59 protein-coding genes (2 of these 59 running past the window's edge) are annotated in these 57,375 nt (G+C 65.8%); 49 read left to right on the forward strand and 10 right to left on the reverse strand.

Annotated elements, in window-relative coordinates:
* Positions 1-304 carry the final stretch of a glutamate 5-kinase gene (proB, locus tag ABW18_RS00320; protein ID WP_049697056.1) on the forward strand. 812 nt of this gene lie to the left of the window's left edge, so the window shows 304 of its 1,116 coding nt (coding positions 813-1,116); its start codon lies beyond the left edge, outside the window; its stop codon occupies positions 302-304.
* Positions 305-334: 30 nt separating this feature from the next.
* Here the strand turns inward: proB and ABW18_RS00325 are convergent, their stop codons facing one another.
* The 4 genes from ABW18_RS00325 to ectA form a co-directional block, all read right to left on the reverse strand.
* Positions 335-1,219 (reverse strand): Sir2 family NAD-dependent protein deacetylase, encoded by an 885-nt coding sequence (locus ABW18_RS00325; RefSeq protein ID WP_049697057.1) that lies wholly within the window; start codon positions 1,217-1,219, stop codon positions 335-337.
* Positions 1,220-1,361: 142 nt separating this feature from the next.
* Positions 1,362-1,787 carry an ectoine synthase gene (locus tag ABW18_RS00330; protein WP_049697058.1) on the reverse strand — a complete coding sequence of 142 codons (426 nt, stop codon included), beginning with the start codon at positions 1,785-1,787 and terminating at the stop codon, positions 1,362-1,364.
* Positions 1,784-3,055, reverse strand: a complete 1,272-nt coding sequence (gene ectB / locus ABW18_RS00335) for a diaminobutyrate--2-oxoglutarate transaminase (protein ID WP_049697059.1) — start codon at positions 3,053-3,055, stop codon at positions 1,784-1,786. The genes ABW18_RS00330 and ectB overlap by 4 nt, the downstream gene beginning before the upstream one ends.
* Before the next feature lie 266 nt (positions 3,056-3,321).
* On the reverse strand, positions 3,322-3,849 hold the full coding sequence (gene ectA / locus ABW18_RS00340; RefSeq protein WP_049697060.1) for a diaminobutyrate acetyltransferase: 528 nt from the start codon (positions 3,847-3,849) through the stop codon (positions 3,322-3,324).
* 188 nt (positions 3,850-4,037) lie between these two features.
* On the opposite strand from ectA, the gene rsmD reads away from it, so the two are divergent.
* From rsmD to ABW18_RS00495, 31 genes are all read left to right on the forward strand, one after another.
* Complete coding sequence (rsmD, locus tag ABW18_RS00345; protein ID WP_049697061.1) at positions 4,038-4,601, forward strand: 16S rRNA (guanine(966)-N(2))-methyltransferase RsmD; 564 nt, start codon at positions 4,038-4,040, stop codon at positions 4,599-4,601.
* Positions 4,598-5,086 (forward strand): pantetheine-phosphate adenylyltransferase, encoded by a 489-nt coding sequence (coaD, locus tag ABW18_RS00350; protein ID WP_049697062.1) that lies wholly within the window; start codon positions 4,598-4,600, stop codon positions 5,084-5,086. The genes rsmD and coaD overlap by 4 nt, the downstream gene beginning before the upstream one ends.
* Before the next feature lie 174 nt (positions 5,087-5,260).
* On the forward strand, positions 5,261-6,097 hold the full coding sequence (locus tag ABW18_RS00355; RefSeq protein ID WP_387316192.1) for a DivIVA domain-containing protein: 837 nt from the start codon (positions 5,261-5,263) through the stop codon (positions 6,095-6,097).
* Positions 6,098-6,149: 52 nt separating this feature from the next.
* Positions 6,150-6,764 carry a YceD family protein gene (locus ABW18_RS00360; protein ID WP_049697064.1) on the forward strand — a complete coding sequence of 205 codons (615 nt, stop codon included), beginning with the start codon at positions 6,150-6,152 and terminating at the stop codon, positions 6,762-6,764.
* Between the two features lie 62 nt (positions 6,765-6,826).
* Positions 6,827-7,546, forward strand: coding sequence for a ribonuclease III (gene rnc / locus ABW18_RS00365; protein ID WP_049697451.1), 720 nt, complete (start codon positions 6,827-6,829; stop codon positions 7,544-7,546).
* Positions 7,539-8,441: a bifunctional DNA-formamidopyrimidine glycosylase/DNA-(apurinic or apyrimidinic site) lyase gene (gene mutM / locus ABW18_RS00370; protein ID WP_049697065.1), complete on the forward strand. Its 903-nt coding sequence runs from the start codon at positions 7,539-7,541 to the stop codon at positions 8,439-8,441. The genes rnc and mutM overlap by 8 nt, the downstream gene beginning before the upstream one ends.
* A gap of 118 nt (positions 8,442-8,559) precedes the next feature.
* The gene (locus ABW18_RS00375) at positions 8,560-9,030 is read left to right on the forward strand and encodes an OsmC family protein (protein ID WP_049697066.1); all 471 of its coding nucleotides are present in this window, start codon (positions 8,560-8,562) and stop codon (positions 9,028-9,030) included.
* A gap of 34 nt (positions 9,031-9,064) precedes the next feature.
* Positions 9,065-9,325 (forward strand): acylphosphatase, encoded by a 261-nt coding sequence (locus ABW18_RS00380; RefSeq protein ID WP_049697452.1) that lies wholly within the window; start codon positions 9,065-9,067, stop codon positions 9,323-9,325.
* A 65-nt stretch (positions 9,326-9,390) separates the two neighbouring features.
* Entirely contained in the window at positions 9,391-13,104 is a 3,714-nt protein-coding gene (gene smc, locus ABW18_RS00385) for a chromosome segregation protein SMC (protein WP_049697067.1), read from the forward strand.
* Positions 13,105-13,203: 99 nt separating this feature from the next.
* Complete coding sequence (ftsY, locus tag ABW18_RS00390; protein ID WP_049697068.1) at positions 13,204-14,835, forward strand: signal recognition particle-docking protein FtsY; 1,632 nt, start codon at positions 13,204-13,206, stop codon at positions 14,833-14,835.
* Positions 14,836-15,010: 175 nt separating this feature from the next.
* Positions 15,011-16,354 (forward strand): ammonium transporter, encoded by a 1,344-nt coding sequence (locus ABW18_RS00395; protein WP_049697069.1) that lies wholly within the window; start codon positions 15,011-15,013, stop codon positions 16,352-16,354.
* A gap of 49 nt (positions 16,355-16,403) precedes the next feature.
* On the forward strand, positions 16,404-16,742 hold the full coding sequence (locus ABW18_RS00400; protein WP_005176661.1) for a P-II family nitrogen regulator: 339 nt from the start codon (positions 16,404-16,406) through the stop codon (positions 16,740-16,742).
* 5 nt (positions 16,743-16,747) lie between these two features.
* Positions 16,748-19,381, forward strand: a complete 2,634-nt coding sequence (locus ABW18_RS00405) for a [protein-PII] uridylyltransferase (protein WP_049697070.1) — start codon at positions 16,748-16,750, stop codon at positions 19,379-19,381.
* 87 nt (positions 19,382-19,468) lie between these two features.
* Positions 19,469-21,025 carry a signal recognition particle protein gene (ffh, locus tag ABW18_RS00410; protein WP_049697071.1) on the forward strand — a complete coding sequence of 519 codons (1,557 nt, stop codon included), beginning with the start codon at positions 19,469-19,471 and terminating at the stop codon, positions 21,023-21,025.
* A gap of 5 nt (positions 21,026-21,030) precedes the next feature.
* Positions 21,031-22,119, forward strand: coding sequence for an amidohydrolase family protein (locus ABW18_RS00415; RefSeq protein WP_049697072.1), 1,089 nt, complete (start codon positions 21,031-21,033; stop codon positions 22,117-22,119).
* A 414-nt stretch (positions 22,120-22,533) separates the two neighbouring features.
* The gene (gene rpsP, locus ABW18_RS00420) at positions 22,534-22,998 is read left to right on the forward strand and encodes a 30S ribosomal protein S16 (RefSeq protein WP_049697073.1); all 465 of its coding nucleotides are present in this window, start codon (positions 22,534-22,536) and stop codon (positions 22,996-22,998) included.
* Positions 22,995-23,237 carry an RNA-binding protein gene (locus ABW18_RS00425; RefSeq protein WP_005176668.1) on the forward strand — a complete coding sequence of 81 codons (243 nt, stop codon included), beginning with the start codon at positions 22,995-22,997 and terminating at the stop codon, positions 23,235-23,237. Before rpsP ends, ABW18_RS00425 begins: the two co-directional genes overlap by 4 nt.
* A gap of 14 nt (positions 23,238-23,251) precedes the next feature.
* Positions 23,252-23,773, forward strand: a complete 522-nt coding sequence (gene rimM, locus ABW18_RS00430) for a ribosome maturation factor RimM (RefSeq protein WP_049697074.1) — start codon at positions 23,252-23,254, stop codon at positions 23,771-23,773.
* A gap of 38 nt (positions 23,774-23,811) precedes the next feature.
* Positions 23,812-24,492, forward strand: coding sequence for a tRNA (guanosine(37)-N1)-methyltransferase TrmD (gene trmD, locus ABW18_RS00435; protein ID WP_049697453.1), 681 nt, complete (start codon positions 23,812-23,814; stop codon positions 24,490-24,492).
* Positions 24,493-24,628: 136 nt separating this feature from the next.
* Positions 24,629-24,991, forward strand: coding sequence for a YbaB/EbfC family nucleoid-associated protein (locus ABW18_RS00440; protein WP_235434251.1), 363 nt, complete (start codon positions 24,629-24,631; stop codon positions 24,989-24,991).
* A complete protein-coding gene (locus ABW18_RS00445; RefSeq protein WP_049697076.1) occupies positions 24,988-25,362 on the forward strand; it encodes a hypothetical protein in 375 nt (124 codons plus the stop codon). The genes ABW18_RS00440 and ABW18_RS00445 overlap by 4 nt, the downstream gene beginning before the upstream one ends.
* Entirely contained in the window at positions 25,359-26,426 is a 1,068-nt protein-coding gene (locus ABW18_RS00450; RefSeq protein ID WP_049697077.1) for a hypothetical protein, read from the forward strand. The genes ABW18_RS00445 and ABW18_RS00450 overlap by 4 nt, the downstream gene beginning before the upstream one ends.
* Positions 26,427-26,654: 228 nt before the next feature.
* Positions 26,655-26,996 (forward strand): 50S ribosomal protein L19, encoded by a 342-nt coding sequence (gene rplS / locus ABW18_RS00455; RefSeq protein ID WP_005204995.1) that lies wholly within the window; start codon positions 26,655-26,657, stop codon positions 26,994-26,996.
* Between the two features lie 18 nt (positions 26,997-27,014).
* Positions 27,015-27,881, forward strand: a complete 867-nt coding sequence (gene lepB, locus ABW18_RS00460; protein ID WP_049697078.1) for a signal peptidase I — start codon at positions 27,015-27,017, stop codon at positions 27,879-27,881.
* Between the two features lie 14 nt (positions 27,882-27,895).
* A complete protein-coding gene (locus ABW18_RS00465; protein WP_049697454.1) occupies positions 27,896-28,597 on the forward strand; it encodes a ribonuclease HII in 702 nt (233 codons plus the stop codon).
* Positions 28,594-28,905 carry a DUF2469 domain-containing protein gene (locus ABW18_RS00470; protein ID WP_005176689.1) on the forward strand — a complete coding sequence of 104 codons (312 nt, stop codon included), beginning with the start codon at positions 28,594-28,596 and terminating at the stop codon, positions 28,903-28,905. The genes ABW18_RS00465 and ABW18_RS00470 overlap by 4 nt, the downstream gene beginning before the upstream one ends.
* Before the next feature lie 104 nt (positions 28,906-29,009).
* Positions 29,010-29,423 carry a YraN family protein gene (locus ABW18_RS00475; RefSeq protein ID WP_064869849.1) on the forward strand — a complete coding sequence of 138 codons (414 nt, stop codon included), beginning with the start codon at positions 29,010-29,012 and terminating at the stop codon, positions 29,421-29,423.
* Between the two features lie 9 nt (positions 29,424-29,432).
* Positions 29,433-30,944, forward strand: coding sequence for a YifB family Mg chelatase-like AAA ATPase (locus ABW18_RS00480; RefSeq protein ID WP_049697079.1), 1,512 nt, complete (start codon positions 29,433-29,435; stop codon positions 30,942-30,944).
* The gene (dprA, locus tag ABW18_RS00485) at positions 30,941-32,089 is read left to right on the forward strand and encodes a DNA-processing protein DprA (protein ID WP_049697080.1); all 1,149 of its coding nucleotides are present in this window, start codon (positions 30,941-30,943) and stop codon (positions 32,087-32,089) included. Before ABW18_RS00480 ends, dprA begins: the two co-directional genes overlap by 4 nt.
* A gap of 47 nt (positions 32,090-32,136) precedes the next feature.
* Entirely contained in the window at positions 32,137-33,000 is an 864-nt protein-coding gene (locus tag ABW18_RS00490; RefSeq protein WP_049697081.1) for a siderophore-interacting protein, read from the forward strand.
* A 165-nt stretch (positions 33,001-33,165) separates the two neighbouring features.
* Entirely contained in the window at positions 33,166-34,149 is a 984-nt protein-coding gene (locus ABW18_RS00495; RefSeq protein ID WP_049697082.1) for a tyrosine recombinase XerC, read from the forward strand.
* A 32-nt stretch (positions 34,150-34,181) separates the two neighbouring features.
* Here the strand turns inward: ABW18_RS00495 and ABW18_RS00500 are convergent, their stop codons facing one another.
* A complete protein-coding gene (locus ABW18_RS00500; protein WP_049697456.1) occupies positions 34,182-34,757 on the reverse strand; it encodes a M23 family metallopeptidase in 576 nt (191 codons plus the stop codon).
* Positions 34,758-35,081: 324 nt separating this feature from the next.
* Between ABW18_RS00500 and rpsB the strand changes: the two genes are divergently transcribed.
* Both rpsB and tsf read left to right on the forward strand, forming a co-directional pair.
* Positions 35,082-35,918, forward strand: coding sequence for a 30S ribosomal protein S2 (gene rpsB / locus ABW18_RS00505; RefSeq protein ID WP_005204976.1), 837 nt, complete (start codon positions 35,082-35,084; stop codon positions 35,916-35,918).
* 97 nt (positions 35,919-36,015) lie between these two features.
* Positions 36,016-36,840 carry a translation elongation factor Ts gene (gene tsf / locus ABW18_RS00510; RefSeq protein ID WP_049697083.1) on the forward strand — a complete coding sequence of 275 codons (825 nt, stop codon included), beginning with the start codon at positions 36,016-36,018 and terminating at the stop codon, positions 36,838-36,840.
* 113 nt (positions 36,841-36,953) lie between these two features.
* Here tsf and ABW18_RS00515 read toward each other — a convergent pair whose 3' ends face one another.
* Together ABW18_RS00515 and ABW18_RS00520 are read right to left on the reverse strand one after the other, a co-directional pair.
* Entirely contained in the window at positions 36,954-38,648 is a 1,695-nt protein-coding gene (locus ABW18_RS00515) for a DHA2 family efflux MFS transporter permease subunit (protein ID WP_049697084.1), read from the reverse strand.
* Positions 38,649-38,662: 14 nt separating this feature from the next.
* Positions 38,663-40,084 (reverse strand): condensation domain-containing protein, encoded by a 1,422-nt coding sequence (locus ABW18_RS00520; protein WP_049697085.1) that lies wholly within the window; start codon positions 40,082-40,084, stop codon positions 38,663-38,665.
* Between the two features lie 456 nt (positions 40,085-40,540).
* Between ABW18_RS00520 and ABW18_RS00525 the strand changes: the two genes are divergently transcribed.
* From ABW18_RS00525 to ABW18_RS00545, 5 genes are all read left to right on the forward strand, one after another.
* Positions 40,541-41,599, forward strand: a complete 1,059-nt coding sequence (locus ABW18_RS00525; protein ID WP_049697086.1) for an alpha/beta hydrolase — start codon at positions 40,541-40,543, stop codon at positions 41,597-41,599.
* A gap of 50 nt (positions 41,600-41,649) precedes the next feature.
* Positions 41,650-42,597 carry a glucosyl-3-phosphoglycerate synthase gene (locus ABW18_RS00530; RefSeq protein WP_049697457.1) on the forward strand — a complete coding sequence of 316 codons (948 nt, stop codon included), beginning with the start codon at positions 41,650-41,652 and terminating at the stop codon, positions 42,595-42,597.
* 159 nt (positions 42,598-42,756) lie between these two features.
* Positions 42,757-43,497: a UMP kinase gene (gene pyrH / locus ABW18_RS00535; protein ID WP_049697458.1), complete on the forward strand. Its 741-nt coding sequence runs from the start codon at positions 42,757-42,759 to the stop codon at positions 43,495-43,497.
* 81 nt (positions 43,498-43,578) lie between these two features.
* Positions 43,579-44,136 carry a ribosome recycling factor gene (gene frr / locus ABW18_RS00540; protein WP_005204967.1) on the forward strand — a complete coding sequence of 186 codons (558 nt, stop codon included), beginning with the start codon at positions 43,579-43,581 and terminating at the stop codon, positions 44,134-44,136.
* A gap of 20 nt (positions 44,137-44,156) precedes the next feature.
* Positions 44,157-45,059, forward strand: a complete 903-nt coding sequence (locus tag ABW18_RS00545; RefSeq protein WP_049697459.1) for a phosphatidate cytidylyltransferase — start codon at positions 44,157-44,159, stop codon at positions 45,057-45,059.
* Between the two features lie 43 nt (positions 45,060-45,102).
* Here the strand turns inward: ABW18_RS00545 and ABW18_RS00550 are convergent, their stop codons facing one another.
* On the reverse strand, positions 45,103-45,705 hold the full coding sequence (locus ABW18_RS00550; protein ID WP_049697087.1) for a TetR/AcrR family transcriptional regulator: 603 nt from the start codon (positions 45,703-45,705) through the stop codon (positions 45,103-45,105).
* Positions 45,706-45,827: 122 nt separating this feature from the next.
* Here ABW18_RS00550 and ABW18_RS00555 point away from each other — a divergent pair, with 122 nt between their 5' ends.
* The 4 genes from ABW18_RS00555 to ABW18_RS00570 all read left to right on the forward strand — a co-directional run bounded on the left by ABW18_RS00555 (position 45,828) and on the right by ABW18_RS00570 (position 50,258).
* Positions 45,828-46,736 carry a metal-dependent hydrolase gene (locus tag ABW18_RS00555; RefSeq protein ID WP_049697088.1) on the forward strand — a complete coding sequence of 303 codons (909 nt, stop codon included), beginning with the start codon at positions 45,828-45,830 and terminating at the stop codon, positions 46,734-46,736.
* Positions 46,733-47,818: a PDR/VanB family oxidoreductase gene (locus ABW18_RS00560; protein ID WP_049697089.1), complete on the forward strand. Its 1,086-nt coding sequence runs from the start codon at positions 46,733-46,735 to the stop codon at positions 47,816-47,818. The genes ABW18_RS00555 and ABW18_RS00560 overlap by 4 nt, the downstream gene beginning before the upstream one ends.
* Positions 47,819-47,907: 89 nt before the next feature.
* Positions 47,908-49,401 carry a flavin-containing monooxygenase gene (locus ABW18_RS00565; RefSeq protein ID WP_049697090.1) on the forward strand — a complete coding sequence of 498 codons (1,494 nt, stop codon included), beginning with the start codon at positions 47,908-47,910 and terminating at the stop codon, positions 49,399-49,401.
* Entirely contained in the window at positions 49,398-50,258 is an 861-nt protein-coding gene (locus tag ABW18_RS00570) for an SDR family oxidoreductase (RefSeq protein WP_049697091.1), read from the forward strand. Before ABW18_RS00565 ends, ABW18_RS00570 begins: the two co-directional genes overlap by 4 nt.
* 6 nt (positions 50,259-50,264) lie before the next feature.
* Here ABW18_RS00570 and ABW18_RS00575 read toward each other — a convergent pair whose 3' ends face one another.
* Complete coding sequence (locus tag ABW18_RS00575) at positions 50,265-50,663, reverse strand: LapA family protein (protein ID WP_049697092.1); 399 nt, start codon at positions 50,661-50,663, stop codon at positions 50,265-50,267.
* 30 nt (positions 50,664-50,693) lie between these two features.
* Between ABW18_RS00575 and rlmN the strand changes: the two genes are divergently transcribed.
* Positions 50,694-51,806, forward strand: coding sequence for a dual-specificity RNA methyltransferase RlmN (rlmN, locus tag ABW18_RS00580; RefSeq protein ID WP_049697460.1), 1,113 nt, complete (start codon positions 50,694-50,696; stop codon positions 51,804-51,806).
* Between the two features lie 4 nt (positions 51,807-51,810).
* On the opposite strand, the gene ABW18_RS00585 is transcribed toward rlmN, so the two are convergent.
* Complete coding sequence (locus tag ABW18_RS00585; protein ID WP_049697093.1) at positions 51,811-52,083, reverse strand: DUF2631 domain-containing protein; 273 nt, start codon at positions 52,081-52,083, stop codon at positions 51,811-51,813.
* 142 nt (positions 52,084-52,225) lie between these two features.
* On the opposite strand from ABW18_RS00585, the gene puuE reads away from it, so the two are divergent.
* The 5 genes from puuE to ABW18_RS00610 all read left to right on the forward strand — a co-directional run.
* Entirely contained in the window at positions 52,226-53,191 is a 966-nt protein-coding gene (gene puuE / locus ABW18_RS00590; RefSeq protein WP_049697094.1) for an allantoinase PuuE, read from the forward strand.
* 26 nt (positions 53,192-53,217) lie between these two features.
* Positions 53,218-54,381 carry a 1-deoxy-D-xylulose-5-phosphate reductoisomerase gene (gene dxr, locus ABW18_RS00595; protein ID WP_049697095.1) on the forward strand — a complete coding sequence of 388 codons (1,164 nt, stop codon included), beginning with the start codon at positions 53,218-53,220 and terminating at the stop codon, positions 54,379-54,381.
* Between the two features lie 55 nt (positions 54,382-54,436).
* Positions 54,437-55,663 carry a M50 family metallopeptidase gene (locus ABW18_RS00600; protein ID WP_049697096.1) on the forward strand — a complete coding sequence of 409 codons (1,227 nt, stop codon included), beginning with the start codon at positions 54,437-54,439 and terminating at the stop codon, positions 55,661-55,663.
* 91 nt (positions 55,664-55,754) lie between these two features.
* Complete coding sequence (gene ispG, locus ABW18_RS00605; protein ID WP_049697097.1) at positions 55,755-56,939, forward strand: flavodoxin-dependent (E)-4-hydroxy-3-methylbut-2-enyl-diphosphate synthase; 1,185 nt, start codon at positions 55,755-55,757, stop codon at positions 56,937-56,939.
* An 81-nt stretch (positions 56,940-57,020) separates the two neighbouring features.
* On the forward strand, positions 57,021-57,375 hold the start of the coding sequence (locus ABW18_RS00610; protein WP_049697098.1) for a GNAT family N-acetyltransferase. 482 nt of this gene lie beyond the right edge of the window; only the first 355 of its 837 coding nucleotides appear in the window; it begins with the start codon at positions 57,021-57,023; its stop codon lies off the right edge, out of view.

Below are 57,375 nucleotides of genomic sequence, written 5' to 3' on the forward strand. Positions count from 1 at the left end.
CAGGCGTTTCTGGGTCAGGCACGCCGCGGACGCGCGCGGACAGATCGTGCTCGACGACGGCGCCGTCGCGGCTGTCGCACGCAAGCGACGTTCGCTGCTCGGTGCGGGGGTCGTCGGGGTGCGCGGGCGCTTCTACGACGGCGATGTCGTCGAATTGGTCGACACCGCAGGCACTCTGCGCGCACGCGGCGTCAGTAGCTATGACTCCGACGACGTCGCCCGGATGGTCGGCCGGTCGACGTCGGAACTACCGAATGAGTTGCACCGCCCCGTGATTCACGCCGACGACCTGGTTGCCGTCTGAGTCGATCAGGCAGTCGGGTCTATCCGGCCATCAGGCCGCCAGCGGGGTGAGTTCGGCCAGCACCTCGGCGCAGTAGTGATCGATCTTGAGGTCGGCGATGTCGTCGGCGCGCGTGATGCCGCGGTTGATCACCACGAGAGGCTTACCGGTGCGGTGTGCGTGCCGGGCGAATCGTAACCCTGACATCACGGTGAGCGACGAGCCGATGACGATCATCGCGTCGGCGTCGTCGACTGCCGAGAACGCTTGTTGCACGGTGGTTTTCGACGCATTCTCGCCGAAGTAGACGATGTCGGGCTTGAGGGTTCCACCGCACGTCGAGCAGTCGGCGACGACGAAGTCGCTCGTGTCGTCGAGTGTCACGTCGGCGTCCGGTGCCACCTCGATCGCGCCGCGACCGGAGACGCGATCCACGAATCCCGGATTGAGCGATTCAAGCGTGTCGGCGAGGCGTCGGCGAGAAATCGTCTCTCCGCAGTCGAGGCAGCGCACACGTCCATAGCAGCCGTGCAGTTCGATCACCCCGCGTGTACCCGCCTTGGTGTGCAGCATGTCGACGTTCTGCGTGATGACCGTCGTCAGTGTACCGCGGCGTTGGAGGTCGGTGAGCGCACGATGCGACGCGTTGGGCCGCGCGGCGTCCATATGGCGCCAGCCCAGATGGTTGCGCGCCCAATAGTGGCGTCGGAAGTCCGGTGACGACAGGAACATCTCCAAGGTCATCGGCGTCCGGACCGGCGCGCCCGGGCTGCGGTAATCGGGGATGCCCGAGTCCGTGGAGATACCCGCGCCGGTCAGCGCGACGACGCGTCGGCCGTCGAGCAGTCGGCGCATGTGGTCGACGCGGGCGTCGAGGTCGTCGTCGAGAGGTGTCGGTTCGGCCGGCGTCCAGCCGATCTGTAACCGAGTGCGCATACATCCAGGCTAGCGCCGTTTCGCCGACCGGCGGTGCCAGACGAGGCTCCGGAAGGCACAGGCCGGACGGCACAGACGCCTGCGGGCCCCGGCCTCCTGGTGGGGGAGTGCGGGGCCCGCAGGCGAAATGTTGCTCGTGCGATCAGGCGTTCGCGTGCTTGCCGTTCGGTTGCTCCGGGACGGTGACGAGCGGGTAGATGCCGTTCTCGTCATGCACCTCGGTGCCGACCACGGGAGGGTTGAACACGCAGAGCATGCGCATCTGCGTCTCGGCCGTCACGGTGTGGCGCTCGTGTCCGTTGAGCAGGTACATCGACCCGGCGGCCAGGGGATAGGTCTGCCCGGTCTCACGATCGAGCAGGGTTCCCTCGCCCTCCACCAGCCACACCGCTTCGATGTGGTTGGCGTAGTGGAACTCGTTGACGCTGCCGGCGTTGATGGTGGTCTCGTGGAACGAGAACCCGACGCCGTCGCCGCCGAGGACGATGCGCTTGGACACCCAGTTGCCCTTGGGGTCGGCGACCTCGCGCTCGGTGCCGGTGATTTCGTTGGTGGTACGTACGATCATGCGATCACCTCCTCCACGGAATCGACGAGAATGCCGAGTCCGCGGTCAAGTTCTTCGGTGGAAATGGTAAGTGGCGGAAGAAGTTTCACAACCTCGTCCGACGGTCCCGACGTCTCGGCGAGCAGTCCGGACCCGAAGGCCCGCGCACATGCCTTGGCCGCGAGCGTCGGCTCGTCGAAGACGAGGCCGCGCACCATGCCGCGTCCTCGCGTCGACAAACCTTCGTGGCGTTCCGACAGCGTCGAGAAAACTTCGTCGATCTGGCGTCCCTTGCGGTGGACGTCGCGAGTGAGCTGGTCGTCGGACCAGAACTCGTTGATGGCCTTGGTGGCCGTGATGAACGCGGGGTTGTTGCCGCGGAACGTGCCGTTGTGCTCGCCGGGCGCCCAGACGTCGAGGTCCCGACGGATCAGCACGAGCGCCATCGGCAGTCCGTAACCGCTGATCGACTTCGACATGGTGACGATGTCGGGCTTGATACCTGCCTCCTCGAACGAGAAGAACTCACCCGTACGCCCGCAGCCCATCTGGACGTCGTCGACGATGAGCAGGATGTCGCGGCGCTTGCACAACTCGGCGAGCCCACGCAGCCACTCGGCGCGCGCGACGTTGACGCCGCCCTCACCCTGGACCGTCTCGACGATGACGGCGGCCGGGGTGTTCAACCCACTGCCGGAGTCCTCGAGCACACGCTCGAACCAACTGAAGTCCTCGACGGTGCCGTCGAGGTAGTTGTCGAAGGGCATCGGCGTGGCGTGCACCAGCGGGATGCCCGCGCCTGCGCGCTTCATCGAGTTGCCGGTCACTGAGAGCGATCCCAGCGTCATGCCGTGAAAAGCATTGGTGAAGCTGACGATCGACTCGCGGCCGGTGACCTTGCGAGCCAGCTTCAGTGCCGACTCGACGGCGTTGGTGCCGGTCGGTCCGGGGAACTGGACCTTGTAGTCGAGGTCACGGGGCGCCAGGATCTTGTCGTGGAACGTCTCCAGGAACTGCCCCTTGGCGACGGTCGCCATGTCGAGCCCGTGGGTGATGCCGTCCGCCGAGATGTACTCGAGGAGAGCCTCTTTCAGGACCGGATGGTTGTGACCGTAGTTCAAGGCGCCTGCGCCCGCGAAGAAGTCGAGGTATTCGCGGCCTTCGGTGTCGGTGATCCACGAGCCACGTGCGCGACCGAACACGGTCGGCCAGTTGCGGCAGTAGCTGCGGACCTCGGACTCGTTCTGGGCGAAGACCGAGTCGTCGATGGTGGTGTCGAGAAGTTGCATCGTGCTTCCTCCAATGTGGGAAAACTCTGTGCCACAGTCACTTCGGAGCGAAGCTCTCGAGAAGTGCTGTGGGGACGCACATGTACGCGTTCACGTTCGCGGCGCGCCACTGTTCGACGCGTGCGGGTTGTGTTCGGGCGCAACGGCTCTCCGTCGCGGATGGTCTCGCCGACGACCGTTCGTCGGAAGCCGGCGTTAGCCGCTACCAGCGAGAACGCGCCGGCGGGAAACACTCCCACCGGTGAAAGAACCCCGCGCAAGAAGTACTAGGGCTCGCCGACCTTCGGCTCGAGCATGTAGAGATCCTCCGGCTGGTGCGCATCCGGGAAATCGTCGACGGCGAACAGGTCACGGCGAACGAAGTCCAAGCCGCGATCTCGTGCGACCGACGCGAAAAGACGTTGGGACGCAACGTTGTCGGGACTGATGGTGGTGTGCATGGCCACCACCGAACTGCGCCGGACACGATCGAACAACTGGTGCAGCATCTTTGCTGCGATTCCGTGGCCGCGGAAATCGTCGTCGACGGCGACCTGCCAGACCATCAGGGTCGACGGATCAGCCGGGCGTCGATAGCCGGTGACGAAACCTACTGCGCGGCCGCCGACTTCGGCGACAATCGAGGTGTCGGCGTAGTCGTGGCACCACAGCACATAGGCGTAGCTCGAGTTGACGTCGAGAACCTGTGAATCCGAGGCAATTTCCCAGAGTCTGGTTCCGTCGGACACCGTCGGCGTCCGATAGTCGATCGTCAGGACAGTTGATGGGGCCGTTCTCGTTGAGGAGGGGCTCATAACGTTCCTGACGTTAACAATGTGTGTCGGCGAAGTCATGCTGCTGTCGGAATCGGACACCGAAACCCCGGCGTCGGCGCTGTTCAACACCTGATTGTGATAGGGGTCACGTTTGTGTGATTTGTCGGTGTCGGACGGCCGAGACCCGGCGTTCTCCTCGGGCGGGTATCGCGAGCAGAATACGAACGATGACGAGGATCATCGCAGGCGCTCTCGGTGGGCGACGGCTGACCGTGCCCGACGACGGCACCCGCCCGACCTCCGACAGGGTGCGCGAGGCGCTGTTCAGTGCGCTCGCCGCGCGCATCGACTTCGACGACGCCCGTGTCCTCGACCTCTATGCGGGCTCGGGGGCGCTCGCGATCGAGGCCCTCTCGCGCGGTGCGGCGTCGGCCGTCCTGGTGGACAGTCGAAAGCGGGCCACCTCGGTCATCGCCGCGAACCTGCGCTCGCTCGATCTGTCCGGTCGCTCGGACGTGGTGACCTCCTCGGTCGGGTCGTATCTTGCCGCATCGAGAGCAGGCAAGCCGTTCGACCTGGTGTTCTCCGACCCTCCGTACGCGCTGGACACGGCAGACGTCGAGGCCGATCTCGGGCGCCTGAGCTCCGACGGATGGCTCGCGGACGACGCGCTCGTCGTCGTCGAACGCGATGCGCGATCGTCGCCGCCGACGTGGCCCGAGGAGTTCGACCTCATCGTGGAGAAGGTCTACGGAGAGACGCGCGTGGAGATCGGTAGGTTTACGCCATGAGCAGCGCAGTGATTCCAGGTTCCTTCGACCCGTTCACCAGGGGACATCGGTACATCGTCGAACGCGCGGCGTCGGCCTTCGACGAGATCGTGGTTCTCGTGGTGGTCAATCCCAACAAACACGGACTGTTCAGCATCGACGAGCGCATCGCGTTGATCGAAGAGGACTGTGCCGATCTGCCCAACGTCCGTGTCGACCGATGGACCGGTCTGCTCGTCGACTATCTGACCGAGAAGAACATCGGAGTCCTGGTGAAGGGGCTGCGCTCGGGCGTCGACTTCGACTACGAACTGCCGATGGCACAGATGAATCGCGAGCTCGCCGACGTCGAGACGGTCTTCATGATCACCGATCCGCGCTTCGCCCACGTCTCGAGTTCGCTGGTCAAAGAGGTGGCGAAGCTCGGTGGCGACGCGTCGCCGTACCTCGCACCGCACATCCACCGTCGCCTCGAGGCGGTCCTGGCGGGGGAGCGGACCGTCTGACGTTCGCTACTGACGCAGCGTCACAATCGTCACAGGCGACACGCCCATATCATCCGGCTCCATAATCCCAGCGATCACATTCGGCACAATAGTCACATCAGTCTCAGGCGGACCCGCGTCACCACGACACAGGTCTCACTGACAAGTAATGGCATGAGCCGGATTGGGGTAGCTGTGTACCGGGTATTTGAAGCTCTCGACGAACTCGTGGCCATCGTCGAAGAGGCACGAAGTGTTCCCATGACGGCCGGCTGTGTCGTGCCGCGTGGTGATGTCCTCGAGCTGCTCGACGACATCAAGGACTCGATTCCGGGCGAGCTCGACGACGCTCAGGACGTGCTCGATCAGCGCGAAAACATGCTCGGCGATGCCGCCGATCACGCCGACAAGGTCGTGACCACCGCGGAGTCGGAGTCCGACGCCATGCTCGCGCACGCCCGTGCCGAAGCCGACCGCCTCCTGGCCGACGCGAAGGCGCAGGCCGACCGGATGGTCGACGAGGCCAGCGCGCACGGCAAGAACCTGGTCGACGAGGCCAGCGCGGAAGCCCACCGGCTGTCGACCAGCGCGGCACGCGAGTTCGACGCCGTGACCGGACGTGCACGTGCCGAGGCACAGCGGACCATCGACTCGGCCAACAACACCTACGACAAGTCCGTCGCCGACGGCATCGCCGAGCAGCAGCGCCTGGTCTCGGAGACCGAGGTCGTCGCGGCGGCGAAGTCGGAGGCCGAGCGGATCATCGACGCCGCACACGCCGAGGCCGATCGACTGCGTGGCGACTGCGATGTGTACGTCGATGAGAAGCTCGCCGAGTTCGAGGAGATCCTCACCGGGACCCTGCGCTCGGTCAACCGCGGACGCCACCAGTTGCGTACCGGCGCGGGCATGCACGACTACGTCGAATACCCGCGCAGCGTCGACGACGCAGGTGCTCGTCGGACGAGTGCTGAGCAGGCGCGATCGGGTTCGGCGGACCTGCACGACCACAGCTCGCCGCTCGCGGTCTGAGCGGCGCGCCGGGTCGTTCGATGAATGACCTGGTCGGGCGTATGGTGCACATGTGGCCGAGAATGCAGTGACTCAAGGTGCGCAAGCGCAGCGCGATCCCTTCGTCCTCGACATCCGATCGTTGGGCAGGCGTCCGGGGACGATGGAGGAGATCCATCGCACGGTCGTCGCTCCCAATCGGATCGGCGTGGAGATGATCGCGATACCCGCGGATTCCGACGTCGACCTCGACTTACGGCTGGAATCGGTGTCGGAGGGCGTGTTGGTCACCGGCACCGTCTCCGGCGAGACCGAGGGCCAATGTGTGCGTTGTCTGGAACCGGTCGACGGCACGGTGACCGTGTTCCTGACCGAGCTGTACGCCTACCCCGACAGTGAGACCGAGCAGACGACCGACTCCGAGGACATCCATCGGATCGTCGACGACAGGATCGACCTCGAGCAGGCCGTCATCGACGCCGTTGCGCTCGAACTCCCGATGTCACCGCTGTGCAGTGAGGACTGCGCAGGCCTCTGCAGTGAATGCGGTGTCCGGCTCGCCGTCGCGGAGCCCGGACACTCTCACGAGATCATCGATCCCCGCTGGGCCAAGCTCGCTGACAAGCTCGGCTCGCTGGAGCAGAAGGAGTCGCAGGACTCCGACAGCGGCGAACGGGGCTCGGCGTGACCGGTGTCGACGACGCGGCGTCGCCTGCACCTCACGGAGGCAGCAACGATGCCGTCGCTTCTCTGGGTGCCGACTCCGCGGGTGTCGCATCGTTGCTGGAAGCGCTCGGCACGCCGATCGCGGATGAACTGCTCACACTCGCGCTGACCCACCGCTCGTATGCGTACGAGAACGGGGGGCTGCCGACCAATGAGCGGCTGGAATTCCTCGGCGATTCGGTGCTCGGTGTGGTGATCACCGAGCGGCTCTACCTGCGGTACCCCGATCGTCCCGAGGGTGAGCTGGCCAAGATCCGGGCGAGCGTCGTCAACATGCACGCGCTGGCCGACGTCGCGCGCGGCCTCGGCGAGGGCGGCCTCGGTCGTCACCTCTTCCTCGGGCGCGGCGAAGAGATGACCGGCGGCCGCGACAAGGATTCGATTCTGGCAGATGGCCTCGAATCGCTTTTCGGCGCAATGTATCTCGACCACGGCCTGGAGACCTCGCAGCGCATCATCCTCGACCTCTTCGACGAGATCCTCGACCGCGCAGGCCAACTCGGCGCGGGACTCGACTGGAAGACCTCGCTGCAGGAGCTGGCCGCCGAGCGTGGCTACGGACCCCCGCAGTACCAGATCAGCTCGACGGGTCCCGATCACAGCAAGGAGTTCACCGCGCGTGCGGTGATCGCAGGCGAAGAACTCGGTGAAGGTGTGGGACGCACCAAGAAGGAAGCCGAGCAGAAGGCCGCATCTCTGGCATGGCAGGCGCTCACCGAGCGTGACGCCGTGAGCGATGCCTGAACTTCCCGAAGTCGAGACCGTACGTGCCGGTCTCGAGAAGCATGTCGTCGGGCGCACGATCACCGACGTGGAGGTCCTCCACCCGCGAGCCGTCCGCAGACACGTCGGCGATGCACCCGATCTGATCGGAAGGCTCAGGGGCGCAACGATTCTCGCTGCGCGTCGACGTGGAAAGTACCTGTGGCTCGACGTTGAGGCGCCCCGCGGCGTCGACCGGTTCGCGCTCGTCGTCCACCTAGGCATGAGCGGGCAGATGCTGGTCGCCCGTGTCGGCGCACCCGACCACACGCATCTGCGGGTGCGCGCAACTCTCGACGACGGCAACGAGTTGAGGTTCGTCGACCAACGGACCTTCGGCGGGTGGCACCTCGACGACTATGTCGACGCCGAGTCTGCCGACGTCGACACCGAACTGCCCGGCGACCCGGCGTCGCTGCCGCGCTCGATTGCCCATATCGCGCCCGACCCGTTCGACTCCGGGTTCGACAGGGACGAGGTGGTGCGTCGAATGCGTGGAAAGCACACAGAGGTCAAGCGCGCACTGCTCGACCAGTCGCTGATCTCCGGCGTCGGAAACATCTACGCCGACGAGGCCCTGTGGCGAGCGCGGCTGAACGGCGCGCGCGTCACCGATGGAATTTCGCGACGCAAGCTCGCCGAGTTACTCGACGCCGCGACGGCGGTGATGAGCGACGCGTTGGCGGTGGGCGGCACGTCGTTCGACGCGCTGTACGTGAACGTCAACGGACAGTCGGGCTACTTCGAGCGTTCGTTGAACGCCTACGGCCGGGCGGGCCAGCCGTGCCGGAGATGCGGGACGCTGATGCGGCGTGAGGAGTTCATGAACCGGGGCTCGTTCTTCTGTCCGAAGTGCCAGCCCAGGCCTCGGCAGTAACGGTTCATTGCGCGCAGTATGAGATGTCGCGGCATAAGACGACATCGGAAGCAGTTCTACTATTGCGAGCGGCGCCTCGGGTGCGCCGTCGTCGATTGCGAAGGGAGTCATCGCGCAGATGACCAGCGAGAATTCGTCCGCGACCACAGCGGCGCCGCAGGTGTCGGATGCCGGCTCGGCGCACACCGAGTTGTGGGTGCAGCGGACCGGGACGCGTCGCTACACCGGCAAGAGTTCGCGTGGCGCGGAGGTTTTGATCGGCTCGCAGGATGTCGACGGTGTGTTCACGCCGGGTGAGCTGCTGAAGATCGCGCTCGCCGCGTGCACCGGCATGTCGTCGGACCGCCCGCTGGCACGTCGCCTCGGTGACGACTACGACGCGACGATTCGCGTCTCCGGCGACGCCGACCGCGAGAACGAGGTGTACCCGCACCTGCGCGAGGTGCTCGACGTCGACCTGTCCGAACTCGACCCCGCCGCTGCGGAGCGGTTGCTGGTGGTCGTCGAGCGCGCGATCGACTCGGTGTGCACGGTCGGTCGCACGCTCAAGGCCGGCACCGAGGTCGAACTCGTCATCGAGAGCGACTGACACCCCGATGAGTGGTTCCGACCAGGTCGTTCGCATGACCGCACACGTTCACGGACAGGTCCAGGGAGTCGGGTTCCGATGGTGGACGCGCTCGCGCGCCCTGGAGCTCGGCCTGGTCGGCTCCGCGACGAACCTCGCTGACGGGCGGGTGCTCGTCGTCGCGGAGGGGGCCGAACCACAGGTACATGCGCTACTCGACCTGCTGCGTTCGGGCGACACTCCCGGTCGCGTCGACCTCGTCGTCGAACGTTTCGATGCGCCGCGGGGTGACCTGCAAGGATTCGTCGAGCGCTAATCCGCCGATCAACCGCCTGCCCGGTTGCGCCTGCCTGCATCGGGTGATGGGTAGGCTTAACGGTCGTGCACCTGAAAAGCCTGACCCTGAAGGGCTTCAAGTCCTTCGCGTCGGCCACGACTCTGCGATTCGAGCCCGGCATCACCTGCGTGGTGGGTCCCAACGGCTCGGGTAAGTCGAACGTGGTCGACGCTCTGACGTGGGTGATGGGCGAGCAGGGTGCGAAAGCGCTGCGTGGCGGCAAGATGGAAGACGTCATCTTCGCCGGGACGTCGGGTCGGCCGCCTCTCGGTCGGGCCGAGGTGACGCTGACGATCGACAACTCCGACGGCGCTCTGCCGATCGAATACTCCGAGGTATCCATAACGCGACGGATGTTCCGCGACGGTGCGGGCGAGTACGAGATCAACGGGAGTTCGTGCCGGTTGATGGACGTGCAGGAGTTGCTGTCCGACTCGGGTATCGGGCGCGAGATGCACGTCATCGTCGGGCAGGGCCGTCTCGCGGCAATTCTGGAATCGCGGCCGGAGGACCGTCGTGCCTTCATCGAAGAGGCGGCGGGAGTCCTCAAGCACCGCAAGCGCAAAGAGAAGGCCGTCCGCAAGCTCGACTCGATGCAGGCCAATCTCGCGCGGCTGAGCGACCTCACCGCCGAACTGCGGCGCCAGCTCAAACCGCTCGGACGGCAGGCCGAGGTTGCCCGTCGAGCGCAGACGGTGCAGGCCGATCTTCGCGACGCACGACTGCGGTTGGCCGCAGACGATCTGGTCACCCGGCGCACGGAGATGGCCGAGCACACCGCTGTCGAGGAAGAGATTCGACGACGCTCCGACGAGGTCACCGCAGAGCTCGACGCCGTCAACGCCGAGGTCGCCGAGCACACTGACCATCTCGCCCAGGTCACTCCCGCTGCGGCGGCGGCAGGCCAGGCGTGGTTCCGGTTGTCGGCGCTCGCCGAGCGTGTCGACGCGACCAATCGGGTCGCAACCGAACGCAGCCGCTACCTCGCGGAGCCGACGGTCAGCTCTGGCGGTCCCGATCCGGAACAACTCGAACGCCAGGCCGAGGAGGCCGCGCTCACCGAGGCCGAAATGGCCGAGGCTGTCTCGCTCGCCGCCGAGTCGCTTGAGGTGTCCAAGCTCGAACTCGAGGAGTACGAGCGCGTCGCCGCGCAGGCGGAGCAGGCTCACATGGCCGCAGTGCGTGCGGTGGCCGATCGACGCGAAGGACTCGCGCGGCTCGAGGGACAGGTCGAGAGCCTGCAGACCAAGGCCGACGGCGTCGACGCCGAGGCGTCGCGCCTCACCGCTGCGATCGCAGCAGCTGTCGAACGCGCCGAAACTGCTGCGCAGCAACAGGATTCGGCAGCCGAATCACTGAGTCAAATGGAGGCCTCTGAGCAGGGCCTCGACGAACACCACGAACGGTGCGTCGCGGCACTGAACCTGTCGAATGAGCGGGTTGCGTCGCTGCAGGCCGCCGAACGTGAGGCCGAGCAGCGGATCGCGTCGCTTGCCGCGCGGATCGAGGCGCTCTCGGTGGGCCTGGAACGCAACGACGGCGGTGCGTGGCTGCTCGAGAACGCGCCCGAGGGATTGGCAGGCTCCGTCTCCGACCTGCTGGCTGTCGACTCGGGTTTCGAGACGGCCATCGCCGGAGCGCTGGGGCCCGCCGCCGACGCGATTGCGACCGTCGACGCGCTGGCCGCCGTCCGCGCTCTGCAGGCGTTGAAGACCGGAGACGGCGGCCGGGCGTCGCTGCTCCTGGGCGGACTCGACGACGCCGCGCCGAATCGTACTGTCGCGCTACCCGACGGTGCGGTGTGGGCGACCTCGGTGGTCAGCGCGCCGTCGCAGATCAAGGGTGCCGTCGATCATCTACTGGCCGACGTCGTCGTGGTCGACGACGCCGAGCAAGGCGTCGACCTGGCGGTACGCCACGGACTCCGGTGCGTCACGCGAGAAGGTGACCGCATCGGCCCCGCGTCGGTGGAAGGCGGATCGTCGCGTCGACCGTCGACGTTGGAGGTCACCTCGGCGATCGACACCGCAACCGCAGATCTCGCCGCAGCGCATCGGACCACCGAGGAGACGCAGGCGGCCCTCGAAGGTGCACTGACCGAACAGCGTGCCCGTCGCGAGGCCGCCGAAGAGGCGTTGGCCGCGCTGCACGAGTCGGATGCGGCCGTCGGCGGAGCCTACGAGCAACTCGCCCGACTGGGTCAGGAGGTCCGCGCGGCGCAGTCGGAGGCTGATCGGCTCACGCGGCAGCGCGACCGCGCAGAAGACGGTCGCGGTGACATGCTCACCACCCTCGCCGAACTGCGGGAACGCCTACGCCTGGCGCGTGACGAGTCGACGTCCGAACCCGACGAGGTCGGGGGAGACGGGGGCGAGCGCTCGGCGGCTGCCGCGGCAGTCGCCGGTGCGCGTTCGAGTGAGATGGAAGCGCGTCTGGCACTGCGTACCGCGGAGGAACGTCTCGCGTCGGTGCGTGGCCGTGCCGACTCGCTTCGTCGTGCGGCCCAACGTGAACGTGACTCCCGCGAGCGTGCCCGACGCCAAGACGAGGCTCGTCGGGTCGCTGCGCAGGTCGCGGCCGAGGTCGCCCAGGCGGCCACCGCGGTCTCCGAACGTCTCATCAGCGCGGTCGCAACGGCGCAAGCGGGTCGTGACGAGCTCGAGCAGGTCAAGGCCGCGCGTACCGAAACCCTCGAAGCGCTGAAGACCCGAGCGGCGGCACTCACCGATCAGCTCAACGCGCTGCGCGACTCCGTGCACCGCGACGAGGTCGCCCGAGCGCAGTCCGCGTTGCGCATCCAGCAGCTCGAGGAGCAGGTTCTCGAGAACTTCGCGATGTCGCCCGATGATCTGATCGCCGAGTACGGTCCGGATGTTCCGATGCCGCCGTCCGCGTTGGAGATCTCCGAGTACGAGCAGGCCAAGGAGCGCGGCGAGAGCGTCGTGGCACCCGCGCCGCTGCCGTACGACCGCGCGACGCAGGAGGCACGCGCGAAAAAGGCGCAGAAAGACCTCAACACTCTCGGCAAGGTGAATCCCCTTGCGCTGGAGGAGTTCGCCGCCCTCGAGGAGCGCTACAGCTTCTTGTCTGCGCAACTCGAGGACGTCAAGGCCGCGCGGAAAGACCTTCTCGACGTGGTCGAGGACGTCGACGCGCGCATCCTGCAGGTGTTCACCGAGGCCTACGCCGACGTCGAACGTGAGTTCTCCCAAGTCTTTTCGACGCTGTTCCCCGGCGGCGAGGGTCGACTCATCCTCACCGAACCCGGAGACATGCTCACCACGGGAGTCGAGGTCGAGGCGCGGCCACCCGGTAAGAAGGTCAAGCGGCTGTCACTGCTCTCGGGTGGCGAGAAGTCGCTGACCGCAGTGGCGATGCTCGTGGCGATCTTCCGTGCGCGACCCTCACCGTTCTACGTGATGGACGAGGTCGAAGCTGCGCTCGACGACACCAACCTGCGGCGCCTGATCACCCTCTTCGAGCAGTTGCGTGAGCGGTCGCAGCTCATCGTGATCACCCACCAGAAGCCGACGATGGAGGTCGCGGATGCGCTCTACGGCGTCAGCATGCGCGGCGACGGCATCACGACCGTGATCTCGCAGCGGCTGCGCGGCCAGAACGTCGCGGTCACGGCAACCGCGCCGCAGGTAGCGGGTGACACCGATGGGGGAGGCGACGTCGGCGGGCAGGAATCCGACGTTTCAGACGCGAACACAGCGACGACCAACAGTGCGACGACCAACAGTGCGCCAACATGACAAACAGGGCGACAACATAGAGAACGCCCCTTCCGCTAGTCGGCGGAGGAGCACGATGGACAACGCAGCCCGAGATATGCGGGAAGAACTGGAGAAGCAGTGAACACCGGAATCATCATCGGAATCGTCATCGCGGTCGTCGTCATCCTCGCGTTGATCGTCGCGGGTCTCGTCCTCGCGCGTCGTCGACGCATCTCTCTGCACGACGACGAGCAGACGCAAGTGGTCGACGGCTCGAAACCGCAGGTCGACCGCTCAGGCGGGTACAAGGCGTCGTCGGGCTTCAGCTTCAGCCAGGGTGGCGCGGCGTCGGGAACCGCTGTCGCGGAACCACCCGAGCCGACCGTCGCGCCCACTGAGCGGACCGAGGTCGACGGTCAGCCGGGCGTCGGCGACGACGCATCGGTGCCGCGTGACTCGGAACGCCGCGGCATCACCAACGTCACGCTGCCCGACACTGCCGACGTCGAGACGGCAGACACCGCTACGACCGACGTTCCCACGGCCGACACCGGGACGACCGATAGCTCTGCGACTGCCACCGCTGCGCCGACCGCGGACGCCACAGAGACCGCAGACACCACCGCTACCGCAGGCACCACCGATACCGCAGGCACCACCGAAACCGCTGCGACCACCGCAGAGTCGGCGCTGACCAGCGAGTCGGTGCCGCTCGACGAGGACATCGATTCGTCGGTCACCACGCCGTTGTTCGAGGAGATCGTCGAGTCGGTCGGCGAGAGCCCCGACGAGATCATCGAAGAGATCGAAGACGAGGAGGCCGCTGCCACAGCGCCGCCGCGTGACGAGATCGAGCCGACGGCGGGCCGACTCGGTCGCCTCCGTGGGCGTCTGTCGCGGTCGCAGGGCGCGATCGGCAAGAGCATGCTCGGGCTTCTCGGTGCAGGCGACCTCGACGAGGAGAGCTGGGAGGAGATCGAGGACACCCTCGTCATGGCAGACCTCGGCTCCGCCACCACCGAAGCGGTCATCGAACGGCTCCGGACCGAGTTGGCCACCAATCCGGTGCGCAACGCCGACGACGCTCGCGCCCTGCTGCGCAGGGTGCTCGTCGAGCAACTGCACCCCGAATTCGACCGTTCGATCCGCGCGCTTCCCCATGCCGACACACCTGCGGTCGTGCTCGTCGTCGGGGTCAACGGCACCGGCAAGACGACGACGACGGGCAAGCTTGCGCGCGTGCTCGTCGCCGACGGCAGGCGCGTCTTGCTCGGCGCAGCAGACACCTTCCGCGCCGCGGCGGCAGATCAGCTGCAGACGTGGGGTGAGCGGGTCGGCGCAGACATCGTTCGTGGCAAGGAACAAGCCGACCCGGCAGCCGTCGCATTCGACGCCGTCGCGAAGGGGATCGACGAGGGCGTCGACGTGGTGCTCATCGACACCGCGGGACGTCTGCACACCAAGACCGGTCTGATGGACGAGCTCGGAAAGGTCAAGCGCGTCGTCGAGAAGAAGGCTCCGGTCGACGAGGTCATCCTCGTCCTCGACGCCACGGTCGGCCAGAACGGACTGACTCAGGCGAAGGTCTTCGCCGACGTCGTCGACATCACCGGCGTCGCCCTGACCAAGCTCGACGGAACCGCCAAGGGCGGCATCGTGTTCAACGTCCAAGAGGTTCTCGGCGTCCCGGTGAAGCTCGTCGGGCTCGGCGAGGGAGCCGACGACCTCGCGCCGTTCGACCCGGAAGCGTTTATCGACGCGCTTCTGTAAGCTGCGAAAAACATTTGAAGCCATGTCCGATTCACCTGGCGATTTACCTTCGCGAAATGTGAATCGGGCTTTGGTTCACACGCTCGAAACACGGGAGCACCACAGCTGAAACCACTTCCGGACAGAGTCTTTGCAGGCGCCGAGCCGTCGGCGCGCTCTGAGGAGGTTTTCTACAGTGGTCTCTGCACTACCGGATAGTGTTTTCGGAGAGCCTGACGCCGGCAATACAGCATGGATGCTGGCCAGTGCGTCGATGGTTCTTCTGATGACTCCAGCGCTGGCCTTCTTCTACGGGGGGTTGTCTCGGGGTAAAGCAGTTCTGAACATGATGATGATGTCGTTCGGCTCGGTCGCGACGGTCAGCATCGTCTACGTTCTGTGGGGGTTCTCGCAGTCGTTCGGAAATACAGTCACCGGCGAGTCCGATATCTGGGGCATCTTCGCGAATCCGTTCTCGCTCTTCGGATCCGATCAGCTGATGAACACCGCGGGCACCGAAGACAAGCCGACATATGTGCTGTGGACCGGCGTCGAAACCCATGTGCCCGCGATCGTCTTCATGGCCTTCCAGCTCACCTTCGCCGTCATCACCGTCGCCCTCATTTCGGGTGCGGTTGCAGAGCGCGTGAAGTTCTCCACCTGGCTGGTGTTCTCCGTGCTGTGGTCCACCATCGTCTACTTCCCGCTTTCCCACATGGTGTGGGGCGGCGGCCTGATGTCGAACGCCGAAAGGGGCTTCGCCTCATGGATGTTCGGCACGAACTCGGATGGAACCGCCAACGTCGCGCCGATTGACTTCGCCGGTGGCACGGTCGTCCACATCAACGCCGGTATGGCCGGTCTGGTGCTGGCCATCATCGTCGGTGCGCGCGTCGGCTTCGGCAGGACCGCTTACCGTCCGCACAACATTCCGTTCGTGATGCTCGGTGCCGCACTGCTGTGGTTCGGTTGGTTCGGCTTCAACGCAGGTTCCGAACTCGCCGCGGACATGACGGCAGGCAAGGTCTGGGTCAACACGACCGCCGCAACCGCGGCAGCGATGATCGGCTGGCTCGGAGTCGAGTGGGTGCGCGACAAGCACGCCACCAGCGTCGGCGCGGCGTCGGGCATCGTTGCGGGACTCGTGGCCATCACCCCCGCCTGTGGCGCTTTGACGCCGGTCGGTTCGTTGATCCTCGGCGTGATCGCCGGCGCTCTCGCAGCGCTCGCCATCGGACTGAAGAACAAGTTCGGCTACGACGACTCGCTCGACGTCGTGGGTGTTCACCTCGTCGCAGGACTCTGGGGCACCATCGGTATCGGGTTCCTGGCCAAGGACACCGGCCTGTTCTGGGGCGGCGACTACAAGCAGCTCGTCGTGCAGATCGTGATCGCCGCATTCGCGCTCGCGTTCACCGGTGTTCTCACCACGATCATCGCTCTGGTGCTCAAGCCGCTGGGCTGGCGCGTCAAGCCTGATGAGGAGAAGAGTGGCATCGATGAGGCCGAACATGCCGAGACCGCGTACGAACTGGCATGAATCCCCGGTCGTTGACTACTACGCTGATTCCTGTGGAGAGGGATAACCAATGAAGCTCATCACCGCAATCGTGAAACCGTTCACGCTTGAGGATGTCAAAGCCGGCCTGGAGCAGGCTGGAATTCTGGGAATGACCGTCAGTGAGGTGCAGGGTTACGGTCGCCAGAAGGGCCATACCGAGGTGTACCGAGGCGCTGAATACTCGGTCGACTTCGTTCCCAAGGTACGAGTCGAGGTCGTCGTGGACGACGCGGCCGTTGACAAAGTTGTCGATGTCATCGTGGAAGCCGCGCGAACCGGCAAGATCGGTGACGGAAAGGTGTGGGTCTCCCCGGTCGAATCGGTCGTTCGCGTCCGAACCGGCGAGCGCGGCGCAGACGCGCTGTAGGCCCGTTGCCTTTCGTCAACTCCGACCGTGGCCCTGCGTCCGACGATTCGTCGGGTGCGGGGCCACGGCCCGGCATGGGACCGGGCGGTGGCCCCCTCGCAGCGACCGACCTGGCACGTACCCGTAGGCAACTCACCGAAGCGACAGGTGCCGGGAGACTCGACGCCGCCGGGCTGCGGCAGGTGTTGGTCGACCTGCACGAATTCTGGCTGACGAGTAAGGCCGCCGAGCTCGGGATCAAGCCGCACAGCGGACTCGCGATCGTGGCCGTCGGCGGACTCGGACGCGGGGAGATGCTTCCGCATTCCGATCTCGACCTGATCCTGCTGCACGACGACCTCGCCGTCGAACGGCTCTCGGAAGTTGCGGACGGGCTCTGGTATCCGTTGTGGGACGCCAACATTCCGCTCGATCACAGTGTGCGAACCGTCCCTCAGGCTCTGCAGGTCGCCGCCGAGGACACCACGGCCGCGCTCGGGCTGCTCGAGGCGCGCCACATCGTCGGCGACGAGGATCTGTCGTCGTTGCTGATCGGGGGAGTGCGCCAGCAGTGGCGCACCGAGATCAGACACCGCTTCCCCGAAGTGGTCGAGCACGCACAGGATCGCTGGCGTCGCGCCGGCGACATCGCGCATCGTGCTGAACCCGACTTGAAGAACGGCCGCGGCGGCCTGCGCGATGTCCAACTCCTCGGCGCGCTCGCCATCGCGCAACTCACCGACGGCATGGGAGGCCTGCGCCCCGATTCGCCGAATGCGGGGCCGCAGATGGCCTATCACCGGTTGTTGGACATCCGTACCGAATTGCACCGCATCGCCGGGCGCCCGCGGGAGCAGGTCCGCGCACAGGACGCCGACGAGATGGGTGCGTCGCTGCGGATCGGCGACCGCTTCGACCTCGCGCGCGTCATCAGCGACTCCGCTCGCACGATCAGCTACTCCATCGACGTCGGCTTGCGAACCGCGGGTAATGCACTACCGCGCCGCGGTCTTTCCAAGCTGCGGCGATCGCCCATCCGACGTCCGCTCGACGAGGGCGTCGTCGAGCACAACGGTGAGATCGTGTTGGCGCGCAACGCGATCCCGAGCAAAGATCCAGGGCTCATCCTTCGGGTCGCGTCGGCGTCGGCGCGTACCGGGCTGCCGATCAGTGCGTCGACGCTCTCCCGGCTCGCCGATTACGCACCGGAACTGCGCGAACCGTGGCCTGCGGAGGCGCTGAGCGACCTGCTGGTGTTGCTCGGCTCCGGACATCACATGATCGATCCCATCGAGGCACTCGACCGCACCGGGCTGTGGGGCAGGCTCCTGCCGGAGTGGGGTGCGGTGCGTGACCTACCGCCCCGGGACGCGGTGCACACCTGGACCGTCGACCGGCACCTCGTCGAGACCGCCGCCTACGCGAGTTCGATGACCACCCGCGTCTCGCGACCGGACCTGCTGGTGCTCGGAGCGTTGATCCACGACCTCGGCAAAGGGCGCGGTGCCGACCACAGCGTCGTCGGGGCCGAACTCGCCGTACAGGTGGGCAACAGGTTCGGACTCTGGCCGCAGGATGTCGACGTGCTTTCCGACTTGGTGCGCCACCACCTCCTGCTTCCGACGATCGCGACGAGACGCGACCTCGACGACCCCGCGACCGCGACCGAGGTCGCAGAGACCCTCGGATACGACAGGGTGCTGCTCGAACTCCTTGCGGCACTTGCCGAGGCGGATTCACGTGCTACGGGTCCCGGTGTGTGGGGTGAGTGGAAGGCGTCGCTGATCAACGACCTCGTTCGACGCACCATGCGGTTGATCGACGGCGAGACACCCGAAGAGCCCGAACCGCTCAGTCCGCAGACACGAGCGCTCGCAGAATCCGGTGAGTACGCGGTCAGCCTCACTCCGGGCGAGGGACCGCACACGTTCACCGTGGTGATGGTTGCACCCGACGCCCCGGGCCTGCTGTCGAAGATGGCAGGCGTCGTCGCCCTGAACGGGCTGCGGTCGCACTCCGCGACGGTTCAGGGAATCGAGACGGCGGACGGACAACGCCGCGCGGTCAACACGTTCGTCGTGGTCCCGACATTCGGCTCGCCGCCGGAGGCCGGTCTGCTCCGCCAGCAGTTGATTGCGGCCGTCGAGGGCAAGATCGACGTCATCGAGCGCCTCGATGCACGCGAAAGCAGTTCACCGATCCCGACGATCGGCTCGGTCAACGCCACCCCGGGGATCGGCGCCGGTGCAGCAGCGGGAAGCACCGATCCCGCCGTCGATGGTGCCGGGCATCCCAAGAACGCGGTACCGGCACTGTTTGCCATCGCGCCGCCACGGGTCCTCTGGGCTCCGGCGCCGTCGGACGACGAGGTGCTGATGGAGTTGCGCACCGACGACCGCCTGGGTCTGCTCAGTCGCGTCAGCAAGGTCATCGAGCAACAGGGAGCCGACGTCCGGTGGGCGAAGGTGACGACACTCGGGCCGACCGTCGTCGACAACTTCTGTTTGCGTCTGGCCGACGACACCCCGCAGGCGCGTACCGCGTTGGCAGATGCCGTGATCGCGGCATGTCCACCGCCGCAGCCGCGATCCGACGACGACAAGGGCGACGGCGCGGCGGGTGCGACAGGCTCCGGGCGTTCGGGAGTGCCGATCAGCTGACGATCGCGTTCGCCTCACCGGCGGTCGGGGTGACGGCGAGACGCACCGCTGCGGCGAGCACACGCGGGCTCATGGGACACTGGAACAATGTTCGACTCCCTCTCCGATCGCTTGACTGGTGCGCTGAAGGATCTGCGCGGCAAGGGACGCCTGTCCGACGCCGACATCGACCGCACCGCACGTGAGATTCGTCTGGCCCTACTCGAGGCCGACGTCTCTCTTCCCGTGGTGCGCGCGTTCATCGCCCGGATCAAGGAGCGCGCCAAGGGTGCCGAGGTCTCGCAGGCACTCAACCCCGCCCAGCAGGTCGTCAAGATCGTCAACGAGGAGCTCGTCGGCATCCTCGGCGGCGAGACGCGGCGCGTGCAGTTCGCCAAGAACCCACCGACCGTCATCATGCTCGCTGGCCTGCAGGGTGCGGGTAAGACGACTCTCGCGGGCAAGCTCGGCCACTGGCTCAAGCAGCAGGGCCACACTCCGCTGCTCGTCGCCTGCGACCTTCAGCGGCCCGGTGCGGTCTCGCAGCTTCAGATCGTCGGCGAGCGCGCGGGCGTTCCGGTGTTCGCTCCCGACCCCGGGACGAGCATCGGCCAGACGGGCGACCTCGGCACGGTCAGCCACGGCGATCCCGTCGCCGTCGCGCGCGCCGGTGTCGCGGAGGCCCGCGACCATCACTACGACGTCGTGGTCATCGACACCGCCGGTCGCCTGGGCATCGACGAGGAGTTGATGGGCCAGGCCTCCGACATCCGCGAGGCAACCCAGCCCGACGAAGTTCTCTTCGTCGTCGACGCGATGATCGGTCAGGACGCGGTGGCCACCGCGGAAGCCTTCCAGAGCGGCGTCGGATTCACGGGTGTCGTTCTCACCAAACTCGACGGCGACGCTCGCGGCGGTGCAGCACTCTCGGTTCGCGAGGTGACTGGTCAGCCGATCATGTTCGCGTCGTCTGGTGAGAAGCTCGAGGACTTCGACGTCTTCCACCCCGACCGCATGGCGAGCCGCATCCTCGGCATGGGCGACGTGCTAAGCCTCATCGAGCAGGCAGAACAGCACTGGGATGCCCAGCAGGCGGAGGCCGCCGCACAGAAGATCAGCCAGGGCGAGCTGACACTCGAGGACTTCCTCGAGCAGATGCAGATGCTGCGCCGCATGGGGCCGATCGGCAACATCCTCGGCATGCTGCCGGGCGCCAACCAGATGAAAGACGCTCTCTCGCAGGTCGACGACAAGCAGCTCGACCGCGTGCAAGCAATCATCCGGGGCATGACGCCCGCCGAGCGTGACAACCCGAAGATCATCAACGCCTCACGCCGACTTCGCATCGCGAACGGCTCGGGCGTCACGGTCAGCGAGGTCAATCAGCTCGTCGACCGGTTCTTCGAGGCGCGCAAGATGATGGCCCAGATGTCCGGTCGTATGGGCTTGGGCGGCGGTTCTCGCAAGACCAACCGGAAAAAGGGCAAGGGCAAGAAGGGTAAGGCCAAGGGACGCGGCCCGACACCGCCGAAGGTGCGCGGCGGTTTCCCCGGCATGCCCGGCGGTTTCCCCGATCTCTCGGGCATGCCCGCTGGACTCGACGAACTGCCCCCGGGCCTCGAAGGCATCGATATCTCGCAGTTCCAGCAGCCCAAGAAGAAGTAGCAGCCGTGAGCGGTCGCGGGTCGTCGACGGCACGTCACTATCGCGGTCACGATCCGTTGACCGATGAGATCGTCGAGTTGTGGGTGGTCGGTGACACCATCTCGCGCGAGCCGGTGTCCGACGCCACGACCGTCGCCACCGACGGTTGGATCGTTCCGGGACTCGTCGATGCGCACAATCATGTGGGAATCGCGCCGGGACTCGGTGTGACCATCGAGCAGGCTCGCGCGTTCGCCCGCGCCGACGCCGAAGCCGGGGCGCTGCTCATCCGCGAGGTCGGGTCACCGCTCGACACCCACCCGCTCGATGCCGACGCCGGACCACTGTTCGTCCGGTCCGGCAAACACATCGCGCGCACGAAGCGGTACCTGCGCGGGTACGGCATCGAGCTCGACGACCCCGACGAGCTGGCCGCGGAGGTCGCGCGACAGGCCGCCGCGGGCGACGGCTGGGTCAAGCTCGTCGGTGACTGGATCGACCGTGAGGTGGGCGACCTCGCCCCGCTGTGGACCCGAACCCAACTCGACGGGGCGGTCGCGGCGGCGCATGACGCGGGCGCTCGTATCACCGCGCACGTGTTCGGCGGTGACGGGCTCGACGACCTCATCGCGGCAGGCGTCGACTGCATCGAGCACGGAACCGGCTTGCACGCTGATCAGATCGATGCGCTCGTCGAGAAGTCGATTGCCTTGGTGCCCACGATGATTCAGGTCGACAACTTTCCCGAGATCGCCTCGGGCGCAGACAAGTACCCGACCTACGCCGCACATATGCGCAAACTGCACGCGGATGCGCCCGACACCTTCGCCGCGGCGCGGGAGGCGGGCGTCGCGATCTACGCGGGCACCGACGCCGGTGGATTCATCGAGCACGGGCGAATCGTCGACGAGGTCGAGCGGCTCGCAGGTATCGGACTCGGCGCCGCGGGCGCCCTGGCATCGGCGACCACCGAACCGCGGCGCTGGCTCGGCGCGGGAACGCTCGAGCACGGCGATCGCGCCGACTTCCTCGTCCTCGACGACGATCCACGGGTGGATCTCTCGACGCTTCGACGCCCACGCGCTGTGGTGTGCGCGGGCGAGCACGTCGGCTGAGTGGCATCCGGTGTGAGGTACACCACTTTTTATGCCATGGTCTCCGTTGTTACCGCCTAGTAGCGTGGCACCCACGTTGCATTAAGGCGTGTCGGCGGTCCTGATCTCGGTTATGGCCTCGCGCAACGCTCGTGTTGGGGGGCGGGCGTGGTCGTGTGGTCCGTGGGTCCGTCAGGTGTCGTATGGAGCATGCGTGTGCCTTGTCGCGGGGTGGGCATCCGCATGCTCCATACGCGTGGTCGGCCCCGCACTTGCGGCGATTTCGCCTCCTCGGTGGCGTCTGGCACAATGGATCCTCGGTTCGTCGGACCGGTTACGCACCGCCCGACGGTCACACCCGAATAGATCGCAAAACCGGGTCCGCCAGTTCCGGCGGGCTGCTGAATTGCGCAGTGACCACTGGAGAAGCAACACATGGCTGTCAAGATCAAGCTCACGCGGCTCGGCAAGATCCGCAACCCGCAGTACCGCATCGTCGTCGCCGATTCTCGGACCCGCCGCAACGGCCGGGTGATCGAGACCATCGGCAAGTACCACCCGAAGGAAGAGCCGAGCCTCATCGAGGTCGATTCCGAGCGCGCGCAGTACTGGCTGACTGTCGGCGCACAGCCGACCGAGCCTGTCGCCGCGATCCTCAAGATCACTGGTGACTGGCAGAAGTACAAGGGTCTTCCCGGTGCCGAGGGCACGCTGAAGGTCGCCGAGCCCAAGACCTCCAAGCTCGACCTGTTCAACGCGGCACTCGCAGCCGCCGACAGCGAGCCTGTCGCCGAGGCCACCACCCCGAAGAAGAAGGCCGCCAAGAAGGCCGACGATGCGCCTGCCGCAGACGAGGCTCCGGCCGAGGCTGCTGCTGGTGACGCCAAGGACGAGGCGTGAGCGCTGTCGTCGCCGACGCGGTCGAACATCTCGTCCGCGGAATCGTGGCCAACCCCGACGATGTGCGCGTCGAGCTGATCACCGGTCGCCGTGGCCGCCTCGTCGAGGTGCACGTGAACCCCGAGGATCTCGGCAAAGTCATCGGTCGCAACGGTCGTACGGCAACCGCGCTGCGCACGCTGGTCTCCGGAATCGGTGGCCGTGGTGTGCGCGTCGACATCGTCGACACCGACCGCTGAGTAGACGCTCCACGATGGATCTCGTCGTCGGACGTGTCGCGAAATCACACGGTATCCGTGGTGAAGTCGTCGTCGACGTGCGTACCGATGTTCCGGAGGAACGCTTCGTGGTCGGCTCGGTCGTCCGCGGCCGCCCCGGTCGTGGGGGAGACGAGAAGAACTACACAGTGACAGCCGCCCGGCAGCACGCCGGGCGGCTGTTGCTGTCGTTGGCCGAGGTGTCCGACCGCACCGAGGCCGACGCCTTGCGCGGCACCCTCTTCCTCATCGACAGCGCCGACGTCGACTCGGGCGACGATCCGGACGAGTTCTACGACCACGAACTCGAGGGCGTGGAAGTCACGACCGTCGACGGTGAACGAGTCGGCGTTGTCGGCTCGGTACTGCATCTGCCCGCCAACGATCTCCTGGCCGTGAAGACGGTTGATGGGCGCGAGGTTCTGGTGCCGTTCGTGCGCGAGATCGTGCCGACTGTCGGACTCGACGGCATCGTGATCGACCCGCCGGACGGGCTGCTCGACGTCGGCGAGTCATGAGCGACTCACCGCGAACGGATTCGGTTCGTGCCGATCCCATGCGCATCGATATCGTCTCTATTTTTCCCGAGTATCTCGATCCTCTGCGAATGGCGTTGCTGGGCAAGGCAATCGATAAGGGTGCGATCGAGGTCGGCGTTCACGATCTGCGCGACTGGACCCACGACGTGCACCGCGCCGTCGACGATTCGCCGTACGGTGGCGGACCGGGCATGGTGATGAAACCCGAGGTCTGGGGACCGTGTCTCGACGAGGTGTGTCCCGATGGCGCCCTCCTCGTGGTCCCCACGCCCGCGGGAGTTCCGTTCCGGCAAGAAACCGCGCAGCGCTACAGCCGCGAAAAGCATCTCGTGTTCGCCTGCGGTAGGTACGAGGGAATCGACCAGCGCGTCTTCGACGACGCCGCGCGGCGCGTGCGCGTCGAAGAGGTTTCCCTCGGCGATTTCGTGCTGATCGGTGGCGAAGTGGCCGCGATGGCAATGATCGAGGCGACCGTGCGGCTCATCGACGGTGTCCTCGGCAATCCGCGCTCGCACGAGGAGGATTCGTTTTCCGACGGGCTGCTCGAAGGTCCGAGCTACACGCGACCCGTGCAGTGGCGTGGACTCGACGTTCCCCCCGTCCTACTCAGTGGCGACCACGCCAAAGTCGCCGCATGGCGTCACGAGCAGTCGCTGGAACGAACTCGCGAGCGCAGACCCGACCTGCTCGACGACTGACGCTCCGGAGCTCCCTGGCGGTCGCGATATCCACAGGTGTGCGTCGAGGCGGCGTGTGCCGGCGAATGGCCGGTTATGATCTCCGCAAACCGGGCGGCGACAGCGAAGCGGTTGGCCGGGTGGGGAGGGGAGTGCTGTGCGGGATCGATGGACACGCATGCTCGACGACGTCGACCATCAGCGCGTCGAATTGGCAAGAGTCGCAGGCGAACTCGATCGGCTGACCGCGCAGGCGTCGACTCCCGATCGGTTGGTGAGCGTCACCGTCGGGTCGCGAGGACTCGTGCGCGACGTCGACATTCGACCTGCCGCATTGCGCCATTACCGTGCTGATCAACTCGCCGCGACCATTGTCGAGCTCGTCGCGCGCGCAGACTCAGAGCTTCGCGATCAGCGAGAGCGCCTGTTGCACACCGTGTCCGAACTCAGGCCGGACTATTCCGACGTACGCCGTAACGGTGACGAGGTCCCTGCTGGCCGAGACCGGGCGCCCCGATGAGCGACCCGTCGCGCTCGCGCCCCGACGACGCGTCGGTCATGCGTGTCGACGGACTGGCCAACGCCGATCTGAGTCGTCGGCTGTCCGAGATCGCCCGATGCGTCGATACGATGCGCGACGAGTTGATCTCCGTGGGGCTCGTCGTCGACGCGTCCACGGGGCAGGGTGCACCCGCCGAGGCTTTCCGTCTCGGAGCATCGCGTGCGGAACAGGGGTGCCTGCGCGGGGTCGAATCGGTGTCCAAGGCGCTGGCTGTCATCGCGGCCAACGCCGCGGCCGGGGTGAGCCAGGTGGTCGACGCCGACCGTGAACTCGACGCCCAATTCCGCACCCACGGTCAGAGCGCAGGAGCAGACGGGCGCACGCCGTGAACAACGTCGCGCACCCGACAGTCGGTGCGACAGAGGAGCTTCGACGGCTTGCCGAGTCGCTCGCGCCGGGGTGCTGGCCGACCGCCGACGACGCCGCGCTCGTCGAATGTGGCCGTCGACTCCGCGGAATCGGCGACGAACTGCGCGATCTCGCCGACGTCGTCGACGCGCTCCGGCGAGATCACGACGGGTCGGGACGCTTTCACGACGGGCTGATCCACGCGCTCACGCAGGTGACGTCGGATGTCGACGGCATGCGCAGTGTCGCCGATCGATTCGCCGTGTTCGCCGAATCGCTCGACACCTTCGCGCTGGCGACCGCCGACGCGCGATCGGAGATGACGGTGCTCGCGTCCATCGCCGACCGCGACCGCCTGGCGGGTTCGGTTGCCGATGCACTCGGCGACGACTCCGCTCGGGTGTCGGCGGCGAGTGCGGGTCGCTACGCGCTCTCCGCCGCCGGCGACGAGTACACCGAGCGCGCCGGGGATGCCGGCCACTCCGCGGTGCCCTGGGACAATGCAGTGCACTCGGACAATGCAGTGCTCAGGGACGAGGCAGAACAGCGAACCAACTCGAATCCGCCCGCTGCGACCAGCGGCATGATGACAGCGGGTGGCTTCGCCGGTCTCGGTGCGATGGGGGTGGCGGCGGGTGGTGCGCTGCAGGGCGTGAGTGCTGTCGGAGGCCGGTCCAGTGGAGCCGATATCGACCCGGCATGGCTGATCGAGCGCGCAGCGCTATTGCAGACATCGTTGCCATCGCCCTTCTCCGAATGGATGCGCGTCGCGATCGGTGTCGGAACCGACGCCGACGGCGGCCAGGTCAGGGTCGTCGCAACCAGCGACCCGCAGCCGTATCAGCGTCCGGGCTTCGCGATCGCCCCCAGTGAGTTGCTCGCGGGCGACGGAGGCCCTCCTGAATACGCGATCGTCGCCGAGATGGCACGCGCAGGGCTGACACCGGTGATCGTGGCGTCGGCTATGACGATGCCGCAGGGAATCGCATCGGTGCTGGTGGCGGAGGGTGTCGAGGTGGCGTCGCCGCCATCGCCGCGAATGTGAGACGCGGATACGAGCGCCGACTCGAGCCTCGGATGCGCGATTTCACTTCCTGCCTGGTGCTCTGGCACAATGGACGGGTTGCCTGAGGCCGTCGATCGGCCCTCGGGCATGACTCGGAGCACGAACCGGTTCGATCCCTGACGCCACACCGTCGGAACACCGACGCCAATGGCGTGGGCCGCCAGGTTCCTCTGTTCACCAGTAGCCACATTAAGGAACAACGACATCATGAACACCCTGGACTTCCTCGACAAGCAGTCGCTGCGCGACGACATCCCCGCGTTCGGCCCCGGTGACACCCTCGACGTTCACGTCAAGGTCATCGAAGGTTCCAAGGAGCGCGTCCAGGTCTTCAAGGGTGTCGTCATCCGTCGCCAGGGTGGCGGTGTCCGCGAGACCTTCACCGTTCGCAAGGTCTCGTTCGGTGTCGGCGTGGAGCGTACCTTCCCGGTGCACAGCCCCAACATCGCGAAGATCGACGTTCTGACTCGCGGTGACGTGCGTCGCGCGAAGCTGTACTACCTGCGCGATCTGCGCGGCAAGGCAGCCAAGATCAAGGAAAAGCGCTGACGCGTCTACCCTGACGACGTGGCTTCCGAACACAGCGCGGCAAATCACTCCGACGCAGACGACGCCCATTCACGTCCGGCAGACACTGCCGACGGCCGGTCCGAGGATTCCGAGGAGCGCCCCTGGCGCACCAAGGATGACGACGCCGAACCGCGATCAAAACGTGGTTCATGGCTACGTGAGACGATCATCATAGTCGCGTGCGTTCTCCTGGTGACGTGGATTCTGCAGACCTTCATCGGTCGTCAGTACGTGATCCCGTCGGAGTCGATGGAGTCGACGCTCATCGGATGTCAGGGCTGCACCAACGACCGCATCGTCATCGATAAGCTGGCTTATCGCTTCGGCGATCCCCAGCCCGGCGATGTGGTCGTTTTTCGTGCCCCGACCTCGTCGTGGGATGGCGACTGGGAGTCGCCGCGGTCGAGTAATGCGGTCATTCACGGTCTGCAGAACGGACTGTCGTGGTTCGGTTTCGCGCCGCCCGACGAGAACGATCTGGTCAAGCGCGTGATCGCCACCGGCGGCCAGACCGTCGAATGTCGCAACTCCGAAGGGGTGGGCGTGAAGGTCAACGGCAAGCCGTTGAACGAGCCCTACATCGACAAGAGCCTTCAGTCGCGCGACGTGGCGTCGGGTCAGTCCGGTGAGCCCGACAACCAGGTGACCAGTTGCTACGGTCCCGACTTCGGCCCCATCAAGGTGCCCGACGGCAACCTCTGGGTCATGGGCGACAACCGCGAGTACTCGGCGGATTCGCGTTATCACGTCACCGACGAGCTGCAGGGCACCGTTCCGGTGTCCGACGTCCGCGGCAAGGTGCGCTTCATCATCTACCCCGTGTCGCGGATCGGTGGTGTCGGCTCGATCAACCCGCAGCAGTGACCAGTCGCAGCATCGTGGGTTCATGGCCACCGAGGTCGCCGGTCCGCCGGGCCTCGGGACTGCGAACGTTCGAGTTCGCGCTGCACCGCGGTGGTCTTGGTCCGGTCGCAGGCGTCGACGAAGCAGGTCGCGGTGCGTGTGCCGGCCCGCTGGTGGTCGCGGCATGCGTCCTCAAACCAACTCAGCTGGCGTCTTTGGCTGATCTCGACGACTCCAAACGCCTCTCCGAGGCCACGCGCGAAACCCTCTACCGTGCGGTCACGCGGTATGCCGCGAGCTGGTCGGTCGTTGTCATCGAGGCCGACGAGATCGACCGGATCGGTATCCACGTCGCCAATATCGAGGGAATGCGACGCGCGGTCGCCCAGCTCGACGTGACGCCGGGATATGTCCTGTCCGACGGCTTCGCGGTGCCGGGGCTGACCGCCCCGTCGCTCCCGGTGATCGGCGGCGACGGCGCTGCGGCGTGTATCGCGGCCGCGAGCATCCTCGCGAAGGTCACACGTGATCGAATCATGGTCGCCATGGACGACGAGGTTCCCGGTTACGACTTCGCCATCCACAAGGGCTACAGCACCGCACACCACATGGCGTGCCTCGACGCGCATGGCCCTTCCCACCAGCACCGGATGTCGTATCGCAACGTCGCCGCCCGACGTCGCCGACCCCGACCAGACCTCCCGTCAGAACCCGATCGCGATAGGCTTGACCGATGAGCGCTGAGGATCTCGAGAAGTACGAAACCGAGATGGAGTTGTCCCTGTATCGGGAGTACAAGGACATCGTCGGCCAGTTCACCTACGTGGTGGAGACCGAGCGGCGCTTCTATCTCGCCAATGCCGTGGAGATGGTCCCTCGCAACACCGATGGCGAGGTGTACTTCGAGCTCCGCATGAGCGACGCGTGGGTCTGGGACATGTACCGTCCTGCTCGCTTCGTCAAGCAGGTCCGGGTGATCACGTTCAAGGACGTCAACATCGAAGAGCTCGAGAAGCCTGAACTACGGCTACCCGACGAGCCGTGAGTGTCATGACCGTCGTCTGTCCACAGGCGGCGGTCTTTCCACAACTCGCGCACTGATCTGAGTTCTCTCGCTGTTTCGTCGTCGCTGTCGGCCACTGTTGTGGCATGAGAAGCGAGTCGTCGGAAGGGCGTCCGAATCGGCGGGCATTCATCGGGCAGCTGGGTGAAGATCTGGCAGCCAGTTACGTCGTCGGTCTGGGTTGGTCTGTCCTGGAACGGAATTGGCGTTGTCGGTACGGCGAGATCGATCTGATCGCCAACGACAACGTTGTCCTTGACCCGACGTTGGTCGTCGTCGAGGTCAAGACCAGGGCCAGTCGGGTGTTCGGTGATCCCGCGCAGGCGGTGACCGCCGACAAGCTGTCGCGTCTGCGCCGATTGACACGGATCTGGCTCACCGAGCAGGAGATGTTCTGGCCGAATATCCGATTCGACGTCATCTCGGTGCAACTCGATACGCACTATCCCGATCGCACCGAGTTCGCTGCGGTGCGCCACCACACCGGCGTGTTCGAGTAGGGACGCGCGATGTCGTTGGGGCGTTGTCATTCGGTTGGCCTGAACGCCTTTGAGGCAGGCGTGATCGAGGTGCAGGCATCTCTGAGCCAGGGGTTGCCGGGGTTTTCGTTGTCGGGCAATGTCGATTCCTCGTTGCGTGAGGCACGCGACCGAGTGCGGGCCGCGATCTCGAATTCGGGGGTGAAGTTCCCCGAGAAGAAGGTGACGGTCAACCTGGCGCCTGCTCAGATGCCCAAGAGCGGGTCGGGACACGATCTCGCGCTTGCTGTTTCGATACTCGCCGCGACGGACGCTGTTCCCACAGCGAAGTTGGATGGGACGATCTTCCTGGGCGAACTCGCACTCGATGGACGTCTCCGACCGGTGCGCGGCGTGCTTCCGGCCGTGATCGAGGCGCGCAACGCGGGTTTCGCTCGTGCGGTGGTGCCGATCGAGTCGGTCGGTGAGGCGACGCTCGTGCGCGATATCGAGGTCGGCGGTGCGCATTCGCTGTCGGAGGTGTCCTCGTGGTTGCGCGGCGAGTGCGTGCTGGACACGGTGTGTGAGATCAGGCCGGTCCCCGCCGATCCGGTCGCCGATATGGCCGATGTGATCGGTCAGAGCGAGGCGCGCCACGTACTCGAAATCGCCGCTGCCGGTGCGCATCACGTCATGATGACCGGCCCGCCGGGTATCGGGAAGACGATGCTGGCGAGACGGCTGCCCGGCATACTCCCGCCGCTCGAGGAGGAAGAATCGCTCGAGGTCACCGCACTTCACTCGATCGCGGGCCGATTGCGCCCGGGCCAGCCGTTGATCACCTCACCACCGTTCGTCGCGCCGCACCACAGCACCTCGACGACAGCGCTGATCGGTGGCGGCACCGGTATCGCGCGGCCCGGCGCGGTGTCGCTGGCACATCGGGGAATTCTGTTCCTCGACGAGTGCGCTGAGATGGGGCCCAAAGTGCTTGACTCCCTGCGACAACCACTCGAAGAAGGGGAGGTGCGGATCAGTCGTCGCGACGGGGTGGCCACCTACCCGGCGCGCTTCCAACTGCTCCTCGCCGCCAATCCGTGCGCGTGCGCACCGGTGCACGACGTCGACTGTGTCTGCAGTGCGGTCGTCCGCCGGCGCTACCTGGGAAAACTGTCGGGACCGCTGATGGACCGTGTCGACCTGCGGGTACAGATGGAGCCGCCGGGAAACGCCGCACTGATGATGGCGGCGGAGGAGTCGAGCGCCGACATTCGGGCGAGGGTGACCACTGCGCGTTCCGCCGCGATCGAACGATGGCGGGAGCACGGCTGGCGAACCAACTCCGAGGTGCCCGGTTCGGCACTGCGACAACAGTTTCGGCTATCACCCAAAGCGCTTCGCCCCGTCGACGTGTGCGTTCGGGAGGGGCGCGTGACCACGCGCGGCGTCGATCGAGCCTTGCGAGTCGCGTGGACACTCAACGACCTGCGAGGTGGCGACGTCCCGACCGAAACCGATGTGGCGCAAGCACTGCTGTACCGAGACCGAGGGGGATTCCGATGACTGCGTACGCCGATACACACCACAACGATGAGCTGCTGCGCGCGTGGGCCTATCTGAGTGCTGTGGCCGAACCTCCGTGTGCTTCGATTCGACGCCTCGTCGACGACCTCGGAGCAGTGGCCGCGGCCGACGCTATCCGTAGTCGACGGGTGCCGAGCGGTCACGAGGCTGTACTCGGTCCGACGAGCGCTCGGGCCGAGAGTTGCACTCCCGCCGAGGATCTCGACACCGCGCACGCGGTTGATGCTCGCCTGATCACATCCGACGACGCCGAATGGCCCGCCTGGTCGTTGCTCCCGTTGACGCGACTCGAGCCGAATGCGCACGGCGACGAGCCGATCGCACTGTGGGTGCGCGGCCCAGCGCGCCTCGACGACGTCGCGGCCGCCTCGATCTCATTGGTCGGATCGCGCGCAGCGTCGTCGTACGGGGAGCACGTCACGGGGAAGCTCTCGAGCGAGTTGTGCGCGCAGGGGTGGGCGGTGGTTTCGGGAGGTGCCTATGGCGTCGACGGCGCCGCGCATCGTGCGGCACTCGCGTCGGCGGGCACCACCGTGGCGGTGCTCGCGTGCGGGATCGACCGTGACTATCCGGCGGGACACGCTCGGCTGCTTGCCGAGGTCGCGAGTAGCGGAGCTGTGGTCTCGGAGTACGCGCCGGGCACGACGGCTGCACGACATCGGTTCCTGACCAGGAATCGGTTGGTCGCGGCGCTGTCGTCGGCAACAGTCGTCGTCGAGGCGGGTAAAAGGTCGGGTGCTGCGAACACGGCGGCATGGGCACGCGCGATAGACCGCCCGGTCGGCGCGGTTCCGGGGCCCGTCACCTCGGCGACGTCGGTGGGCTGCCATCGCCTGATCGCCGATGGGCTCGGCGTACTCGTGACCGACGCGGCGTCGGTCATCACACTGGCAGTACCCGACGGAGGCGGCGACCCCGGTCGTGGTCGCGAACGCCCCACCGACACGCTGACCGACGACGAAAAGCGGGTCCACGACGCGATTCCGGGCCAGGGGAGTGCCACGATCACCGAGATCTCGTTCGCCGCGGGCCTCGACGTCGGTATCGTGCGAGCTGCGCTCGCGGGGCTGGAGATCGCGGGTCTAATCGCCGGCGACGGCGCCGGATGGAGACTCGCGATTTAGGTAACCCTAATTCGAGTGGCGTAGGCTGGAACGCATTAGGAGGTTTCATGGCAAAGCGCGTGAATTCGATGACGGTGCTCCGGCGAGAGCAGATCACACCCCACATGGTGAGGCTCTATCTGGGCGGTGACGGCTTCGGCGATTTCGCCGCGGCACTGCCGCCGCGGGACGAACGCGACACCGACATGTACGTGAAGTTGATCTTCATGCCCGACGGTGTCGACTTCCCGGCCGACTTCGATCCGAGGGCGTCCCGGTCGCTACCGCCCGAACAGCAGCCTGTGTTGCGCACCTACACCGTCCGCACCGTCGATGAGGACGCGCGCGAGATCGCGATCGACTTCGTCGTGCACGGTGACGAGGGCATCGCCGGACCCTGGGCCGCGACGGTTGCTCCCGGTTCCGCCGTGCACTTCCTCGGTCCGGGCAGCGGGTACCGGCCGGACAACGACGCCGCATGGCATCTGCTGGCCGCGGACGAAGCCGGACTTCCCGCGCTGGCCGCGGCCATCGAGTCGTTGCCCGAAGGTGCGATTGCGAAAGCGTTCATCGAGGTCGCCGGACCCGAGGACGAGGTCGCGCTCGACGTGCCGTCCGGCGTGGAGATCACCTGGGTCCATCGTGGCGGACCCGCGGGCGAGGTGCCCGATGACCGCGCAGGCGACAACGCCCCGCTGATTGCCGCGGTGCGCGAGACCGAGTGGCTCGACGGTGAACCGCACGTTTTCATCCACGGCGAGGCGCAGGCCGTCATGCACAACCTGCGCGGCTATGTGCGCAAGGAGCGCGGCGTGAGCGCAGCACGCGCGTCGATCTCCGGCTACTGGCGACGTGGTCGCACAGAAGAGGGCTTCCGGCAATGGAAGTCCGATCTGCGTGCCGAGGAGGAGGGCGCGGGCGTCGCCGGTTGAAGAGCGACGGCCGGTCGGGTGGCCGGGAGGCTCTCTCGACTGCGTGCCGGCGGCTGACGTCCGGGGTCGAAGAACCTGACCTCGTGACGATCTGACCCAGTGACGATCTGACAACGACGCGCGTGTGCGGTTGCGTACACGCGCGTCGTTCGTTGTCATCGATCGATGACCATGTCCGTGCTCGACGACTTCGCCGACCATCTGCGACACGAGCGCGGCCGCAGTGAGCACACCATCCGCGCGTACCTGTCGGATGTGCGGGGCCTGATCGCGTTCGCGGGTGCCAGGGGAGTTCGGGTCGGCGACATCGATCTGGCACTGCTGCGGTCCTGGCTGGCAGAACACACTCGACGCGGCGCGGCCCGCACCACCGTCGCGCGTCAGGTCTCGTCGGCAAAGACCTTCTGCGCGTGGGCCTTCAGGGAACAGATCCTCGGCGACGATCCGTCCACCCGGCTACAGGCGCCCAAGGCTCATCGCACACTGCCGCCGATTCTCGCGCCCGACGAGGCCGTCGCCGCGATCGCCGCTGCAGGGCGCCCGAGCCCTGTGTCGGATGGCGATGCTGACGGGGGCGATGTCGGCGGGGGTGACGCCGGCGGGGGCGGTCCCGACGCTCGAGGCGACCTCCGTGAGAGTGACGACCCCATCGCTCTTCGGGACGTCGCGATTCTGGAGTTGTTGTACGCCACGGGGATTCGCGTCGGCGAGTTGTGCGGTCTGAACATCGAGGACATCGACGCTCACCGTCGAGTGGTGCGCGTGATCGGGAAGGGCAACAAAGAGCGAACGGTGCCCTACGGCGCGCCCGCGGCGAAAGCCGTTGCCCGCTGGCTTCGCGACGGTCGACCGTCGTTGGTGGGGCCACGGTCAGGAGAAGCGCTGCTCCTCGGCGCGCGCGGTGGACGCCTCGATCAGCGTATGGCTCGCAGCGTCGTGCACCGAGCCGTCGAGGCCGCGGGCGGACCGTCGATGGGACCACACGGTCTCCGACATTCCGCCGCGACCCACCTCCTCGAAGGCGGCGCCGATCTCCGTGTGGTCCAAGAACTCCTCGGCCACGCGTCGTTGGCGACCACGCAGCTCTACACGCACGTCAGCGTCGAACGTCTGCGTGCGGCCCACCGTCAGGCGCATCCACGGGCGTGATCCGGGAGGCGTCCTCCGAAATGCCCTGCCCATCAGCCGTCGAGCGGTTTGAGGCGCACCCTCACGGCGCCGAGTAGTCCGAGCGGGTCGACGTAGTCGGCGGTCCGCCCCGCGCCGCGTCGTGCGCCCCAGTGCAGGCAGGCGGTCGCCGGACATCCGGGATGTCCGGCCAGAGCCGTGCCGATAGCTGTCCCGCGACTCACGCGATCTCCGCGCCGAACCGTCGGACGGACCGGCTCGTACGTGGTGATCAGGCCGTCGGGATGCTGGATCGACACCGTCGACTTGCCGCCGACCTCACCCGCGAACCGGACCACGCCGTCGCCTGCCGCCAGAACCTGCGCGCCGTCGACGACGGCGAGGTCGACGCCGCGGTGGCCTGCATGCCATCGCTGATCCGGCTCGTCGAATCCGGTGACCACTGTTGGCTTGGGAACGAGCGGGGCGGTGTAGGTGGGCGGACGGGCGGAGGCCAATGACGGAACGCCGATCAGGAGTGCGCTGGTCAGGGCGATGTCGGTGAGGACGACGAGCAGTCGTCGGACAATCGGGAGACGCTCCGGTGGGTCGTCGGAGTGGTAGTGGGTCGGCGTGACGTCGGTGGTCATGTCGACTCTGCGCGTGTCCATGCTGACTCTGACGCACGCGCGAGGCGGAAAGGTCCATCGGCGCGAGAATTTCTCCCGCGGTGGGCTGTGCAGGGGGCGTTTTGGGTTCTGAACTGCGGCGGCGTAAGCTGAAGGGGCATCTCATCTGCGGATGAGGTGACTTCGCGCGCCTGCATCAGGCAATGCACCACGGCAACCACGGTCGCGTGTGAGAGCCGACAAACTCGCGTGGGCGGTCCCGGACACCCGGGTCCGCGCGACGCAGGCGCCAGGATCGTCATCACCCGATGGCGATGTCAACTGCACACAAAGGATAGAAGACTCATGGCTGTCGTAACCATGAAGCAGCTGCTTGACAGCGGCGCACACTTCGGGCATCAGACCCGCCGTTGGAACCCGAAGATGAAGCGTTTCATCTTCACCGACCGCAACGGCATCTACATCATCGATTTGCAGCAGACGCTGACCTACATCGACAAGGCCTACGAGTTCGTCAAGGAGACCGTCGCCCACGGCGGCACCATCCTGTTCGTCGGCACCAAGAAGCAGGCTCAGGAGTCGATCGCTGCTGAGGCCACCCGCGTCGGCATGCCCTACGTGAACCAGCGCTGGCTCGGCGGCATGCTCACCAACTTCCAGACCGTTCACAAGCGTCTGCAGCGTCTCAAGGAACTCGAGACCATGGAGCAGACCGGCGGTTTCGAGGGTCGCACCAAGAAAGAAATCCTGATGCTGACCCGCGAGAAGAACAAGCTCGAGCGGACACTCGGCGGTATCCGGGATATGGCCAAGGTGCCTTCTGCCATTTGGGTGGTGGACACCAACAAGGAGCACATTGCTGTCGGTGAGGCACGCAAGCTCAACATCCCGGTCATCGCGATCCTCGACACCAACTGCGATCCCGACCTCGTCGACTACCCGATCCCGGGTAACGACGACGCGATCCGCAGTGCTGCTCTGCTCACCCGCGTCGTGGCCTCGGCCGTCGCCGAGGGTGTTCAGGCTCGTGCTGGCCAGGCTTCCTCGGACGCCAAGCCCGACGCCGCCGCAGGCGAGCCCCTCGCCGAGTGGGAGCAGGAGCTGCTGACCCAGGCTGCCGCACCGGCGGCCGAGGTTGCTGCCGAGGCTCCCGCCGCGACGGAGCCGCCCGCTACCGCCTGACGCGCGTAGCCGATAGTCACCGGCGGGTGCTCGCAGGATCCCTCCGGATTCTGCGGGCACCTGCACCGTTTAACCACTTGAAGGAGGCTCGCCAACGATGGCGAACTACACCGCAGCCGATGTGAAGCGTCTCCGTGAGCTCACCGGTTCAGGCATGTTGGACTGCAAGAAGGCCCTCGAGAACAACGACGGCGACTTCGACAAGGCTGTCGAGGAGCTCCGTATCAAGGGTGCCAAGGACGTGGGCAAGCGCGCCGAGCGCTCCACCGCCGAAGGCCTCGTCGCCGCCAAGGGCGGCGCGATGATCGAGCTCAACTCCGAGACCGACTTCGTCGCGAAGAACGCCGAGTTCCAGGCGCTCGCCGACCAGGTTCTCGATTCCGCACTGGTCGCAAAGACCAGCGACATCGAGGAGCTCAAGGCAGCCAAGCTCGGTGACGGCACCGTTGCCGATGCCGTGCAGGCGCTCTCGGCCAAGATCGGCGAGAAGCTCGAACTGCGCCGCGTCGTCTACTACGACGGACCCGTCGCCGTGTACCTGCACAAGCGTGCGTCCGATCTGCCTCCCGCTGTCGGCGTTCTCGTGTCCTACGACGGTGACGGCGAAGCCGCCGCCGAGGCTGCGCGCAATGCCGCACAGCAGGTTGCTGCTCTCAAGGCGCGTTACGCCACCCGCGACGAGGTCCCTGCGGACGTCGTCGAGAACGAGCGTCGCATCGCCGAGGAGACCGCCAAGGCAGAAGGCAAGCCGGAGAAGGCTCTCCCGAAGATCGTCGAAGGCCGTCTGACCGGATTCTTCAAGGACTCGGTCCTCATCGACCAGCCCTTCGTGAAGGACTCCAAGAAGACCGTCAAGAACGTTCTCGACGAGTCGGGCGCCACCGTCAAGGCGTTCACGCGCTTCGAGGTCGGCCAGTCCTAAAGCACTAGCGCCAACTACCGGCGCAGGCACGACCACCAACGCCCGCATCCGAATTCGGATGCGGGCGTTGGTGATTCGGGACCTGGTCCGGTCTGTCGATCGGCCCTGGGTGGTCAGCCGGCCCTGCGACGCCCGAGCGCGAGCGACAGCACGGCGATGACACAGCCGAGGATCGCGAGGACCCAGAGAGTTGCTCGGAATGCGCCCATGAAACTCTGTGCCGCGACGTGCCTGCCCGCGATCTTGAGTTCGGGCGCCGCCTGCCGTGCGACAGTGGCAGCAACGCCCTGCTGGGCAGATCCCGACGTCGAGCAACCCGGTGCGGGACGTTCGGGATGCGCCGAACTCAGTTGAGCCGACGCGCAGTCGGCGAAACGGTCGGCCACCGCACTGCGGAACATCGGGTCGACGTCAGTGCTCTCGAGTGCCGACGACAGTTCAGCGCGCGCGGCGGGAACCGCCTCGACCGACTGGGCCGACACCTGACCGAAGAAGAAGATGGTGACCACGGCCAGTCCGATCGACGCGCCGATCTGTTGCACCGTCGGTACGCAGCCCGACGCGGAACCGATGTTCTGTTCGTTCGTGTCGGAGAGAATTGCCGTTTGCAGTGGTGCGATGAAGAATCCCGTGCCGATACCGCCGACGACGAGCGGTGCGATGACGGCCGCCACCGACAACGACGCGGACTGTGGTTCCAATTCTGCTGCGAGCCAGGCAAGTCCGGCCGACAGGATCAGGACACCGATACACAGTGTGCGTGCTGGACCGAGTCGACGAACCAAGAGCGGCGAAGCGATAGAACCCGCGGCCGCCCCAATGGCGAACGGCAGCGCAAGCAGGCCCGTGCGCAGCGCCGAGTAGCCGAGCCCGAACTGAGTCGCGACCGACACCGTGAAGAAGAATCCCGCGAAGACGCTGAAGAAGAGCAGCGACAGAAGCAGCCCCACCGAGAAACGTCGAGACGCGAAGAGGTCCAGACGAAGCAGGGGAGCGCCGCCACTACGCAGCAGGCGTCGTTCGACGACGATAAACAACCCCAGCAGGACGACGGCCGCCCCCATCATCGCCCACAGGCGCGGTGGCCAGTTCTGTTCGCGGCCCACCGCCAACGGGTAGAGCAGCAGGAAGAGGCCCGCGGTCGACAGCGCCACACCCACGAGATCGAGCCGCGGCGGATCGGCGTCGCGCATCTGTGGAAGTCGACGGCCCGCGAGGATGCATGCGACGAGTCCGATCGGGACGTTGACGAAGAAGATCGCTCGCCAGCCCCAGCCGAACAGGTCGCCGGTCACCAGTAGTCCGCCGAGCACCGGGCCCAACATGGCGGCCAGCCCCGCGACCGCGCCGTAGATGCCGAACACGGCACCGTGGCGCGATTTGGGAAACAGCGCCGCGATCAGCGCCAGGGTCTGCGCCGACATCAGCGCAGCACTCATACCCTGGGCGCCTCGACAGATGATCAGCTCGAGTGGACTGCGAGCCAACCCGCACAGCACCGAGGTGACCGTGAACGCGACCATCGCGAAGATGAACATCCGACGTCGCCCGAGCCGGCCACCGAGTGTCGCGGCAGTCAGCAGTGTGCAGGCGAAGGCCAGCGTGTAGACGCTCAGGACGAACAACTGCTCCGACGTCGCCGCGCCGAGGTCGACTGTGAGGTCGGGAAGCGCGATGTTGACGATCGTCGTGTCCAACATCTGCATGAACACGCCGAGCAGACACCCCGCCAGCGCCAGCCATGCGGCACGTGTCGGGGTGTCGGGTGCCGTACTCGACGACACCACCGGGGTGGTGTTGGCAGCCATCCGGCTACGACCGGTCAGTTCGCGGCGGGTAGCTCGGGCTGGTAGTCGCCCTGGTCGGCCACTGCCCGCATGATCTTCTTGACCTTCTCGGTGTAGAGCGCGAGCGAGTCACGGCCCTCCGCGGTGTCGGGGAACAAGAAGGTCATCGACGTCTGGTCGTTGAACCTGTTGACCCACATGAACACCTCTTCGCTACTGCCGCGATTGCCGTAGAGACAGCCGTTGATGGCATCGAAGAGGTCGACTCCGGGTAGTTTGCGGACGTCGATGTAGGAGAACATCGGCACCGTCCATCCCACGGGGATGTCGACGGCGTCGTCGTCGGAGACCAACTGTGCCACGCGATGCAGCGACACGTCGGTCAGATCCTTGCCGGCCGTATAGCTCTGTCCTGCCAGGGCGGCGACGTCGGTGAAATTCGCACCGGGCGTGACCGCGATCGGCACGGGAATGAGGCTGGTGAACCAACCGACTGAGTTCAGCTCGGCGCCGACTGCGCGAGTGCTCTTCGGTGTCATCGCGAGATACTCTGCGGCACCGGTGAATTCGCAGTAGGCGATGGCGGCCACCGCGAGGAGTCCCGCGGTCATGTTGGCGCCGTTCTCCTTGCAGATCTTCTCGAATCGCTGTGCGGCGGACTCGTCGAACACGTTCTCCGTCACGTGCCCGCTGCGTGTGTAGCCTTCGGACTCGGTACCGAGAGGCAGCGGGAAATGCGGTAGCTCGCCACCATTGTTTTGGATCAACTCGACCCACCGGCGCACCTCGGGTGAGTCGGTGGTCAGGTCCCGGGACACGCTGCGCTCATGCTCGCAATAACGCAGGTAGCTTCCTATTTCAGGAAGTGGGTTCTTGAGTCCGAATGCCTCGTTGGAATACAGCGTGATCAGCTCGACGCACGTGAGCGCCTGTGAAATACCGTCGGTATTGAGATGGTCGACGGCCGCATACAGGGTGAAACCGCCATCCCATTCGATTGTTCCAAATGTGAAACAGTTCCAGTGAAATGGTCCGGGTGTGATGTCCGAAATGAGGGTCCGGATCTCTTCTGCCGTCCCGATGGTGCCGTGGTCGGTGGCCGACAGTTCGACGATCTCGGGCTCGACGACGTGCCGGGCGATCGATCCGTCTTTCTCCGCCGAGAACCAGGAGAGGTAGGTGTCGTGCCTGCGCAGGAACGTGGTGACCGCGCGCTCGAGTGCGCCGCGATCGAGCGGTGTCTGAAAATCGAAGGCTTCCAAGCAAAGTCGGGAGAATCGGAATCCGGCCGACTCGTTGCGCAGCGCGGCGTTGAGGTATTCCTCTTGCTGGTGTGACGCGGGTACCGGATGTACCGGCGCCTTGGATCCCGCGGCGACCGCCTCGGGGGAGAGTGTCCAACTCGTCACCGCGCCCGCGCGTGGCTGCCATTCGTCGATCAGGCCGAACTTGACCATCGATAAAACCTCAATTCACTTTGGTGATGGATGAGTAGGGGCCCCGACTTCCCTTCATCTCACGACGGAAATTGTCACGTCACGCAATATCGAACCGACGGTACCGTAACAAGTGAATTGCCGCAATTGTTGGGACTCGCGATTGAAGTGTGAAAACCGTTGGTCGCCAAGAGAACTGAACTGGGTCAAACGACCAATGCGGCTGTTTCGCGACCGTGGGTATTGGGTCGATAGACCAGCTTCTTGTGTCTTTCTTCAACAGGTGGACAACCGGATATCGCGTACGGCACACTGCCGAATCGGGGCTCCTTCGCTGCTTTTTCGTGATCGCAGATGTCCGGACGGCGAAGGCGGGGTTGTCACGCGCCAGGCGACGTGGAAAGTCAGACGTGGAGCGTGGCGTCGGCCAGCGACGGACATCGAATCTGGCCAGACGGTGGATGTGGGGAGAAGCGAGTGAAGTCAGCAGGTTCGAAGTCCGACGCGGGAGCATGTCGTGACAGGGCACTCGGCGCGCGATCGTGGCGCACGTGCGTCGTCGTGATCGCAGCCGCGGCTTGTGCGCTCGGTGGTGGCGTCGTCGGAGCTCCGGTGGCGATCGCCGAACCGGGCGGTGCGCGCATCGTGTCGGAGAATGTCGTCGCGCCCACCGAGATCGACATAGAGGTGGCTTCGCCGGCGATGCGTCGGTCGGTGCCGGTGAAAGTGATTCCCGCTCGCAGCGGTTCGTCGGCTCCTACGCTCTATCTCCTCAATGGCGCCGCGGGTGGCGACGACGGGAGCAGTTGGTTCGACCAGACCGACATCCGAACATTTTTTGCGAACGAGGACGTGAATGTGGTCGTGCCGATGGGTGGTGCAGCGAGCTACTTCACCGATTGGCAGCGCACCGACCCCAAGCTCGGTGTGCAGAAGTGGGCCACCTTCCTCACCGCGGAGCTTCCCTCGGTCGTCGACAAGCGATTCGACGGCAACGGTCGTAACGCCATCGCCGGAATCTCCATGGCGGGAACGTCGGTGTTCCAGTTGTCCTTGCACGCGCCGACGCTGTACCGCGCACTCGGGTCGTTCAGCGGCTGCGCCCAGACCAGCGATCCGGCTGGCCAGGCGGCGGTGCGGTTGGTCGTCGAAGGCCGCGGTGGCGGCAACACCGTGAACATGTGGGGGCCGCCGTCGGCTCCGGCGTGGCGCGACAACGATCCCTACCTGCACGTCGAGCAGTTCCGAGGCAAGTCTGTCTACGTCTCCAACGGCTCCGGAGTTCCCGGTCGTTACGACACGATCAACGGTCCCGGTATCGATGGCAACGGGCAGAAGCTCGCCGAGCAACTCGCGGTCGGCGCGGTCATCGAGACGGCAACCGATCAGTGCTCGCGCAACCTGGCGCGTCGGATGCGCGAGGTCGGCGTGCCCGCGACATTCCACTTCTATGAGGGCGGCACGCACGCCTGGCCGTACTGGCAGGACGAACTGCACCGGGCATGGCCGCAGTTCAGGGCGGCGCTGAAGCGATGAGCGGGCAGCGGTCGGTCAACGGGGCGTCGGGTTCCGACTCCCAGCCGTCGATGACGATCTCGACGTCGGAAGGTGCGGCCACCTGGCTGGAGTCCAACACGTGGGAGCGCCCGGACTTCTCGGTCGACGAACTCGTCGATGCGAAAGCAGGGCGGACGATCTCCGTCGTGCTGCCCGCACTCAACGAAGAGCGGACGGTCGGCAGCGTCGTCGATGCCATACTGCCGCTGGTAGGCACGTTGGTCGATGAGCTCGTCGTGGTCGACTCCGGGTCCACCGACGCGACCATCGAGGTCGCGCGGGCGGCGGGAGCCAGGGTGGAAACGCGGGAGTCCGCACTCGAGGGCATCCCGGTCGTCGACGGCAAGGGCGAGGTGCTGTGGCGATCGCTGGCGACGACGACCGGCGACATCGTCGTGTTCGTCGACAGCGACCTGGTCGACCCGGACCCGACGTATGTGCCCAGGCTGGTCGGCCCGCTCCTCACCACGCCCGACCTTCACCTGGTGAAGGGCTACTACCGGCGACCGCTCATGGGTGTCGACGGGGTCGATCCTTCGGGCGGAGGACGGGTGACCGAACTCACCGTGCGACCGCTGATCGCGGCACTGTGTCCGCCGCTGTGCGGGTTGATACAGCCCCTCGCGGGCGAGTACGCAGCAACTCGAGAGCTGCTGACGTCCATTCCGTTCGCTCCCGGTTACGGCGTCGAGATCGGAATCGTGCTCGACACCCTCGCCCGTCATGGCATCGATGCCATCGGTCAGGTCAACCTCGGCCTGCGGATACATCGCAATCGTCCTCTCCACGAACTGGGGCCGATGTCGCGCCAGATCGTCGCCACTTTCCTGTCTCGAGTGGGAATCGGTGATTCCGGGAGTCCTCTCGTCGCGTTCGTGATGGAGGGCGATGGCGTACACAGTCCGCGTCGTTCGTATCCGGTTCTCGACGACAGACCTGCGCTGCGGAGCCTGTTCGCCGCTGTTCATCGTCGCTGAGCTGCTCGTTCACCTTCACGTCACTGCCTGATGCCCCGCTGTGCCCGCGTCCGGCGGGCTCGAGCCGCGCACGAACGGGTCTCGATCGGCGACCGCGATCACGAGGACGGCGACGTCCCCATAAGATGAACGAGGCGAACCGACGAGTTGAGGATGTTGATGAGCGAAACCCCCGAGTCCCCGGAATCTGCACGCCCCGGCTACCACCGCGTATTGCTGAAGCTCGGCGGCGAGATGTTCGGGGGTGGTCAGGTCGGTCTCGATCCTGACGTTCTGAGCACAGTCGCAGATCAGATCGCCGAGGTGGTCAATTCGGGCGTTCAGGTCGCAGTGGTCATTGGTGGCGGCAATTTCTTCCGAGGTGCCGAACTCCAGCAGCGCGGCCTCGACCGCGCCCGATCCGACTACATGGGCATGTTGGGCACGGTGATGAACTGTCTCGCCCTGCAGGACTTCCTGGAAAAGCGGGGGATCAGCACCCGCGTGCAGACGGCCATCACGATGGGCCAGGTCGCCGAGCCCTACCTTCCGCTGCGTGCGCAACGACACCTCGAGAAGGGTCGGGTCGTGATCTTCGGGGCAGGCATGGGCATGCCGTACTTCTCGACTGACACGACCGCGGCTCAGCGGGCGCTGGAGATCAAGGCAGAGGTCGTCCTCATGGCGAAGGCCGTCGACGGCGTCTACAGCGATGACCCGCGCACCAACCCGGATGCGACGCTGTATCGCGAGGTCACCCACCGCGAGGTGCTCGACAAGGAGCTCAAGGTCGCCGACGCGACTGCTTTCAGTCTCTGTATGGACAACAAGATGCCGATGCTCGTGTTCAATCTCTTGGAGAAGGGCAACATCGCGCGGGCGGTTGCCGGCGAGCGTATTGGCACACTGGTCAGCACGTAAGCCGACCCACGGGCAAACCCCCGACGCGGCCAGCCAGGCACTGACGAGAACCGGCAACAACGACGAGGACCAGGAACCGACATGATTGACGACGCATTGTTCGACGCCGAGGAGAAGATGGAGAAGGCGGTCGGCGTGGCGCGCGAGGACATGGGGTCCATCCGGACCGGTCGCGCGAATCCCTCGATGTTCAACAAGATCCACATCGAGTACTACGGCGCTCTGACCCCCGTCACCCAGGTCGCATCGATCACGACTCCCGAAGCCCGACTGGTCGTCATCAAGCCCTACGAGCCGTCGAGTCTGCGCGACATCGAGACCGCGATCCGCAATTCCGACCTCGGCGTGAACCCGACCAACGACGGAAACCTGATTCGCGTCGCCATCCCGCAGCTGACCGAGGATCGCCGCAAGGAACTCGTGAAGCAGGCGAAGGGCAAGGGTGAGGACGCCAAGGTCGCGATCCGCAACATCCGCCGCAAGACCGTCGACGAACTCAAGCGCATCCAGAAGGACGGCGAGGCGGGCGAGGACGAGGTGTCGCGCGCCGAGAAGGAGCTCGACAAGACGACCGCAGGCTATGTGCACCAGGTTGACGAGCTGGTCAAGCACAAGGAATCCGAATTGCTCGAGGTGTGACCGAGGAGCCGACGCATCCCATGTCCGACGATTCAGCGACGAATCGCGACGACGGCAGTACCAGCGCAGCGGAGCCGACGAGTTCTGCAGAGGCGGAGCCGAAGAAGTCGCGCGCGGGGCGTGATCTCCCGGCAGCCCTGGGGGTCGGCTTCTCGTTGGGTATCGGGATCATCCTGATCCTGCTGTTCGCGCCGAAACTCTGGTACGTCGTCGTGGCGGTGGCATTCGCGATCGCGACGTGGGAGGTGAGCAAACGCCTACGCGACGGCGGGTACGACGTTGCGTTGCCGCCGCTACTCGTCGGCGGGCAGGCGATCATCTGGTCGAGTTGGCCATGGGGGACGACCGGCGTCCTGGTCGCGTTTGTGGGCACGCTCCTGGTGATGATGGTGTGGATGTTGTTGGCGCAGGGGATCACTCACGCGCCGGTGAACTATCTGAAGAATCTGTCTGCGAGCGTGCTCGTGCTGGCGTGGTTGCCGCTGCTGGCCTCGTTCGGCGCGATGATGGTCGTCCAAGACCACGGCGCCGCTCGCGTCGCCACCCTGATGGTTGTCGTCGTCTGCTCCGACGTCGGCGGTTACGCGGCCGGAGTGCTCTTCGGCAAGCACCCGATGGCACCGGCAATCAGCCCGAAGAAATCGTGGGAGGGCCTCGCCGGCTCGCTCGTGGTCGGCACGGCGGGCGCGATCGGCTGCGTGGTCTTGCTACTCGACAGCCAGTGGTGGATCGGAATGATCCTCGGACCTGTTCTTGTCGTCTGCGCGACACTCGGCGACCTCGTCGAGTCCCAGATCAAACGGGACCTGGGCATCAAGGACATGGGCACGCTGTTGCCGGGACACGGCGGGATCATGGATCGTCTCGACTCGCTGCTTCCGTCGGCATTCATCGTGTGGTGCGTACTCACCGCACTGCTCTGACCGCCTCTGCCGCAACGTCGTTTCGGTGGTCCCTGGGGGCCTTTCAGCCCGGGCCGGCGATCGCGAGTAGGTGGTCGCGTGCGAACTTCTCGACGTCGGCGTAGTTCGTCAGCGGTACACGCACCTCGGGCGTCAGCAGGATGGAGTGCGTGATGCGCACCAGAATTTCGGCGCGCGATGCCAATTCGTCGTCGTCGAGTGCGACATCGGGGGTGCGCAAGATGTCGGCGGTTGCCTCGACGGCGGCGGCCAGGATGAACGATCCGTTGAGCGTCAACTGCTCCAGCACCGACGCGGGCTCGAGTTCGATGAGTCGGTTCCACACCGGGTTGCCGCGCACCGTCGTCACCGTCGTGGCGAATGCGGTCACCACCCTGTCGGCATAGGTCTCCGCGGCGTCGGCCGCCGCGCGTACGTCGGCGAACAGTCGCGATGCCTCGCGGATGAGAACCGCGGTCAAGACCTCGTTGCGCCCGCCGATGCGGCGGTACACGGTGACACGTCCGACGCCCGCTCGCTTCGCGATGTCGTCGACCGTCGCACGACGGATTCCGATGTCGGCGAAGACGTCGAGGGCGGCGTCGAGAATCGGGTCGGATGCGGTGTCGACGCCCGCCCCCGTGGTGAACAAACCGGGCACGGACATGGTGTCAGCCTAAACGACCGAGCTATTGAAACACTGAGTCAATCTATGTTTCACTGTTCGCGTCAGGAAGGTGACGCGACTCACGCAGGCGTCGCCCCGAGTTGGCACGAGGAGGAGGGTCCGTGACGCAAGCACAGCCACAGGCACACCGGGCGCGCACACGCGAGTACGAGCAGGAAGCGTTGGCGATCAATGCTCGTCCGGTTCGATTCGACTGGAGCGGCGTGCCGCTGGAGTACATCCCCGGCGAGCCGTACGCGACGCACTTCTGGAATGTCATGCACCTCGTCTTGCCCGAGGGTGAACGAGCCATGGCTGATGTCTTCGCGCAGGCGCTCGCATTCATCGACGACCCACGATTGCGGGAGGAGGTCGTCGGATTCGTCGGCCAGGAGGCCACGCACGCGTCGTCGCACGAGGGATTCCGAAAGTACCTGATCGCCAACGGGGTCGAGATCGGTCCGGTGATGGCGCGCATCGAGTTCGCCGTCGAGAAGATCTTCGGCGACCACGGCATCACCGACGGCCGTGCCAGCAGGGCGTGGTTGTCGGAGCGCCTCGGAATCTACGCGGCTGCAGAGCATTTCACAGCGGTGGTGGGTGAGTGGCTGCTCGACAACACGGCTTTCGACGACATCGGCGTCGACCCGACGATGCTTGACCTGCTCCGATGGCACGGTGCTGAAGAACTCGAACATCGAAACGTCGCATTCGATGCATTCCAGTACGTCGACGGGGGCTACTTCCGTCGTGCTCGGACTGCACTCATCGCGTCGACAGGACTTGCCGCACTGTGGTTTTCGACAGCCGCGTACCTCTACCGCAATGACGCAACCATCGCTCGACGCCGCCCGTGGCCCGTGGCGTTCGCACGAGCGGCACGCAGGCACATGATTCCCGGAGTCTCGTTCCTGTTCGAGCAGATCTACCTGTACCTCCGCCCGGGATTCCACCCGTCGACCATGGGAGACATCGACAAAGCCGTTCGCTATCTTGCGATCTCGCCCGCGGCGCGAGCGGCAGAGCAATGAACTACCTTCCGTCGCCCACGACCGACGTCGACAATCCGACGCCGGTCCTGCGTGAGATCCACCGGTTGGCGCGGGGCTATTCGCGCGTCTTCGCGCAGGCGCGGTTCGCCGAACGCCTTTCGCGGCCGAACCCGGTGCGTCGCGTCGGATTCGACATGCGACTCGACGTGGTCGAGAGTGTCGAGGCCGTCGACGGGGTGCGCCTGATCACCCTCGCCCGACCTGACCGCTCGGCTTTGCCCGCCTGGAGTCCCGGCGCCCACATCGACGTGTTCACCTCGACCGACCGTCAACGCCACTACTCGCTCACCGGCGATCCCGCCGACACCACCACCTATCGAATCGCGGTGCGGCGCATACCCGGCGGGCTCGGCTCTGCGGAGATGCACCTGCTGCGAGCTGGTGATCAGTTGCGGATTCGGGGACCGCGCAACGCCTTCAACTTCGCCGCCACAACACGGTGTCTCTTCGTTGCCGGCGGGATCGGCATCACCCCGATCCTGCCGATGGTGCGCGAGGCACATGCGCGCGGTCTCGACTGGCGACTCGTCTACACCGGCCGATCACGGGCGACGATGCCGTTTCTCGACGAGCTGCTCGCACTCGACGGCGACCGGGTACGCGTCCATACCGACGACGTCGACGGCCCTCCCGACATCGCCGACGTCCTCGGTATCGGTATCGGCAGCGACAGGGAGGCCGGGCCGATCTACCTCTGCGGACCGTCGAGCATGCTCGCCGCGGCACGACAACTCGTCATGGAGCGAGCTCCCCGCCGCGAATTACACAGCGAAAGATTCAGTCCACCACCGGTTGTCGACGGCGAGCCGTTCCGTATCGACTTCGCGTCAGGGGGTTCGGTCGACGTCGCTTCAGACGAGAGCGCCCTCGCGGCGATCCGCCGTGTGCGACCCGACGTGCGCTACTCGTGCCAGCAGGGCTTCTGCGGGGCGTGTCGGGTGCGCGTGCTCGCCGGAGCCGTCGAGCACCACGACCGCGTGCTGATCGGTGACGAACGTGACGATTCGATGATGATCTGCGTCTCGCGCGCAGCAGACGACCACGTTGTCGTCGACCTCTAGGAGGAACCGTAGTGCACTCTTCAGCTCGACAAGACCCAGCCCAACAGCACGACCCAACCCTCCACGACCCGGCCCGACGACACTTTCACGTGGCGATCATCGGCGCGGGGTTCGGTGGCATCGGCGCCGCGATTCGCTGCTTGCAGAACGGATTCGACGACCTCGTGGTGTTCGAGCGCGCCGCAGATGTCGGCGGAACGTGGGAGGTCAACACGTACCCCGGTGCGCAGTGCGACATCCCGTCGGCGCTGTACTCGTTCTCGTTCGCCCCGAATCCGGACTGGACACGCCTGTACCCACTGCAGCGTGAGATCCAGGCGTACATCGCCCGGTGCGCTGACGATTTCGGGGTTACCCCTCACGTCCGGTGCGGCCATGACGTCAGCGATGCGTCGTGGGATGACCTCGCTCAGGTCTGGCGTCTGACGGTCAACGGATCGGCATTCACCGCCGATGTTCTCGTCGGCGCGACGGGGCCGTTCAGCGAGCCGTCCCGACCCGACATTCCCGGACTCGACGACTTCGACGGCGATGTCTTCCACTCGGCGCAGTGGGATCACGCGTGGTCCCCCGAAGGTAAGCGGGTTGCCGTCATCGGAACAGGCGCGTCCGCAGTGCAATTCGTTCCCCAGCTGCAGCCGCGGGTGGCTCATCTGACCCTCTTCCAGCGCACGCCCACCTGGATTCTGCCGCATCCTGACCGGCCGATCCCGCAGCGCGTGCGGTCGATGTTTGCTCGGGTGCCCGTCACCCAGCGTGCGCTGCGCGGAGTCTGTTCAATCGTGCAGGAGATGATGGTTCCCGGATTGGTGAGCCATCCCTCATTGCTGAAACCTGCTGCGGCACTCGGCCGGTGGCATCTCCGCCGGCAGGTGGCAGACGACAAGCTCCGGGCAGCCCTGACGCCGACGTATTCCTTCGGGTGCAAGCGGCCGACCTTCTCCAACAGGTACTACCCCGCGCTGGCAGCACCGAATGCCTCGGTGGTCTCCGATCCGATAGTCGGTGTGCGGCCGGCAGGGATCGAGACCGCCGACGGTCGCGTCCACGAGGTCGACACAATCCTCCTCGGTACCGGCTTCAAACTCGCGGCGGGAGAGGGCTTCTCGCGCATTCACGGTGTCGACGGCCGCAGCCTCTCGCAGGTGTGGGGCAACGGCGAGATGAAGGCCTACATGGGAACGAGCGTCGCGGGGTTTCCGAACTTCTTCATGATCCTCGGACCCAACTCGGTGGTCTACACCTCGCAGGTGGTCACCATCGAGGCGCAGGTCGACTACCTGGTCGATGCGCTGAAGGCCATGCGCCGCAGGCGAATCCGCAGTTTTGATGTCACGCAGTCGGCGCAGGATCGGTTCGTGGACGAGGTCGATAAAGGCCTCGAGGACTCCGTGTGGAACACCGGTGGCTGCTCGAGCTATTACCTCAGTCCGTCTGGACGAAACTTCACCTTCTGGCCGGGGTACGTCTTCACCTTCAGGCGCGCGATGAAACACGTGAACTGGGATGACTTCGACGTCCGAACGGGCATTCCGACTCGACCCGCGGCGTCGACGACGACGCAGGAGGTAGTGGTCGGATGAGCAGGACGGACATTCGCGGGTCGGTGGTTCTCGTCACCGGGGCGGCACAGGGGATCGGGCTGCGCACCGCGCGCCTCCTCGTCGACTCTGGTGCACACGTGGTGCTGACCGACGTCGACGCTGCCGCACTGGAATCCGCCAGTGCCGATTTCGCCGACGACGCCATCCTCACGGTGGAAGCTGATGTGCGCGAACTGGATTCGATGGCCGCCGCCGTCGACAAGGCGATCGGCAGGTTCGACCATCTCGATCACGTTGTCGCCAACGCGGGCATCACGCCACCGACGGCAACGCTGCGCGGCGTTGATCCGGTGGCCTTCGACCGCGTCATCGACGTCAACCTGCGCGGCGTGTTCAACACCGTGCGCGCGTGTATGGAGCCGGTGATCGCCGCGCGTGGGCACATGCAGTTGGTTGCCTCGTGCGCTGCGTTCGCTCCCGGGATGGGAGGTTCGGCGTACATGATCACCAAATCGGGGGTGGAACAACTCGGGCGAGCGTTGCGCATCGAACTGTCGGCGTACGGCGCCTCTGCGGGCATCGCGTACTTCGGCATCGTGGAGACGGACATGACGCGGGCGACGCTCGACGACGACCCGATCGGGCGCGAGATCGGCGGGCAACTGCCGTGGCCGCTGAACCGTCGGATCACCGCAGACGACGCCGCCAGAGTCCTGGTCGACGCAATCGCGTCCAGGAGGGGACAGGTTATCGCGCCCCGGCAATGGTCGGTGTACTCGGCGCTTCGAGGACTCATCAATCCGCTGCTCGACGAGAAGCTCACACGCGACGCGTCGATTCATCGGATCGTCAGGCACCTCGACGGCGACGTCGCACCGCGATCGGTGGGTGCGTGAGGGGCACTACTCCGGTGGCGGCTCCGTCGCACTCTTGGCCTTCTTCAATGCACGGTTGAGCTGGAACACGCGTGCGCCTCCCGCCATCGCGACAATCAACGCTCCCGCGATCGCGGCGATCAGCAAGCTGACCCCAACGGGCAGGTTGACCTCCCAGAACAGAACGTCGATCCGCTGCGAGTCGAGGTTCTGGAGGATGAATACCAGCAGCAGGATCGTGATGATCGCCCCGACGACCAGGCCCGTGAACGCTGCGCGAGCGCGCGTGTGCTCGACCTTCTCGATCTTGGTGCGCAACTCCTGCCGTTCGGCGAGCAGTGCCTGATGTTCGGTGGGGTCGACGGTGGGCGTCACGTCGGGTTCGGTCACGTCGTGGTTGGCCCTGCGCTTGTCACCGTGGTTCATACACCCATGATGACATGCGACAATGGATTCATGACGTCATTGCCGCTCGTGTTCACCGCGCCCAAGAAGGGACTGCCGCCGACGCACTTCGCTGATCTCGATGTCGACGGTCGGCGCGCGGTCATCACCGATCTCGGCCTGCCGAAATTCCGCGCAGACCAGTTGGCGCGGCAGTACTACTCACGTCTCAACGGCGACGTCGAGGAGATGACAGACCTCCCGGCGTCGGCACGTCCCGCGGTCGCGGAGGCACTGTTCCCGCAGCTGCTCACACCCGTCCGCCATATCGCCTGCGACGACGGCAGCACACGCAAAACCCTTTGGCGCCTGCACGACGGCACCCTGCTCGAGAGCGTTTTGATGCGCTACAGCGATCGCAACACGCTGTGCATCTCCAGTCAGGCGGGATGCGGAATGGCCTGCCCGTTCTGTGCGACCGGGCAGGGCGGACTCGACCGTAACCTGTCGACCGGTGAGATCGTCGATCAGGTGCGTGTCGCAGCGCGAGCGTTGCGCGACGGCGAGTTCGGCGATGCCGGCAGGCTCTCGAACGTGGTCTTCATGGGCATGGGGGAGCCGCTGGCCAACTACAAGCGCGTCGTCTCCGCGGTCAAGCAGATCACGTCGCCGAGTCCGGAGGGGCTGGGAATCTCGGCTCGCTCGGTGACCGTGTCGACCGTCGGTCTGGCGCCTGCGATCAGACGCCTCGCCGACGAGGGTCTCTCGGTGACACTGGCTGTGTCTTTGCACACTCCCGATGACGAACTGCGCGACACGTTGGTGCCCGTCAACAACCGCTGGTCGGTGCAGGAAGTTCTCGACGCCGCGCGGTATTACGCCGACACCACGGGGCGTCGGGTCTCGATCGAGTACGCCTTGATCCGCGACGTGAACGATCAGCCGTGGCGGGCCGACATGTTGGGCAGCAAGCTACACAAGGCACTCGGGTCCTTGGTGCACGTGAACCTGATTCCGCTCAACCCGACGCCCGGCTCGCAGTGGGATGCGAGCCCGAAGGACGTCGAGCGCGAGTTCGTTCGTCGCGTGCGCGCGCAGGGGGTGTCGTGCACCGTCCGCGACACGCGCGGGCAGGAGATCGCCGCGGCATGCGGCCAGCTCGCTGCCGAGGAGACGAGCGGTTAGCCGCTCAGCTCCACTTCTTCTTCTTGAACATCTTGTAGAGCAGGATGCACGCGAGCGCGACGGCGATGACGATCAGGTAGATGTCCTCGACGTGGCCGACCTGGTTGCCGATCAGCATGAACAGCAGCGCTGCGACGCAGAACCAGCCGGCGGCATACATCGACTTCGTCGCGGTGCCGTGCCAGCCGAATCGTGCCGACGGTGCATCCTCGGGCTCGTGCCTCCAGCCGGTGTCGATCTGCTTGTGCTGCTCGTGCTCGACCTCGGTGCTTGCCACGGTGGCTCCTCACTGCGAAACGACTGACACTTCTGCCCAACTACAGATGTCCGACGACGATCAGTAGTAGTTCACGATGAGCATAGCGGCCGCGTCGTCGCCCCGTCGCACGGCCACGCGCGATGTAGGAGAGAATGCCGCCATGCTCCCGACGACACGTTCGCTGAACGATTACCGCACAGAGGCATACCCCCGCGACATGATCGGATACGGACGCACCACCCCCGATCCGCAGTGGCCGGGTGACGCGAAAATCGCGGTGCAGTTCGTCCTCAACTACGAAGAGGGCAGCGAGAACAACGTCCTCGAGAACGACCGCGGCAGCGAGACCTTTCTGTCCGAGATGGTTGGCGCGCAGTCATTTCCGAATCGGCACATGAGCATGGAGTCGCTCTACGAGTACGGCTCCCGTGCGGGGGTGTGGCGCATCCTGCGTACGTTCTCTCGACGCGAATTGCCGTTGACGATCTTCGCCGTCGCGCAGGCGATGGCGCGCAATCCCGAGGTTGCGGCGGCATTCGTCGAGCGCGGCGACGAAATCGCGTGTCACGGATATCGCTGGCTGAACTATCAGATGGTCGACGAGCACGTCGAGCGCGAGCACATGCGTGCGGCGATCGAGCTGCTGACCGAGATCACCGGGTCGCGACCGCTCGGTTGGTACACCGGCAGAGACTCGCCGAAGACTCGCGATCTGGTCGTCGAGTACGGGGGATTCGCCTACGACTCCGACAGTTACGCCGACGATCTGCCGTACTGGGTCAAGGTGCCGAGGCGCACCGACGGGGCGATCGAGGACGTCGACCATCTCGTCGTGCCCTACACGATGGACACCAACGACATGCGGTTCGCGTCGCCCGGCGGCTTTCCCTCGGGTGAACAGTTCTACGCACAGCTGCGTGACGCATTCGACGTGCTCTATCGCGAGGGACTCGAGGGTGCACCGAAGATGCTGTCGGTCGGCCTGCACTGTCGGGTCGTCGGACGTCCGTCCCGGTTGGCGGCGCTCGAGCGATTCCTCGACCACGTGCAGTCGCACGACGGCGTCTGGATACCTCGACGCATCGAGATCGCCGAACACTGGCGCAAGGTCCACCCGCCTGCCTGAGTTGCCCGGTGAGCGACAATGGTCGGGTGAGCACACGTGTACTGATTCTCGGCTCGACCGGCTCGATCGGGGTTCAGGCCCTCGAGGTGATCGCCGAGCATCCCGAGCGATTCGAGGTGGTCGGACTCGGCGCAGGCGGCGGCAACCTCGACCTTCTGGCGCAGCAGGCGCGGTCGACCGGCCTGACAGCGGATCGCGTCGCGGTCGCCGACTCGGGCGCGGCGGAAAAACTCGCGGCCGAACTGGGCGACGGAGTCCTCGGCGGGGCGGAGGCGATGTGCAGGCTCGTCGAGAGCGTCGACGCCGATGTGGTGCTCAACGCGATCGTCGGATCGATCGGGCTGCGGCCGAGTCTCGCCACGTTGGAATCCGGCGCTCGGCTGGCGCTCGCGAACAAGGAGTCGCTGGTCGCGGGCGGGTCAATGGTCCTCGACGCCGCGTCGCCGGGGCAGATCGTCCCCGTCGACTCGGAGCACTCGGCGATCGCGCAGTGCCTGCGGGCGGGTACGGCCGAGGAGGTGTCGCGGCTGGTGCTGACCGCATCCGGTGGACCCTTCCGGGGGTGGACACGCGAGCAACTCGTCGACGTCACGCCCGAGCAGGCGGGTAAGCATCCGACCTGGTCGATGGGTCCGCTGATCACGCTGAACTCCGCGACGCTGGTCAACAAGGCCCTCGAGGTGATCGAGGCCCACCTGCTGTTCGACGTCGACTACGACCGGATCGACGTGACGGTGCACCCGCAGTCGATCGTGCATTCGATGGTGACCTTCGTCGACGGCGCGACGATCGCCAAGGCATCCCCGCCGTCGATGAAACTTCCGATCGCGCTGGCACTCGGCTGGCCCGACCGCGTTCCGGGCTCGTCGATTCCCTGTGACTTCTCGACGGCGTCGTCGTGGACGTTCGAACCGGTCGACAACGCCGTGTTCCCCGCGATCGAGCTCGCCCGGGAGGCCGGTCGCGCGGGCGGAAGCCTCACCGCGGTGTACAACGCCGCAAACGAGGCGGCCGCCGACGGGTTCTTCGCTGGACGCATCGGCTTTCCGCGCATCGTCGAGATCATCGCCGATGTGCTCGCCGTCGCAGATGAATGGCGTGCGCAGCCAGGTAGTGTGGAGGAGATCCTTGCCGCCGACGCATGGGCACGAGAGCGCGCTGCGCAGTTCGTCGCACACGCCTCTGCGTGATAGGGACACCAGCCCGCAGAGCTTGCTGCGGGGACGTCGAATTGGAGTTGAGTACGTGAGTTTCGCGATCGGCGTCGTGCTGTTTGCGGTTGCACTGGTGCTGTCGGTCGCCTGGCACGAATGCGGTCACATGTGGGCCGCGCAGGCCACGGGCATGAAGGTCCGACGCTACTTCGTCGGATTCGGCCCGACGCTGTGGTCGACCAAGCGTGGCGAAACCGAATACGGCATCAAGTTGATTCCCGCTGGCGGTTTCTGCGACATCGCGGGCATGACCCCCTACGACGAACTCGCCGACGACGAGCGTGACCGTGCCATGTACCGCCAGAAACCGTGGAAGCGGTTCGTGGTGCTGCTCGCGGGTCCTGCGCAGAACATCCTGCTCGGCCTGGTGCTCGTGTTCATCGTGGCGATCGCGTTCGGCCTGCCCAAGATCGGCCCCGATGCCAACAACGCACCTGTCTACGTCGACAAAGCGACGTGCGTGGCCCCGAGTACCGACGCCAAGGGCGAGCCGGTGGCCTGTTCGGGACCGAGTCCCGCCGCGCAGGCAGGGCTGCGCTCGGGCGATCAGGTCGTCGCGATCAACGGGCATCGTGTCGACAACAACGCCGACCTGATCATGACCACGTGGAAGACCTCCGGCACCGCACAGCTCGAGGTCTTGCGCGATGGCAAGACCCTGACGCTCGACGTGCCCGTCGCCCAGGTGCAGCGGATGCAGAGGGCCGACGACGGGTCGCTGAAGCCGATCACGGTCGGGGCCATCGGTGTGCAGCTCAATACGCCTCCGGAGCCGATCAATCACTACAACGTTGCGACGGCGGTACCGGGAACGTTCTCGTTCACCGGGCAGCTACTCGTCGAGACGTTCAAGGCGTTGGTCTCGCTGCCGTCGAAGGTCAGCGGGCTGTGGGCCGCAGTGACCGGTGGCGAACGCGCAACCGATTCGCCGGTGAGCGTTTATGGCGCGTCGGTGATGGGCGGGCAGACGGTCGAGCGCGGGCAGTGGAGCGTCTTCCTGCTGCTGCTCATCAGCGTCAACCTGTTCCTCGGGCTGTTCAATTTGGTCCCGCTACTACCCTTGGATGGTGGGCACATGGCGATCGTCGGCTACGAGAAGGGCCGCGACACCGTGCGCCGGTGGTTCGGCAAGGCGCCAGGGGGCGTCGTCGACTACTACAAACTGATGCCGATCACCTACGCGGTGGTCATCGTGATGGCGGGGTTCATGGTTCTGACCTTGACCGCCGACATCGTCAACCCGATCAAGATCTTCTGATGCGCGGCCCCGTCAGCCCAGATACGACGGCCGCGAGCGGCCCGGATTCGACGGCCGCGCAGACAACCGAATCCGCTTCGAGGAGTACGAGATGAACGCACCTGCCACGAGTGGGGCCACCGCCATCGGCCTCGGTATGCCCGCGGGTCCTCCGCCGGTACTGGCGCCGCGTCGCAAAACCCGTCAGATCCACGTCGGGTCGGTGGGCGTCGGCAGCGACTACCCGGTGTCGGTGCAGTCGATGACCACCACGAAGACGCACGACATCAACGCGACGTTGCAGCAGATCGCCGAACTGACGGCGTCGGGATGCGACATCGTCCGGGTGGCGTGTCCCCGCCAGGAGGATGCCGAGGCGCTGCCGATCATCGCGAAGAAGTCGAAGATCCCGGTGATCGCCGACATCCACTTCCAGCCGAAGTACATCTTCGCTGCGATCGACGCCGGTTGCGCGGCGGTCCGTGTGAATCCCGGCAACATCAAGGAGTTCGACGGCCGCGTCAAGGAAGTCGCGAAGGCGGCGGGCGACGCGGGTATCCCGATCCGGATCGGTGTCAACGCGGGGTCGTTGGACAAGCGCATCATGCAGAAGTACGGCAAGGCGACGCCCGAGGCGTTGGTCGAGTCGGCGCTGTGGGAGGCGGGGCTGTTCGAGGAGCACGGCTTCGGCGACATCAAGATCTCGGTCAAGCACAACGACCCGGTCATCATGGTCGAGGCATACCGGCAGCTGGCCGCGCAGTGTGACTATCCGCTGCACCTCGGTGTGACCGAGGCGGGTCCGGCATTCCAGGGGACGATCAAGTCGTCGGTGGCGTTCGGTTCGCTGCTCAGTCAGGGCATCGGCGACACCATCCGGGTGTCGTTGTCGGCACCGCCCGCCGAGGAGATCAAGGTGGGCGACGCGATCCTGCAGTCGCTCAATTTGCGCCCACGCAAGCTCGAAATCGTGTCGTGCCCCTCGTGCGGGCGCGCGCAGGTCGACGTCTACAAGTTGGCCGACGCCGTGACCGCCGGGCTCGAGGGTATGGAGGTTCCGCTGCGTGTTGCCGTGATGGGCTGCGTCGTGAACGGTCCCGGAGAGGCTCGCGAAGCCGACCTCGGCGTCGCCTCGGGCAACGGCAAGGGCCAGATCTTCGTCAAGGGCGAGGTCATCAAAACGGTGCCCGAAGCCGAAATCGTGGAGACGCTGATCGAAGAAGCGCTGCGGATTGCGGAGGAATCGGGAGAAACTGGTGATGGAGCGGTGGGATCACCCACCGTGACTGTTTCCTGACGACAGTCCGCACCCCGGTTTCGTTGACACGTGGTGTCGGTAAGTCGTCGGAAGAGGTACCAGGGTCGATGGAGGAATGACGTGCTGAGGCTGTTGGGCGACAAGCCGCTCGGCGCACGCGACGCCCCCGTGGTGGCGCGCGTCCTCAATGCCGACCCGGTCGCCTGTTGCATGGTCGCAGCCCGTTTCGAGACGCACGGTATCGACCCGCGGCTGCTGGGCGGCGAACTGTGGACCGCCGACGATCCTGCCACGTCACTGTGCTTCTCCGGCGCCAATCTCATCCCGCTGATCGGTACGAGCGCCGACATGAACTACTTTGCCGAGCGCGCCCTGTCGAGTTCGCGAGTCTGTTCGTCGATCGTCGGCGACTCTGATCACGTCCTCGCCATGTGGGATCGGCTGTGCCCCGCATGGGGTCCTGCTCGTGAGGTCC

This window comes from Gordonia jacobaea, from assembly GCF_001186365.1.
Lineage (GTDB): Bacteria > Actinomycetota > Actinomycetes > Mycobacteriales > Mycobacteriaceae > Gordonia > Gordonia jacobaea.

Excerpts from the sequence above, each read along its gene's own strand:
- ABW18_RS00570 (WP_049697091.1), top strand. The coding sequence starts at position 49,398 with ATGAGCAGGACGGACATTCGCGGGTCGGTGGTTCTCGTCACCGGGGCG.
- pyrH (WP_049697458.1), top strand. The coding sequence starts at position 42,757 with ATGAGCGAAACCCCCGAGTCCCCGGAATCTGCACGCCCCGGCTACCAC.
- ABW18_RS00500 (WP_049697456.1), bottom strand. The coding sequence starts at position 34,757 with ATGACCACCGACGTCACGCCGACCCACTACCACTCCGACGACCCACCG.
- mutM (WP_049697065.1), top strand. The coding sequence starts at position 7,539 with ATGCCTGAACTTCCCGAAGTCGAGACCGTACGTGCCGGTCTCGAGAAG.
- ABW18_RS00330 (WP_049697058.1), bottom strand. The coding sequence starts at position 1,787 with ATGATCGTACGTACCACCAACGAAATCACCGGCACCGAGCGCGAGGTC.
- ABW18_RS00545 (WP_049697459.1), top strand. The coding sequence starts at position 44,157 with ATGTCCGACGATTCAGCGACGAATCGCGACGACGGCAGTACCAGCGCA.
- ABW18_RS00495 (WP_049697082.1), top strand. The coding sequence starts at position 33,166 with ATGACCATGTCCGTGCTCGACGACTTCGCCGACCATCTGCGACACGAG.
- ffh (WP_049697071.1), top strand. The coding sequence starts at position 19,469 with ATGTTCGACTCCCTCTCCGATCGCTTGACTGGTGCGCTGAAGGATCTG.
- ABW18_RS00380 (WP_049697452.1), top strand. The coding sequence starts at position 9,065 with ATGACCGCACACGTTCACGGACAGGTCCAGGGAGTCGGGTTCCGATGG.
- puuE (WP_049697094.1), top strand. The coding sequence starts at position 52,226 with ATGCTCCCGACGACACGTTCGCTGAACGATTACCGCACAGAGGCATAC.
- ABW18_RS00550 (WP_049697087.1), bottom strand. The coding sequence starts at position 45,705 with ATGTCCGTGCCCGGTTTGTTCACCACGGGGGCGGGCGTCGACACCGCA.
- trmD (WP_049697453.1), top strand. The coding sequence starts at position 23,812 with ATGCGCATCGATATCGTCTCTATTTTTCCCGAGTATCTCGATCCTCTG.
- ABW18_RS00325 (WP_049697057.1), bottom strand. The coding sequence starts at position 1,219 with ATGCGCACTCGGTTACAGATCGGCTGGACGCCGGCCGAACCGACACCT.
- ABW18_RS00375 (WP_049697066.1), top strand. The coding sequence starts at position 8,560 with ATGACCAGCGAGAATTCGTCCGCGACCACAGCGGCGCCGCAGGTGTCG.
- ectA (WP_049697060.1), bottom strand. The coding sequence starts at position 3,849 with ATGAGCCCCTCCTCAACGAGAACGGCCCCATCAACTGTCCTGACGATC.
- rimM (WP_049697074.1), top strand. The coding sequence starts at position 23,252 with ATGGATCTCGTCGTCGGACGTGTCGCGAAATCACACGGTATCCGTGGT.
- ABW18_RS00490 (WP_049697081.1), top strand. The coding sequence starts at position 32,137 with ATGGCAAAGCGCGTGAATTCGATGACGGTGCTCCGGCGAGAGCAGATC.
- ABW18_RS00515 (WP_049697084.1), bottom strand. The coding sequence starts at position 38,648 with ATGGCTGCCAACACCACCCCGGTGGTGTCGTCGAGTACGGCACCCGAC.
- rsmD (WP_049697061.1), top strand. The coding sequence starts at position 4,038 with ATGACGAGGATCATCGCAGGCGCTCTCGGTGGGCGACGGCTGACCGTG.
- rpsB (WP_005204976.1), top strand. The coding sequence starts at position 35,082 with ATGGCTGTCGTAACCATGAAGCAGCTGCTTGACAGCGGCGCACACTTC.
- ectB (WP_049697059.1), bottom strand. The coding sequence starts at position 3,055 with ATGCAACTTCTCGACACCACCATCGACGACTCGGTCTTCGCCCAGAAC.
- ABW18_RS00475 (WP_064869849.1), top strand. The coding sequence starts at position 29,010 with ATGAGAAGCGAGTCGTCGGAAGGGCGTCCGAATCGGCGGGCATTCATC.
- dprA (WP_049697080.1), top strand. The coding sequence starts at position 30,941 with ATGACTGCGTACGCCGATACACACCACAACGATGAGCTGCTGCGCGCG.
- ABW18_RS00445 (WP_049697076.1), top strand. The coding sequence starts at position 24,988 with ATGAGCGACCCGTCGCGCTCGCGCCCCGACGACGCGTCGGTCATGCGT.
- ABW18_RS00480 (WP_049697079.1), top strand. The coding sequence starts at position 29,433 with ATGTCGTTGGGGCGTTGTCATTCGGTTGGCCTGAACGCCTTTGAGGCA.
- rlmN (WP_049697460.1), top strand. The coding sequence starts at position 50,694 with ATGACGTCATTGCCGCTCGTGTTCACCGCGCCCAAGAAGGGACTGCCG.
- frr (WP_005204967.1), top strand. The coding sequence starts at position 43,579 with ATGATTGACGACGCATTGTTCGACGCCGAGGAGAAGATGGAGAAGGCG.
- rplS (WP_005204995.1), top strand. The coding sequence starts at position 26,655 with ATGAACACCCTGGACTTCCTCGACAAGCAGTCGCTGCGCGACGACATC.
- ABW18_RS00470 (WP_005176689.1), top strand. The coding sequence starts at position 28,594 with ATGAGCGCTGAGGATCTCGAGAAGTACGAAACCGAGATGGAGTTGTCC.
- ABW18_RS00530 (WP_049697457.1), top strand. The coding sequence starts at position 41,650 with ATGACGATCTCGACGTCGGAAGGTGCGGCCACCTGGCTGGAGTCCAAC.
- ABW18_RS00575 (WP_049697092.1), bottom strand. The coding sequence starts at position 50,663 with ATGAACCACGGTGACAAGCGCAGGGCCAACCACGACGTGACCGAACCC.
- coaD (WP_049697062.1), top strand. The coding sequence starts at position 4,598 with ATGAGCAGCGCAGTGATTCCAGGTTCCTTCGACCCGTTCACCAGGGGA.
- ABW18_RS00560 (WP_049697089.1), top strand. The coding sequence starts at position 46,733 with ATGAACTACCTTCCGTCGCCCACGACCGACGTCGACAATCCGACGCCG.
- tsf (WP_049697083.1), top strand. The coding sequence starts at position 36,016 with ATGGCGAACTACACCGCAGCCGATGTGAAGCGTCTCCGTGAGCTCACC.
- ispG (WP_049697097.1), top strand. The coding sequence starts at position 55,755 with ATGAACGCACCTGCCACGAGTGGGGCCACCGCCATCGGCCTCGGTATG.
- ABW18_RS00400 (WP_005176661.1), top strand. The coding sequence starts at position 16,404 with ATGAAGCTCATCACCGCAATCGTGAAACCGTTCACGCTTGAGGATGTC.
- rpsP (WP_049697073.1), top strand. The coding sequence starts at position 22,534 with ATGGCTGTCAAGATCAAGCTCACGCGGCTCGGCAAGATCCGCAACCCG.
- ABW18_RS00520 (WP_049697085.1), bottom strand. The coding sequence starts at position 40,084 with ATGGTCAAGTTCGGCCTGATCGACGAATGGCAGCCACGCGCGGGCGCG.